We start from the raw sequence: 57,671 nt of genomic DNA, 5'->3' as shown, positions 1-57,671 counted from the left end.
CCGCCGCGTCGGGCGGCGGTGCGGCCCCGGACCAGGGGGCCGACCGCAGCGAGGAGATCAAGAGCATGGACATCGACGACCTGGTGCGCGCCGCGCTTGCGTCCGCCGAACCGAACCAGACCGAGGACTGAGGTCATCGTGGAAGCATCAGTCGAACAACTCGTCGCCGCGCTGCGGCAGTCGATGCTGGACAACGAGAAGCTGCGCCGGCAGAACGGCGAACTCGCCGAGCAGGCCGCCAAGGTGAGCGAGCCGGTCGCGGTGGTCGGCATGGCCTGCCGCTACCCCGGCGGGGTCGACTCCCCGGAGGGCCTGTGGGAGTTGCTGGCCGAGGGCCGCGACGGGGTCTCCCAGTTCCCGACCGACCGCGGCTGGGCCACGGAGGAGATGTACGACCCGGAGCCGGGCAAGCTCAACCGTACGATCACCACCGAGGGCGGGTTCCTCTACGACGCCGGTGACTTCGACGCCACGCTGTTCGGCATCTCGCCGCGCGAGGCGCTCGGTCTGGATCCGCAGCAGCGTCTGCTCCTGGAGACCGCGCACGAGGCGATCGAACGGGCGGGCATCGCCCCGCACACCCTGCGCAAGAGCAAGACGGGTGTGTTCGGCGGCGTGATGTACCACGACTACGGTCCCGGCACGAGCGACGGCAGCCTGGTCACCGGCCGGGTCGCGTTCAGCCTGGGCCTGGAGGGCCCGGCACTCACCATCGACACCGCCTGCTCCTCCTCCCTGGTCGCCATCCACCTCGCCGCCCAGTCCCTGCGCTCGGGCGAGTCCACGCTCGCCCTGGCGGGTGGCGTCACGGTGATGACCGAGCCCGACATGTTCCTGTACTTCAGTCACCAGCGGGGCATGGCGTCGGACGGCCGCTGCAAGTCCTTCGCGGCGTCGGCCGACGGCACCGGCTGCTCGGAGGGCGTCGGGGTCATCGTCCTGGAGCGGCTGTCGGACGCCCGCCGCAACGGCCACCCGGTACTGGCGGTGATCCGGGGTTCCGCCGTCAACCAGGACGGCGCCTCCAGCAGCATGACCGCCCCCAACGGCCCTTCCCAGCAGCGCGTGATCCGTGCCGCGCTGGACAACGCCGGCCTGACCATCGCCGACGTCGACGCCGTCGAGGCCCACGGCACCGGCACCAAACTCGGCGACCCGATCGAAGCCCAGGCCGTCCTGGCGACGTACGGCCGCCGGGACACCGACTCGAAGCCCCTGTACCTGGGTTCGCTGAAGTCGAACCTGGCCCACACCCAGGCCGCGGCGGGCGTCGGCGGGGTCATCAAGATGATCCTCGCCCTGCACCACGAAGTCCTGCCCCAGACCCTCCACCTCGACGAGCCCACCCCGCACGTCGACTGGGAAGCCGGACACGTACAGCTGCTCACCGAAGCCGTGTCCTGGCCGGCCGGGGACCGCCCCCGCCGCGCCGGCGTCTCCTCCTTCGGCCTCAGCGGCACCAACGCCCACATCATCGTCGAGGAAGCACCCGCCGAGGACGCCACGGAGGCCCCCGAGCACCGGGAGCTGCCCGCGGTGCCGGTGGTGGTCACGGCCCGCAGCACCAAGGCCCTCACCGAGCAGGCCGCCCGGCTGCACGCCCGCGTGGCCGCTCAGCAGGACCTCTCCCTGACCGACCTCGCCCACGCGACCGCGACGACCCGCACCCCGCACGAACACCGGGCCGTGGTCGTCGCCGAGTCCCGCGAGGAACTTCTCAGCGGGCTCTCCGCCCTGGCCGAGGGCGACCCCGCGAGCGGCCCCGGGGTGATCCAGGGGCTTACGCGGGAGGGCAGGACGGCGTTCCTGTTCACCGGTCAGGGCGCGCAGCGACTGGGGATGGGGCGTGAACTGCACGCCGCGTTCCCGGTGTTCGCGTCCGCGCTGGACGAGGTGGCGGCGGCCGTGGACGCCCACTTGGACCGGCCGTTGTACGAGGTGATCTGGGGTGAGGACGAGGAGCTGCTGAACAGCACCGCGTACACCCAGCCGGCGCTGTTCGCGGTGGAGACGGCGCTGTACCGGCTGGTGGAGTCGTGGGGGATCCGGCCGGACTACCTGGCCGGGCACTCCATCGGTGAGATCACCGCGGCCCATGTGTCGGGTGCGATCTCGCTGGAGGACGCGGCCCGGCTCGTGACCGCACGCGGACGTCTGATGCAGGCGCTCCCGGCGGGCGGCGCGATGGCCGCCATCCAGGCGACCGAGGAGGAGATCCTCCCGGTCCTGTCCGCCACGGTCGGCATCGCCGCGATCAACAGCCCCACCTCCGTGGTCGTTTCAGGCGTCGAGGCCGACGTGGATGCAATCGTCGCCGACTTCGCGTCACGCGGCCGCAAGACCACCCGCCTCCGCGTCTCCCACGCCTTCCACTCCCCCCTGATGGACCCGGCCCTCGCCGAGTTCCGCCAGGTCGCCGAGACCGTCACCGTGAGCGCACCGCGCATCCCGGTCGTCGCGGGCGTCCACGGCGAGGTGAGCGAGGACTGGGGCACCCCGGAGTACTGGACCCGCCACCTGCGCGAGGCCGTCCGCTTCGCCGACACCGTCACCTTCCTGCACGGCAAGGGCATCGCCCGCTTCCTGGAGCTGGGCCCGGACGCGATCCTGTCCGCGCTCGCCCAGGCCACCCTCGATGCCGAGGACACGGTCGTCATCGCCCCGGCCCTGCGCCGGAACCGGCCCGAGAGCGCGACGCTCCTGACCGGGCTGGCCCGCCTGTTCGCGGTGGGTGCCCGGGTGGACTGGGCGGCGTTCTACGAGGGCACGGGTGCCCGGCGCGTCGACCTGCCGACGTACCCCTTCCAGCACGAGCGGTTCTGGATCATCGAGAACCAGGGCGGCGGGGATCCGGCCTCCCTCGGTCTCGCCGCCGCCGGTCATCCGCTGCTCGGGGCGGTGGTCTCCGCCCCGGACGACGACGGCGTGACGTTCACCGGCCGCCTCGCGCTCGACACCCACCCCTGGCTGGCCGACCACGACGTCCTCGGCACCGTGCTGCTGCCCGGCACCGGCTTCGTCGAACTCGCCCTGCACGCGGGCGAACAGACCGGCAACCCCACCCTGGAGGAACTGATTCTCCAGGCCCCGCTCATCCTGCCCGAGCAGGGCGGGGTGGCGATCCGGGTCACCGTCGGCGCCGAGGAGGCGGGCGAGCGTACGATCCGTATCCACTCGCGGCACGAGCAGGCCGTCCCGGACGCGCCGTGGCTGCTGCACGCCGAGGGCGTCCTCGGCGCCGGTACTACCGCGCCCGCCTTCGACCTCACGGCCTGGCCCCCGGCCGGTGCCACCGAGGTGAGGGTGGACAACGCCTACGAGCTGCTCTTCCAGCAGGGTTACGACTACGGTCCCGTCTTCCAAGGGGTCAAGGCCGTCTGGCGGGACGGCGACACGGTCTTCGCCGAGGTCGCCCTGCCCGAGGAGACCCACGAGGAGGCCGCCGGGTTCGGCGTGCACCCCGCCCTGCTCGACGCGACCATGCACGCCCTCGGCGTCGGCGAGCACATCACCGGCGAGGAGCCCACGGAACTCCCCTTCTCCTGGTCCGGTGTCACCCTGCACGCGGTCGGCGCCGCCGCCGTGCGCGTCCGTATCACCAAGGACGAGGTCGGCAACCTGTCCCTGGCCCTCGCCGACCGGGACGGCAGCCCGGTCGCCTCGGTCGGTTCGCTGGCGTTCCGGCCGGTGTCGCAGGAGCAACTGGCGGGCGGGCGGCAGGAGTCGCTGTACGAGATCGGCTGGCGTCCGGTGCCGGCCGCCTCCGGCGGTGAGGGCGCGCACCGGTTGTGGGAGGACGTGTCCGGTGCCGACGAGCCGGTCTCGGGCGCGATCGTGTACGTGGTCCCGCAGGCCGAGGGACCGGTCCCCGAGGCCGTACGCACCGCCACCGGCCGGACCCTGGCCGCCGTTCAGCAGTGGCTGTCCGACAGCCGCTTCACCGACTCCACCCTCGTCGTGGTCACCCGTGGCGCCGTGGCCGTGGCCGACGAGGAGACCGTGGACCTCGGCCAGGCGCCCGTCTGGGGCCTGATCCGCGCCGCCCAGGCCGAGAACCCCGGCCGCATCCAGCTCACGGACATCCCCGAGGGCCTCGACGGCATCGCCGCGGTCATCGCCTCCGGCGAGCCGGAGAGCGCCGTGCGCGCGGGCGAGGTGTGGGTACCCCGGTTGACCCCGGTCACCACGGTCACCGGTGACAGGCCGGCGCTCGACCCCGAGGGCACCGTCCTGATCACCGGCGGCACGGGCGGCATCGGCGCCCACCTGGCCCGTCACCTGGTCACCGAGTACGGGGCGCGACACCTGCTGCTGACCAGCCGCCGCGGCCCCGCGGCCGAGGGAGCCACCGAACTCGCCGCGGAGCTGCGCGAGTCGGGTGCCGAGGTGACCGTCGCGGCGTGTGACGTCTCCGACCGCGACGCCCTCGCCGAGCTCCTGTCGGGCGTCCGCCTGACCGGCGTGGTCCACGCGGCGGGCACGGGCGACAACGGCCTGATCCCCACCATGACCCCCGACCGCCTGGACGCCGTCCTCGCCCCCAAGGCGGACGCGGCCTGGCACCTGCACGAACTCACCGCCGACCAGCCGCTGACCCTGTTCACCCTCATCTCCTCCGCCGGCGGCCTCACCCTCGCCGCCGGACAGGCCAACTACGCCGCCGCCAACACCTTCCTCGACGCCCTCGCCACCCACCGGCACACCGAGGGGAAGGCCGCCAACGCCCTCGCCTTCGGCCTGTGGAACGCGCGGACCGGCCTGATGGAGGCCGTGGAGGAGGACGTACGGCTGATGGCGGCCCGGGGTCTGCCCGCGCTGGAGGTCGCCGAGGCACTCACGCTGTTCGACGCGGCGCACGCCTCGGGGCGGGCCGCCACCGTGCCCTTGCGGGTCGACACCGGCACCCTGCGGTCACGTTCGGACGAACTGCCCGCGCTGCTCAAGGGGTTGCTGCCGCAGGCCGCACGTTCCCAGGAGCGGGCCGGCGGACGCGGTTCCGACCCGGCGGCACTGGTCGCACGGCTGTCGGAACTCTCCCCGAAGGAGCGCGAGCAGGAACTGCTGGACCTGGTCCGCGCCCAGGCGGCGGCCGTGCTCGGCCACGCCGGGCAGGACGCGGTCCGGCCGGACCGCGGCTTCCTCGACCTCGGCTTCGACTCGCTGACCGCGCTGGAACTGCGCAACCGGCTGGGCGGGCTCACCGGCTGCCGGCTGACGCCGACACTGATCTTCGACTACCCGTCACCGGACAAGCTCGCCGCGCACCTGCGTGAGCAGCTGTTCGGCCCGGACGACTCGGCCGACGACCTGAGCGGGGCCAGCGCCGAGGAACTCTTCGGCATCCTGGACGGGGAGGGCCTGCTGAACTGACGGCTGAACCGACGGCTGAGCCGACGTCGAGACGCCGAGGAGAAGCCGCCCGGGGAGTGCTCCCGGGCGGCTTTCCCGTTCATTGACGGCTGGTTGGGCGGAGCGAAGAATCCCCGTGCGCGCCGGTTTCCGGCCAGGCCGCGCCGAGGGGTGGAGGTAGGAGCGTGGGCAGACGCGAGTCGCCGGTCCCGGAGGGTCCCCTGCACGACTTCGCCCAAGGGTTGCGCGATCTGCGGGCGGCGGCCGGGTCGCCGCCGTACCGGGAGCTGGCGCGGCGTGCCCGGTACTCACCGTCGGCGCTGTCGGACGCGGCAGCGGGGCGCAGACTGCCGACGCTCGAGGTGACGCTGGCCATGGTGGCCGCCTGCGGCGGAGACGCGGACGTCTGGCGTGCGCGCTGGGAGGAGCTCGACGCGCGATTACGGGCCACCCACCCGGAGCTGCTCGCGGCCCCGGGGCAGTCCGCCCGGCAGACCGCGGACACGGACTCTCCGCCGGAGACGGACCTTCCCTCGGGCACGGCCCCCCTCTCGGGCACGGCCCCCTCCGCCGTCGAGCCGCTGCGGAAGGAGGATCCGAAGCGGGTCGGGGGGTTCCGGCTGCTGGGGCGGGTGGGGGCGGGCGCGATGGGGCAGGTCTTTCTCGGGGTGTCGGCGAGCGGGCGGCCGGCGGCGGTGAAGGTGATCCGGGCGGAGTTCGCCGAGGACGTGACCTTCCGGCGCAGGTTCGCCGCCGAGATCGCCACGGCACGCCGGGTGCAGGGCCCGTACTCCCCGGCCGTGGTCGACGCAGACGCGGACGCCGGACGGCCGTGGCTGGCCACGACCTACATCCCCGGTCCGTCCCTCGCCGAGGCCGTCCGGACGGCCGGGCCGCTGCCGCCGTCGGTCGTACGGGCACTCGCCGCCGGGATCGCGGAGGCGCTGGTCGCCATCCACGACGCGGGCGTCCTGCACCGCGACCTCAAGCCGTCGAACGTCTTGCTCGACCACGACGGCCCCAAGGTCATCGACTTCGGTGTCGCCCGCGCCGCCGACCACACCCGGCTGACCGGCACGGGCGTCTGGCTGGGCACGGTCCCCTACATGTCGCCCGAGCAGATCGAGGGCCGCCCGCTCGGGCCGCCGTGCGACGTGTTCTCCCTGGGCTGCCTGCTGGCGTACGCGGCCACGGGGCTCACCCCGTTCGGCGAGGGCAGCGCCGGAGAGGTGGCCGCCCGGATCACCCATGAGCCGCCCGACCCCGCCGCGTCGGCCGTCGAGGACGACCGGCTGCGCGAACTGATCACGCGCTGCCTCGACAAGGACCCCGAACAGCGGCCGACCCCGCGGCAGATCATCGCCGCCTGCGCGGACGGAGAGCAGCACCCCGCCGGGCTCCCGGCCGGCCTCGCCGCCCGCATGGCGCGCCGCGAGGCCGGCCTGAGCGACGTGCTGGCGCGGGCCGCACGCCGACGCACCGTCGTCCGGCTCAAGGTCGGCACCGCCCCGCTGATCATCGCCCTGGCCCTGGCGGTCGTCCTCGCCCTCACCACCCACCGCGGCCACTCCACGCTCGACACGACGCCGGCCCCGAGCACGACGGCGTCCCCGTACACGCTGGAGTTCCGGAACAGGCCGGTGACGACGGAGGACTACCACTCCTCGATCGATCTCACGACCGGGAAAGCGGCCACCCAGGGCAACTGGCTGCTGTCCACGGACGCCGGAGGCAACCGCAAGGGCGCGTTCGAGCTCCAGGACGCGAGTGAGGCCGCGCTGTCCGCCGAGCCGTCGCCCACGCCCGAGCGGTGCAAAGCCCTGATCGCCGGCAAGCCGCTGCCGAAGGTGCCCTTCGACGACGCGCCGGCCGGGAGCTGGTTCTGCCTGCACTGGGACCTGGGGGACGACTTCGCGGTCGTCCACGTCCTCGACCTGGACCGCGGCAACTGGGGAGTACGGGTCACTGTCGACTACTACCGCTCCCGCGACGGCAGCCCGACGCCCCCCTCTGCCACCGGCTCCACCCCCGGCTACATCGCCGTCTACCGCGAACGACGGGCCGAACTGCGCGACTACCACGACGACATCGACCTCACAACCGGAAAGCGCACCCGGAGCGAGGACACCTGGTACCTAAGCAGCAACGCGGGCGGCGACAGCCACGGCGCCTTCGAACTCGCCCCCGGCACCGACGCCTACGTCGCCGGTACCTCCGCCCCCACCCCGCGGACGTGCGCCGAGCGGATCACACGCCACCACCCGGTCAAGGCACCGGAGGCGGTGCACTTTCCGCAGGTGCCGGCCGGGCACTGGTTCTGTCTGCGCTCGCGCGACACCGGGGACATCGCCGTCGTCCACGTGATCTCGACCGACACCGACGAATGGGGTGCGGTCGTGGTCATCGACCGCTACCACCCCAAAGCCTGACCCGAGTCAATCGGTCATCAATCAGCTCTGGCAGGTCAAAAACCCATGCCCTGCACTGGGTTCACCGCCCCATCCTGCCAACACCAGGGAGTTCTCATGCCCACCACACGCACCCTCCGCCGTCCGTCCCGGTGTACCGGCGCCGCTCTGCTCACCGCCGCCGCCATCGTCGGCACCGGCGTCGCCCTGACTGCGTCCGGCACCCTCAACCCCACCGCCGCACACCGGTCCCCCCGTACGGACAGGGTCCAGGTGGCCGCCGCCGAGACCGCCGCGAAGGCCACCGTCCCCGCCGGCACGCGGTACTACGCGACCGCCGACATGTCCGGCGAGTCCGGCACCGTCACGGACGGCACCTCGTACACCCTCACCTGCCGCACCGACACCGGCGTCGCCAAGCCGGTGGTGGGGATCGTCATCCCGGGCATCGGCGAGGTCTACGTCCCGGGGAGTTCCGCCCCCACCCCCAGCGGCGGCATCGGCCTGCGCCCCTGCCCCACCGACACCTCCTCCGACCCCGCCCCCGCCCCCGGCAAGTACGCGGCCGAGGACTGCGCGAAGTGGGTGAGCACGCAGAAGCTGATGGAGGACTTCGTCAAGGAGTGGATCAGCAACAACGCGGAGACCTGGGCCGAGAAGCTCACCGCCAAGGGCGACCCCGCCACCCCGGCGCCGGCTGGCTCACCGATGGTCACCGATGCCCTCAGCAACGCGTCCGACGCCTTCTATGACAAGGCCGACGCCTTCCTGAGCGCCTTCCGGGACGCGCTCAAGGACTACCCCGAGACGTACGAGGACTGCCAGAAGCAGGCCGAGGGCGCGGACGAGCCGGAGTGGGAGGACGACGGCCTCGCGCACATGGAGGAGGAGGGCCTCTCCGACGAACTGCGCGAGTGGCTGGAGACGGCCGTCGACGAGACCGCGAACCTCGTCGCCGACGCCGCCAAGAACGGCGTCGGCTCCGACGACTGCGCACACTCCGGCACCTCCTCCCAGTGCTGAGCGCCCCGTCGGCAAGCCCGACGAGATGAACACCGCCCGGCCCCGCGCCCTCCCGGCACGGGGCCGCCCGGTCCCTCCTTCGGGCGATGGCAGAGCGATGAGTTTCGAAGTAATTTCAAAGTCATGGCACCCGAGAACGCGGCCGTGAACTTCTCCGAGCTGATCAACAAGAACAAGCAGACGCTCGCCCGGCTCAAGGAGTCGCCGCGACTGCTGCTGCACCGTAGAGATGGGGAGGACCTGGTCCTCACCACAGCAGCACGGGCCGAGCAGGACCGGACAGTGGTAGCGGCCGCCACCCGTCTGCTGTCGGCGATGTCACGCCGGGAGCCCGGCAGCATGGAGCTGCTCCTGGACATACTGCCGGACGCCTTCCCCTGGGTCCGCTTCCTGCCCGAGGCCGATGTCCACGCCTTCGCCGTCGACCTGGTCGACACCATGCGGGCCGCCGACTCGATCGGCAACAGTTCGTCCGTGGCCCAGATGCTCATCGCCTGGCAGCACACCGCTGAGGTCCACGCCGACCCCGAGCTGCTGGCCGCCCTGACCCGGGACCACGGCGAGGACTACGGCCCGGTGCCGGACCCACAGGACGTCGAGTGAGCGCCGGTCGCGGCGACCGCGCCGCGCCTCGATGAATTGGGCTGTCTTGCTCGGGTATGGGCGACGGGGGCCCCGTCAGGAGAGCGGTCTCAGCCGACCGTCGGGGCGTCGGCCAGGCCGCGCTTCACCTGCCGGGTGGTGTCGTCGGCGAGGATCTCGGGCAGACCGGCCGCGATGCCGTCCAGCGCCTGGGTCGCGACCCCGGCGGGGTCGGCCTTGTCCTCGGAAGGCACGTTCGCCGTCATGTCGGTGTCCATGTAGGCGACATGCAGCGCGGAGACGGCGACACCGCGCGGCGCCAGTTCTTCGCGGACGGCGCCACTCATCGCCCAGGCGGCCGCCTTGGACGCCGCGTAGGAGCCGGCCTGGGCCGGGTGCCACCAGGAGATCACGGAGAGGATGTTCAGGACAGCGCCGCCGCCGTTCTTCTCGATGACCGGGGCGAAGGCGCGCGTGGCGGCGAGAGGGCCGAAGAAGTTGGTGTTCATCTCGGCGTGCACCGAGTCCATGTCGCCGGCGATCAGGGGGTTGTAGAGCGCGATCCCGGCGTTGTTGATCAGCAGTGTCGCGTCGGAGGCGATGCGGGCAGCCTCCCGGATCGACGCCTCGTCCGTCACGTCGAGGCGGAGCGGCGTGACGCCTTCCAGGTCCACGGTCTCCGGCCGGCGTGCCGCCGCGTACACCTTCGCCCCGCGCTGGATCAGCTGCTCGGCGAGGTGGCGCCCCAGCCCGCGGTTGGCGCCGGTCACCACGGCGGTCGCACCCTTGAGTTCCATGATCGTTCCCTTTCGTCGCAGCGGGTCGGCCGACCCTCACCGCAATTAGATTACGTATGCAATCTATACGGCCGGGTACTATAGATGTCAACTGACATCTAAACGGGAGGTGGGTCATGGGCCGCGTGTCGCAGGCTCAGGCGCGGGAAAACCGGCAGCGCGTGGTGGAGACCGCGGCGCGACTCTTCCGGGAGCAGGGCGCCCAGGTCAGCGTCGCCGAGCTGATGAAGGCGGCCGGACTCACGCACGGCGCGTTCTACAAGCAGTTCGCCTCCAAGGAGGCGCTCTTCGACGAGGCCACCGCCCAGGCATTCGAAGCGGTCGTGCACGGCGCGGACCGGCACCGTGTAGCGCCGGACGCGGCGTCCCCCAAGGAACAGATCGACGCCTACCTGTCCGCCGAGCACCGCGATGACTCCGCAGAGGGCTGTCCGGTCGCCGCGCTCGCCGTCGATGTCGCGCGGGGGCAGGGCGGCCCCGCTGCCAGGGACAGGTTCAGCGAGGGTGTGGCCGAGTTCGCCCGGCGCGTCGCCACCGACGAGGACGACGGTCTCAGCCGGCTGAGCACGATGGTCGGGGCGTTGATCCTGTCGAGGGCCACCCAGGGCACCCCCATCTCGGAGGAGATCCTCTCCGCCGCCCGCGCGACGCTGACCGCGGTCGACTGACCTGCCGGGCTCGGGCATGAGCAGTCGAGGCGCACGAAGTACCGCTGAGGCTGATCTTGCTGGAGTCGGTGGACGGCGCCCGCGCAGTTCACGGGCCGCTCGGGCCGCCGTACGACCCCGCCGAGGACTGACTGCGATGCACAGAACCGTGCTGGAACCCCAGCCCGCGAAAGTCAGCCACGACGAAGCCGTACGACGAACGGGCTGGCGCGCGTGTGCCACAGCAAGTCCCACCGGACATCAGCCACGCCTCCTTATTGCCCTGCGATCACCCCGGACGGCCGTTGGCCAGGGAACATCACTGACGAGGTGTCAGTGGACCCGAAGCGCTTGCGCGAGGACCCCAAGAGCCACGCACGTCGAGGCAGTTGGCCGGAGTTTTTGTCGCTTCTAGAGGGCGCAGCCCCTACGCGTCACTGACCTGCAAAAACGCCCGAAGGATCGGCATCCTGCGATGCCTATATCGGCATCCTAGGATGCCGATACCTGATGCTGTAGGTCATGACGCCTGAGGTCATCGAAGGAACTTGGCGGTTCCCTGTTGCCGGCGACGATGAGGACGGTCACGGTGCAGGGCGGCTCAGCCGCCAGAGCACCTCGGTTCCGCTGCCGGAGGGAGCCGCCGGCGGCGTCGCGCGCTCCCGCCGGACTTCGGTGAAGCCCAGCCGGCGGGGGATGGCGCCGCTGGGCACGTTGGCCAGGTCGTGCGAGATCTCCAGGTACTCCACATCCGGCCGGGCGAACATCTCGGTGGCCATGGCCGCTGTCGCTCGCGTGGCGATGCCGCGGCCGGTGGCAGCCGGATGCAGCCAGTACCCGAGCCTCCAGCCCTCAGGTTCGGTCCCGCGGTAGGTCTGGCACATGCCAATGAGCGTGCCGTCTTCGACGATGGCGTAGTTGTACGCCTCACCGCTCGCCCACTTCGCGTCGGACCTCTCGAGGAACTCCCGCGTGTACTCCTCGCCGTGCCGCTCGACCCAGGGCATCCACGGGCGCAGGTGCTCCACGGACTCCTCGATCAACGTGACCACCGGGGCGAGGTCGCTCTGGCCTCGCCAGCGTCGCAGGGTGAAGTCTCCGCACTCGACGATCTCACTCGGCCGCTCCATGACGGTCATGGTTCCACGACGCATCCGCGACGAGTGCCCAGCAGGCGCACCTGAGGGACCGAAGCCGGAGAATGGAGCGCATGAGCAGGGTCGTTGCACTCTCGTACTACCCCATCAAGGGATGCGCCGGCGTCGCGGTGGACGATGCGATGCTGACCTTCGCAGGCCTTACGCACGACCGGAGTTTCATGGTCGTCGGTGAAGGAGGGGTGTTTCGCAGCCAGCGACGTTCTCCGCGGCTGGCGCTGATCCGCCCCGGGATCAGCGCGGAAGGCAGGCGCCTCACCTTGCGAGGGCCCGACCTGGAACCATTGGCCATCGACGTGGACACGTCCGGCGCGCGCCGGGACATCGAGCTGTTCGGGGCCCCGTTCAAGGGAATCGACCAAGGCGATGGGGCCGCTGAGTGGCTGTCGGAATTCCTCGGTGACCCAAGCCGACTGGTGCGCGTGCCGCCGGAGCACAACCGGGTGACCGACGGCCGGACGCCCGGCACCTCCGGTTACGCCGACAGCTGTGCCGTACACATCCTCTCCCTGGCCAGTTGGGACTTGCTCAACGAACGCATGGCGGCACGAGGAGGCGCACCGCTGCCGATGGACCGTTTCCGCCCGAACATCGTCGTCGACGGCTGGGACGAGCCCCATACCGAGGACCTGGCACGTCGGATCGCGATCGGTGACGCGGAGCTGCGCTACGCCAAACTCGCGATCCGCTGCGTCGTCACTATGGTCGACCAGGCAACCGGCGCCAAGGCCGGCCCTGAACCGCTCCGCACTCTCGCCGGCTACCGGCGTGCGGCCGAGGGAGGCGTCGCCTTCGGCTCGAAGTTCGCGGTTCACCGACCCGGCAAGCTGTCCGTGGGCGACGAGGTGATCGTCGGGGCGTGGGGCGAGTCGGAGCTGTAGCCGGGCCTCCCGGAGGAGGATGAAGTCGGCGTCAGGCATGGGGTCGTACGCCTCGGGCTGGAAGCGATCCGACGGCGCACGGGCCGACGCGGCGTAGGAAGCCGACTTCCGAGACCGCGCAGGCGACTCGAGCAGCCGTACTCCCCGTCAAAACACTGGCTGCGTTCCACGGAACCACGCTGGAACCTCAGCCCACGAAAGTCAGCCACGACGAAGCAGTGCGACGAACGGGCTGGCGCGCGTGTGCCACAGCACGTCCCACCGGGCATCAGCCACGCCTCCTCAATGCCCTGCAATCACCCCGGACAGCCGGTGGCCAGGGAACATGGCAGTGCCGCAGGCTTCGTGACCGTATAAGAGGCCGCCGAGCATGAATCGCTTTGACCTGCGAAAACGCTTGGATTCTGCCGATCTCTGCATCGGGTAACCCGACCCTGGCCTCGGTTTACCCGATGCAGAGATCGCCTCCACCCGACTTCCCGATCTACTCGGCCCGACCCCCAGAACGGTTCCACCCGATCCTCAGATCGCTCCACATGAACGGAAAGTACATGTTGATGGGGACACGAGCTGCCGGTGCTGCGGGTGCTGGAGTCCTGCGTCGATACGACACGACCGAGAGGGCGGAATGCATTGACCAAACGAGCATGTACGTTAGGTTCATCTCAACCGACCTCTCGGTCGGCTCACATGGCCAGATCAGCAATGCCCTGGTTCGGAGGAACGTTGGCAGCAGCACGGCCGGTGCGACGCGTGGTGGACGAGTTCGGCAATGAGATCCCCACCGCGCCGTATGCCTACAGCGGCTGGCATGCCACCGTGGACAAGGACAGAGTGCGCGCCATCACGCGCAAGTCGTCCGGGTTCACGCCGGCCGAGAAGTTCATGGTCCTGTGGTTCATCGGTGCCTCACCTCCCGGCATGGATCCCGTTCACCGCACGGGCAAGGACATCGCCGACGAGGTCGGGATGACGCCGGATGCACTCGGACGGATCATCAAGAAACTGGCCAGGCACCGGTTGATCATCGAGACTGGGAAGCTGGGCCGCATCAAGCTGTACAGGATCAGTCCGTACATCGCCTTCCACGGATCTGGTCTTGAACAGAGGGAAGCGGTGAAGGACTGGAACCCGCCGGACATCCCAGGATGGACCGCGCCGGGTCCGCGTGGTTGGGAGGGTCAGTGAAGGCTACCGACGGCGAGTACTACCGGGCAGTGCTGCGGCGTACCGCGGGCCTGTCGCCGAGCCAGCGTCTGATCGTCCTGCTGTACGCCATGATGCCGACGGACCGGGCCGGCGCTGTCCGTATGACCGGCCAGGAACTCGCGGCCGAGGTCGACATGACCCCTACCGTCTTCTCCCGGATGCGGCGGCAGCTCGTTGAGGCCGGCTGGCTGGAGCAGTCCGACCGCTTCTCCAACATCGTGTACTTCCGCCTCACCGCCCGGGCCACGGGCGAAGAGAACATCGTCCCCTTGAGCCGCGTCATGTGAGCTTGGGTGGCTGAAGGCACCCAAGCTCAGCATGTACCTATCGTTCATGTGGAACGACTTCTCGAACGGTATCCCTGAACACATGGCAGGGCAGATGATCCTCGGCACCATGGCCGACCTGACGGCCGACATCACCCCCGACGAGCGTGAACGCATTGACGCCATCAAGGCGGAGATGGCCGACGCCGAGCGAGGACATGAACTGGCTGCTCTTCGCAAGGCACGAAGCCGGCTCTCGCTGTAAGCGAAGGCCGAACCGGCCCGTCCGGCTCCCGCAAGCCCAAGGCCGTCCTCAGGCCGCCGGTTCCCTCCGGCGCTGGGCGAGGAGTTCGTCGGCGCGGCCGGTCAGGGCCTTGCGGTCGACCTTGCGGTTGGAGTTCAGGGGGAACTCGGTGAGGTGTTCGAAGCGGCGGGGGAGCATTCCCTTGGGGAGGAGTTCGCGCAGGGCGCGGGAGAGGCGGGCGGCGGGGCGGGGTTCGCCGGTGTAGTAGACGACGAGTTCGGTGCCCGCGGGGGTCGTCGCGCCGACGGCGACGGCGTCCTCGACACCGTCGCAGGAGCGCAGTACGTGCTCCACCTCGGCGAGTTCGACGCGCCAGCCCTGGACCTGCACCTGGGAGTCGAGGCGGCCCAGGTAGACCAGTTCGCCGTCGGGCAGGCGGCGCACCCGGTCGCCGGTGCGGTACCAGCGGCGTCCGTCCCGCTCGACGAAGCGGCCCGCGTCGTCGCCGGGATCGAGGTAGCCGACGGACATCTGCGGGCCGGTGATGAGGAGTTCGCCCTCGATGGCGGTCTCCCGGTCGTCCTCGTCGACCAGGACGTGGTCGTGGCCCTCGTGCACGCGGCCGATCGGGACCAGGCCGTTGACGCAGAGGTCCGGCGAGGCCGCCGGGTCCCAGCGGTGACCGGTGATGGTGACGGTCAGCTCGGTCGGCCCGTAGATGTTCTCCAGGGTGGAGGCGGGCGCGGCGGCCTGCCAGTCGGCGGCGTCGTGCGCGCGCAGGGCCTCACCGGCGAAGAAGCTCCAGCGCAGGCCGGGCAGCGCGCCGGGGGCGAGGGCGCCCATGCGGCGGGCCAGCGAGATGGCGCTGGGCGTGGCGAACCACACGGTGACGCCGTGCTCGGCGAGGTAGGACGGCAGGTCGAGGTAGGCGGTCTGCGCGGTGACGTCGACGGTGGCTCCGGAGCCCCAGGCGCAGAACAGGTCGAACATCGCGCAGTCGAAGTTCAGGTCGAAGGTCTGGGAGAAGACGTCTTCGGAGCTGAAGTCGTAGCGCGCGTCGAGGAGTTGGAAGTAGTGGTGGGTGCTGCCGTGGCTGATCGGTACGCCCTTGGGGCGGCCGGTGGAGCCGGAGGTGAACAGCATGTAGGCGGCGTCGGACGCGCTGACGGGGCGCGGCGCGGCCGGCGCGCGGGCCGGGTCGGGCTCGATGATGTCGAGGGCGGCGGCGTCGTCGCCCAGGCCGGCCAGGACGGCGCGTCCCTGCTCGTCGGCGATGACGGCGGTGGCACCGGACAGTTCGAGCATGTGCCGGGTGCGGTGGGCCGGGAAGCCGGGGTGCAGGGGGACGACGGTGGCGCCCGCGTAGAGGGCGCCGAGGATACCGGCGTACGCCGTCACCGTCTTGCCGGCCAGGACACCGACGGCCTTGGCGCCGTCCAGGGCGCCCGCCCAGGCGAGGGCCTGGCGGTGCAGGTCCCGGTAGCTGACGGTCTCGGCCCCGATGCGCAGGGCCGTACGGTCCGCGGACCGGTCGAGGCCGCGCAGGAAACGCTCGTACAGGGCACCGGACTCGTGCTGGGTCATGGTTCCTCCGGAGGTCGTGCCCCGGTCAGGCGGCCGCCGGGCGGCGGCGGGGGCGCAGGGCGAGACGCGGGTTGGCGGGGACGACCTTGAAGTTCTTCGCGGCGACGGCGACCCGGCCGAACAGCGCGTCCTGGCCGGCGACGAGGAGGGTGCCGACGCCCTTGCCGCGCAGGGAGTCCAGGGCGGTGGGCCATTCGACCGCGCGGACGCAGCAGTCGAGCAGCAGGTCGCGTACCTCGTCGCCGGCGGTCAGCACGGACCCGTCCTGGTCCGAGACGACGGGCAGCACCGGGTCGCGGAACTCCAGCCCGGCCATGACCTCGACGGCGGCCCGCTCCCGCAGCCCGGCGAAGCGGGCCGAGTGCATGGGCGGCCGCATGACGTACAGGGGCATCCCGCCGGCGGCGCGCAGCCGCTCCTGGAGCCACTCGATACGGGAGGCCCGCAGGGTGAGCATGCGGAAGTCGTCGTCGACGGTGCAGGTGATGTCGTACCACTCGCCGTCGGCGTCCAGCTCGGCGAGGATCTCGTCGAGCCGGCCCCGCGGGGTGCGCGCGAAGGACTGGGTGGCGACCTCCTCGGGGTACTCCTCGGCGAAGAACGCGTCGAGGCAGTGCGCGAACCGCTCGGTCAGCCGCACCCCGTCGGCGAACGACAGGGCACCGGAGCGCACGGCGGTCGCCTTGCCGCCGAAGCTGGGGCCGATGACATAGGCGGGGTCGAGGCCGAATTCCGCCTCCGCCCACTGTGCGAGGGCCAGGCAGTTCACGAAGAAGGCGACCTGCGCGGGCACGGAGTAGTCGCCCTCCGCTTCCCGGAACCCACGGAAGAGCGAATACCCGAGGGCGTCATCGGCTTCCGCGACGAGTTTCCGCGCGAAGGGGTTGACAAGCATGAACTTGCCGACCTCGGCGAACGGGGCAGGCCCCATTCCCGGGAATACCAGGGCGGTTTTCGTCCGGTGCTCGGTCTCCATGCGCCCAAGTCTGGTGTTGCGGCCACCGGGCCAATAACCCCTAACCGGCCCTTGTCCTCGGCACCCGGCCACCGCCCGCCCGCTCGTGGTTCAGGGGGTTTTCAGGGGTCCCGTACGGTGGATGAGCCGGCCGGTGCGCCGCTTGAATGACGAGAATGGGACATCGTGAGGCTCTGCTCGAAGGTGCGAAGCAGTGCCTGATCGAAAAGGGATACGCGCGCACCACGGCCCGCGACATCGTCGCCGCGTCGGGCGCCAACCTCGCTTCCATCGGCTACCACTACGGTTCGAAGGAGGCCCTGCTCAACGCGGCGCTGTTCGAGGCCAACGCCGCCTGGGCGGAGGCGCTGGACAAGGCGCTGGCGCAGGCCCCGGAGGGTCCGGCGGCGCCGCACGAGCGGTTCGAGTCCTTCTGGACCGCGGTGATCGGCCTGTTCGCCGAGCACCGGCGGCTGTGGGCGGTGAACATCGAGGCGGTCACCCGGATGGAGAACTCCCCGGAAATCCGCCAGGCACTCGCCGAAGGCCTCGCGGAAGCGCGGTCCGGTCTGGGGGAAACCCTGTTCGCGCCCTCGGAAGCCCGCACCGATGTGCGTGACGCCCACGCCGTGGGCAATCTCTGCCACGCGCTGCTCATCGGCGTCATGACGCAATGGCTGATCGATCCGGAAAGCGCCCCGAGCGGGCCCGAGCTTTCCCGTGCGCTGCGGGTACTGGCAGCCGCGGCCCTCCCCGTTCCCGTCGTTCCGGTCGTTCCAGCGGTACTCGAGAAGGACGCGAGGAATACCCGTAACCGGTGGGGTAACCACCCGGCGAATCCGGCCGGATAGGGGGAGTTAGGGGTTTGACCGCCGCAGCACCCCCCATACCGTGGCCAACGAGGTTCACGACTCCCCAGCGCATTTCGGCGAACCGAAGCCACAACTCAAAGGCGGGGTGCGACGTTGGTCAGCCACTCGTATTCGACACTGGAAGACTCCGAACTGTCCGAACTGGACGACCCGGAAACGCTTTCCGGGCCGGCCGCCCGGAGCGAACTCGTCCACGGCCTCCTCGACGAAGCCGTCGCCGAGGCTCCGGACGCCCCCGCGGTACGGGACTTCGCCGGAATCTGGACGTACCGGGAACTGGACGACCACAGCCGGGCGTTCGCGGCCTGGCTGCGTGAGAAGGGCGTGCGGCGCGGCGACCGCGTACTGCTCCAGCTGCCCACCACCCGCGAACTCGCCGCGATGTTCTACGGCGCGGCGCGGGCCGGCGCTGTCTTCGTGCCGCTCAACCCGGCGATGAAGACGTACCACCTGCGCCAGGTGATCGACAACGCCGGGCCCACGCTGGTCATCGGCGACGCGGCGAGCGGGGACCGGCTCGCGGAGACCGGCAGCCCGGTGCACCTGCTCGCGGACGTGTGGCCGGAGGTGGAGGAACTCCTCGGCGGCGACGTGGAGCAGTCCGGTGACGAGGTGCGCCCCGACGACGTGGCCACCCTGATCTACACCTCCGGCTCCACGGCCGCCCCCAAGGCGGTCGTCTGCCCGCACGCCCAGGTGGCGTTCGCCTCCCGGGCGCTGGTGCAGGTCCTCGGCTACCGCCCCGACGACGTGGTGTTCTGCCGGTTCCCGATGTCCTGGGACTACGGCCTGTACAAGGTCCTGATGACCTGCATCGCGCGCTGCGAGATCGTCCTCGCCGACCGCGACTCCGACCTGGTGATCCTGCGCCGGATGCGGGAGACGGGCGCGACCGTCGTCCCGCTGGTCCCCTCGCTGGCGACGATGATCGTCACCCTGGCCGGGCGGGACGACCTGCCCCAGGCGCCGGTCAGGCTGTTCACCAACACCGGGGCCGCGCTGCCGCAGACCACCATCGACGCGCTGCGGGAGCACTTCCCCGGGGTGCGCGTGGTGCGCCAGTACGGGCAGACCGAGGCCAAGCGGATCACCGTGATGCCGCCGGAGGAGGACGCCGAGCGGCCCGGCGCCGTCGGACTGCCGCTGCCCGGCACCGAGGTGCTGATCCTCGACCCGGAGGGGCGGCCGGTGCCCACCGGGGAGGTCGGCGAGATCGTCGCCGTCGGCCCGCATGTGATGCCCGGCTACTGGAAGAGCCCCGAGCTGACGGCGAAGGCGTTCCGGCCGGACCCCGGCACCGGACGGCCGCGGCTGCACACCGGTGACTACGGCAGCCTCGACGCGGACGGCTACCTGTACTTCGAGGGCCGCCGCGACGACATGTTCAAGCGCAAGGGCTTCCGGATGAGCACCCTGGAGATCGAGGGCGCCGCCATGGACATCCCCGGTGTGCGGGCGGCCGCCGCGCTGCCGCCGAGCGACCGTCACGACCTGGCGCTGTTCGTGGAGAGCGATCTGTCGCCGCGTGACGTCCTGAAGGAACTGACCCGGCGGCTGGAGCCCGCGAAGGTGCCGGCGATCTGCCGGGTGCTCAGCGACTTCCCGCTCACCCAGCACGGCAAGAACGCCCGCAAGGAGCTGGCCGCGATGCTCGACGGGAGCGGACGATGACCACGCCGAACACCCCGACCCCGACCGAGCTGGCGAGCCGGTTCGGCACTCCCCTGTACGTCTACGACCTGGACCGGGTCCGGGCGGCGCGCGCCGACCTGTTCCGGTGGCTGCCGGAGGGCTTCGAGGTCTTCTACGCCTTCAAGGCCAACCCGCACGTGGACCTGGTACGCGCCCTGCGCACCGGCGACGGCCCCGCCTGCAAGGCCGAGATCAGCTCCACCGGTGAGCTGGCGGCGGCCCTGGAAGCCGGGTACGCCGGCACCGACATCCTGTACACCGGGCCGGGCAAGACCCCCGGCGAACTGGACGAGGCCGTCGGTCTGGGGGTGCGCACCTTCTCCGCCGAGTCGCTGAGCGACGTCACGCACATCGGGGAGGCCGCCCTCGCGCACGGTACGGTCGCCGACTGCCTGCTGCGCATCAACAGCGCCACGGCCAGCGCCACCACCAGCATCCGGATGACCGGCGCGCCCACCCAGTTCGGCATCGACAGCGAGACCGTCGCCGAACTCGCCTCCGAGCTGCGCTCGGTACCGGGCACCCGGGTGGCCGGGCTGCACCTGTTCTCGCAGAGCAACGCCAAGGACGAGGCGGCCCTGATCGGCGAGCTCACCCACACGGTGGGGGTGGCCGCCGCCATCCAGGAGGACCTGGGGGTGGAGCTGGAGCTGCTGGACATCGGCGGCGGCTTCTCGGTGCCGTACGCCCAGGAGGGCGGCCGGGCCGTCTACCCGAAGCTGCGCGGCGAGCTGGCGGCCGTGCTCGACGTGCACTTCCCGCGGTGGCGGGAGGGCACCCCGCGGCTCGCGGTCGAGTCCGGCCGCTACCTCGCCGGGGACAGCGGCACGCTGGTCACCCGGGTCAGCAACGTCAAGGTCAGCCGCGGCAAGAAGTTCGTGATCGCCGACGCGGGCATCAACACCTTCGGCGGGATGTCCGGGCTGGGCCGGCTGATGCCGGTCACCGTGCACGTCCCGACGGACGCGGACACGGAGAAGGCGAGCCTGGTCGGCCCGCTGTGCACGCCGGGCGACGTCCTGGGCCGGCAGATCGAGCTGCCCGCCGGGCTGAATGCCGGCGATCTGGTCGCCATCCCCAACACCGGTGCGTACGGCCCGACTTCGAGCCTGCTGATGTTCCTGGGCCGGCCGGCGCCCGCCGAGGTCGTCATCAGCGGCGGCGAGGTGGTCTCCGCCACCCGTATCGAGCACGTACGCACCCCGCTCGGGGAACTCGGGGAAGGAGACCGCCGGTGAGCGCCTCCCAGCCACCCGCGCCGGCCCCGGGCGCGGACGCCGAGCCGTCGAAGGGCACGGTGATCGTCACCTCGCTGGCCTCCGACTCGCACACCTGGAACCTGGTGTTCCTGCAACTGCTGATCGAGGAGTGCGGCTACAGCGTGGTCAACCTCGGCCCGTGCGTCCCCGACGACCTGCTGGTCGCCGAATGCGACGCGCTGGAGCCGGACATGGTCGTCGTCAGCAGTGTCAACGGGCACGGCTACCAGGACGGCATGCGGGTCATCGACCAGCTCCGGGCACTCGCCCCGCTGGCCGCCACCCCCATCGTGATCGGCGGCAAGCTCGGCACCGACGACGCCGAGGGGGCGAACCGGGCGGCGGAGCTGTCCGCCGCCGGGTTCGACGCCGTCTTCGAGGACGGCCAGGACCCGGTGACCGCCTTCCGCGGCTTCCTCGACACGATGCGGCACTCCGGCCGCATGCTGGACGCCGCCCGCGACGGAGCGGCCCTGTGAGCAGGCTTCCGCTGCTCAGGAACCGGCGCGGCCGGCCGGTGGACTTCGGCGCGTTCGTCCGCCGGGAGAACTCCCGGGGACGGCTGGTCGTGCAGCCCCGTATGGGCTTCGGCGACCCGGCGCAGATGCGGGAGGGGCTGATCGCCACCAAGGCCGCCGACGCCACCACGGTGGGCACCCTCACCCTGGACAGCTACACCCGGGTCGGTGAGCTGCACGCCGTGGAGGAGGCCCTGCGCGAGGGCATCAGCCTGAACGGCTACCCGGTCGTCAGCCATCCGCCGGGCGTCACGGAGGCGGTGCTCTCCGAGGTGCGCGACGCCCGTTTCCCGGTGCAGGTGCGGCACGGCTCCGCGACGCCCATCGACATCTTCTGGTCGCTGCTGCGGCTCGGGCTCAACGCCACCGAGGGCGGCCCCGTCTCCTACTGCCTGCCCTACGGCCGTACGCCCCTCGCCGACGGCATCCGCAACTGGGAGGCCTGCTGCGACCTGTACACCAGGCTGCGGGACGAGGGCATCGAACCGCATCTGGAGACCTTCGGCGGCTGCATGATGGGCCAGCTGTGCCCGCCGAGCCAGCTGGTGGCCATCAGCTTCCTGGAGGCGCTGTTCTTCGCCCAGCACGGCATCCGCTCGCTGTCCCTCAGCTACGCCCAGCAGACCGACATGGGGCAGGACCGGGAGGCCGTCGGCGCGCTGCGCAGGCTCTGCGCCGAGCTGCTGCCCACCGACAACTGGCACATCGTGATCTACGCCTACATGGGCGTGTACCCGGAGACGTACCGCGGGGCGCACCATCTGCTCGGCCGGGCCGCGGAGCTCGCCGTGTCCACCGGCGCCCACCGGCTGATCGTGAAGACGGTCGCCGAGTCGCGCCGCATCCCGACGGTGGCGGAGAACGTCCTCGCGCTGGAGTACGCCGACACGATCGCCCGGCGCACCGCCGCCGGGCAGCCGGACACCTCCGAGGTGCTCGGCGACTCACCGACGTACGCCGAGGCGCGCGCCCTGGTCGACGCGGTGCTCGAACTCGACGACGATATCGGCCGCGCGCTGCTCGCCGCCTTCCGCCGGGGGTACCTCGACGTGCCGTACTGCGTCCACCCCGACAACGCGGGCCGCGCCCGCAGTTACATCGGCCCCGACGGCCGGCTGCGGTGGGCGGACATCGGCCGGCTGCCGCTGCGCGGCATCGCCGAGCAGCGGACCACCAAGCGGATCGGCTCCGCCGACCTGCTGAAGGACCTGTTCTATGTGCGGGGGCTGTACGACGAGGAGGCTCTGCGGATCCGGCCCGGTGCCGGACAGGAGCTGACGCGCGGTGAGCCGGTCCGGCCCACATGACCCCTTCGAAAGGCCCGGCCCGCGGTTCCCGGACCGCCCGCGGGCGCACCATGCCGACGAGGAGTATCAGGTGACCACGCAGACGAACGTCGAGACCGGCGCATGGATACGGCGCTTCAACCCCGCTCCCGACGCCGCGCACCGGCTGGTGTGCTTCCCGCACGCGGGCGGTTCGGCGTCGTTCTACTTCCCCGTCTCACGGGCGCTGTCCCCGGCCGTGGACGTGCTGGCGATCCAGTACCCCGGGCGCCAGGACCGGCGTCACGAGCCGTGCGTCGACAGCATCCACGGGCTGGCGGACGCGCTGGCCGAGGAGCTCGACGGCTGGTTCGACCGGCCGGTGACGTTCTTCGGGCACAGCATGGGCGCCTCCCTGGCCTACGAGGTGGCGCGGCGTTTCGAGGAGCGCGGGACCGTGCTGCACGGGCTGTTCGCCTCGGGCCGGCGCGCCCCGTCGACGGTGCGTGAGGAGCGGGTGCACCTGCTGGACGACGACGGGCTGATCGAGGACATCTCGCGGCTGAGCGGCACCGACACCCAGGTGCTGGGCGACCCGGAGATCCTGCGGATGATCCTGCCGTCGATCCGCGCCGACTACCGGGCCGCGGAGACCTACCGCTACACGCCGGGCCCGCTGCTGACCTGCCCGCTGACCGCGCTCACCGGCGACGACGACCCGCAGGTCACCCTGGACGAGGCGGGTGCCTGGGCGGAACACACCTCGGGCCCCTTCGACCTGAAGGTGTACCCGGGCGGCCACTTCTACCTCAACTCCCAGGCCCCGGCGGTGCTGTCGGCCCTCAAGTCCCACCTGCGCTGACCGCCCCGCACAGCCCCCGAACCGCGGAACCCGGGTCACGACCGCATCCCCCCGCGCCCGTGATCCGGGTTCCGCATGTTCCGGTGCCGGCGGCCCGCCGGGGCCGTCGGCGGTGTCGGGCCGTCAGCGGCGCCGGGCCCGCAGGGGTTCGCCGACGCTCCTGAGGTGGCGCAGGGCCTCGCGGTGGGAGGCGAGCAGGCTCGTCTGGTGGTAGGGGATGCCCAGTTCGGCGCAGTACCGCTCGGTGATGCGCTGGGCGCGCCGCAGGGCGGGGGTGGGCATGCTGGGGAACAGGTGGTGCTCTATCTGGTAGTTGAGGCCGCCCATGAAGGCGTCGACGAGGAGGCCGCCGCGCACGTTGCGCGAGGTGAGCACCTGGCGGCGCAGGAAGTCCAGCTCCTGGCCCTCGGTGACCATCAGCATGCCCTTGTGGTTGGGGGCGAACACCGAGCCGAGGTAGATGCCGAACAGGCCCATGTGGACGGCGACGAAGGCGCACGCCTTGCCGGGCGACAGGGCGGTGAAGACCGCGCCGAAGTAGACGACGAAGTGGGCGACAAGCAGGGTGCCCTCCAGGACGGGCCGTTTCACCGCCGGGGTGGACAGGGCCCGGAAGCTGCCGACGCTGAGGTTGAAGCCCTCGAGCGTGAGCATCGGGAAGAAGAGGGCGGCCTGGTGGCGGCCGACGAACGCGGGCAGTCCCCGGGCGACGCGCGCCTGCCGGCGCGACCACACCAGGAGGTGGGGCGCGACGTCGGGGTCCTTCTCCTCGTGGTTGGGGTTGGCGTGGTGCCGGGTGTGCTTGTTCATCCACCAGCCGTAGCTCATGCCGAGCAGCGTGTTCGCGGCTATGAGCCCGCCGATCTCGGTGGGGCGGCGGCGGGTGAACACCTGGCGGTGGGCCAGGTCGTGGGCCGCGAGCCCGAGTTGCCCGAAGACCGCGGCCAGTCCGACGGCGACGAGCAGTTGCAGCCAGCTGTCGCCGAGGACGGCGAACGCCGTGCAGCACACGACGAACGCGAGGGCCACCGCCGTGAACCGCAGGGTGTAGTAGAGGGGGCGCCGGGCCATGAGCCCCGCGTCGGCCATTCTGCGCGCCAGGCGGGAGAAGTCACTCCCGGATTCCCGAAGGGACGGCGGTGACTGCTCCGTGAGCACTGGGGGGTTCGCCATGCGACCCAGTATGTGGGCCGGAAATTACCCACCATAATGCCACCCGACCCCTGTTGACGGACCTCCGAACCCCAGCGTGGACGGGGGCAAACCTGCGGAAATCCCCTGACTTTCGCAGGTTCCACCGACCCCCCGGCGCCGCTCCGCGACGGCTGTGGCCGTTCACGCCGGGGGCTCGAGCCGGCTGGTGTGCACGGGCGCGTTCGGCACCAGTGCCAGGTGCCGCCCGGCCGACCGCCGACGCGGCCCCGGGATGCGCGTCACCGGGACACCCGGGGCCGGCAGGACGCGCGCGCCCACGGGGACCGGGCGGTGCCGCCGCAGGTCCAGTACCTCCCGCAGCGCCTCGCCGAACCGCGCGATGTCCTGGGGCGAGTTGTCGTGGTGGACGGAGGCCCGCACGGCGGTGGTGACGCCGCGCCCCGGGAGGTACAGCGGGGTCTCCTGCGCGACCGTCTTCCACACGACCACGCCCCGGGCGGCGAGTTGCCGGCGCACCAGGGCGGCGGTCAGTTCCTCGTGCCGGAAGGTGAGGATGCCGGACTGGATCCGCCCGGGGGTGATCAGTTCGGTGCCGGGCGCGTCCTCGACGGCGGCGCGCAGGCCGGGGAAGAGGTCCTCGTACCCGGCGGTCGCGGCGTGCTCGCCCAGGGCGGCGTTCAGCGCGGCGACCGCCGCGCCGTGCGGCGGCACGCGCGGTTCGACGCCGTACGGCGCCAGGGACTGCCGCAGCTTCGGTGCCGCGTAGGCGAAGCCGACGGACTGCGGTCCGCGCAGGAACCGCCAGCCGTCCCCGGTGAGCAGATGGCAGCCGATCCGGGCGACGTCCACGGGCAGCTGGCCGACGGCGTACGAGGCGTCGACGGCGTACAGGCAGCGGTACGGGGCGAGGACGCGCCCGATGTCCTCGACCGGGTTGACGATGCCGCAGCCGGCCGGGACGTACGCCACCGAGACCAGGGCCACGTCGTCGTCGATGTGCCTGGCCATCCACTCCAGGTCCAGGTCGCCGTCGGGGCGCAGCGGTACGACGTCGAGCCCGCAGCGGGTGCGGTCGCGCAGGGCGAAGAGGGTGGTGAGGTTGGCGGCGCTCTCGTAGGGGGTCGTCCAGATGCGGTCCCGCGGGCCGAGCGGCAGGCGCGGCACGAGGGTGGCGAACGCGTCGGCGGCCCCGGTGAACAGGGCGGTGGCGCCGGCCGGCGCGCCCAGCAGGGCGGCGAGACGTTCGTGGATCTCCCGGTGGACGACGTCGTCGAGGTGCTCCTCCAGTTCGTGGGGTCCGTACCGGTCCTCGTGGCGCGTCCATTCGGTGAGGACCGCACGTACGGCGGCGGGCATGCGGCCCAGTCCGGCAGGGTTCAGGTGAATCATCCGGGGCCTCCCCCGTGCGGTTCGGGCAATGAATTGCCGACTTCTTGGCAAGAGATTGCCTGGCATCAGGGGGAGTTGGCAATGTGCGCTCCAGCAGCGCTCGAGCGGGCGGGCCGCGAGCCGTCTTGGCGGAGGCCGGCCGGTGTCCACCTCCGCCCCCGCTCCACCCCTCTTAGAGGTGGTGCTTCGATCCTGGCCCCGACCAGCGCGGCTGCGGCGAAGGGCGGACCCATGACGGAGGCGGACAGAGCATCGGTTTCCGGTGCTCTGGAGACGGTCCTCGCCACGTGTGCGGTGGGCCGCTCCCGGGTGGTACTGATCGAGGGCGCCGCCGGCTGCGGCAAGAGCCACCTCCTGGACGCCGTGGCCGAACGGTCCGCCGCCGCCGGGGCACTCGTCCTCACCGCGGTCGCCACCGCGGCCGAACGCCGGGTGCCGCTCGGTGTGCTGCGCCAACTGGTCGGCAGCGCACCGGTGTTCGCGCTGCCCCGGACGGACGGCGAGGCCGCCGAGGTCCCGCCCGAGGAGGCGATGCGGGCGTTCTGCGCGGAGCTGTGCGACCTCGCGCTCGACGGGCCGGTGGTGCTCTGCCTGGACGACGTGCAGCACGCGGACACGCAGTCCCTGCACCACCTCCGCCATCTGGTACGGCACGCGCGCCCCGCTCCCGTACTGCTGGTCGCGACCATCTCCTCGTACGCCGAATCCCAACAGGACCTGTTCGCACCGGAGTTGACGCGTCAGCCGCACTTCCGCCGTATCCGGCTCGGCCTGCTCTCCCCGGACGAGACGACCCGGACGGCGGCGACCCGGACGCCGGCGACCCGGACGGCGGCGGCCCGGACGGCGGCGGAGCTGCACCGCGTCACCGGCGGCAACCCGCTCCTGCTGCGTGCCCTGCTGGAGGAGGACGGCGCCGCCGCGTCACCGCCGCCGGCGCCCGCCCCGGACGGCCCGTTCGCCGAAGCCGCCACCGCCTGTCTGCACCGCAGCGGTCCGGCCGCCGCGGTCACCGCCCGCGCGGTGGCGATCCTGGCGGAGGAGGCGGCCGAGCCGCTTCTCGCCCGCATGCTGCACCCCGGGACCGCCGCCCCCGGCCTGGCCGCCCTGCGCGCCTGCGGCCTCCTCGACGGCCTCCTCTTCCGGCACCCCGCCGTCCCCGCCGCCGTCCTCGCGGACGCCTCCCCCCGGATCCGCGCGGACCTGCACCGGCGGGCCGCCCGCGTGCTGCGCGAGGCGGGCGCCCCCGCCGCCGTGGTGGCCGACCACCTGCTCGCCCCGCTGGCGGACGGTGTACGCGCACCGGCCCGTCCCGGGGACTTCGCGCTGCTCGCGGACACCGCGGAGCACCTTCTGACGGACCATCGCGGCAGCCGGCGCGCCGACCAGGCCGAGCGCCTCCTCGAACTCGCCCACGGCATCTGCCCCGAGGAGGCTGCGCGCTCCGCCCTGACCCTGCGGCTCGCGCAGCTCGCCACCCGCCGCGACCCGGACGCCGCCGAGCACCGGCTGACCGCACTGGTGACGGGGCACCGCACGCCCCGGCCCGGCACCTCACTCGTCCGGGAGCTGTCCGGGATGCTGCTGGCGCAGGGCCGGGTGCCGGACTCGGCCGCGCTGGCGCGCGGGACCGGCGCCGACCCGGCCTCCTGGGACGCGGTGCTCGACACCCGGCCCGCGGCCGTCGAGACGCTGGTGCGGTCGACGCCGCTGACGGACGCCACCCTCGCCCCGCTCGTCCTGGCGGTGCGCACGCTGCTGCACTGCGAGCGTCCCGAACGCGCCGTGCCCGCGAGCCGCCGGCTGCTGGAGGAGGCGGAGGCGAGCCGGGCGCCCGGCCGGCGGGCGGTCTTCGGGACGCTGCACGCCGAGGCGCTGCTCGGGGTGGGAGACGTACGCGGCGCACGCGAGCACGCCCTCGCCGCGCTGGAGGCGCTGCCCGCGGGCGGTGACGGAACGTTCCGCTACGCCCCTGCGGCGGTGCTCGTCCAGGCGTACGGCGCCCTGGGCCGGTACGACGAGGCCGCCCGCCACGTCCAGTACCCGGTCACCCGGCGGGTGCTGACGAGCCTGCACGGCCTGCGGTACCTGCGCGCCCGGGGGCTGCACCACCTGGCCCTCGGCCAGCCGCACACCGCGCTCGCCGACTTCCGCCGGATCGGCCGCCTGCTCCAGCTGTGGCGGGCGGACCGGCCGGCCTGCCTGCCCTGGCGCACCGACGCGGCCCAGGCCCTGCTGCGGCTGGACAAGGTCCGGCAGGCCCGCGCCCTGGCCGAGGAGCAGCTCGCCCTGCCCGACGCGCGACGCCCCTGGGTACGCGGCCAGACCCTGCGCACGCTGGCCGCGACCGGCGACCCCGGCGAGCGCACCGCGCTGCTCCGGCAGGCCGTCGAACAGCTGCGCCGCAGCGGAGCCCGGCTGGAGACCGCCCGGGCCCTGGCCGACCTCGGCCACGCCCTCCACGCCGACGGCTGCACCTCCCAGGCCACCGCCACCCTGCGGGCAGCCTGGAACCTGGCCCAGCAGATGGGCGCGACGGCCCTGCGCGACGACCTGCTCCCCGCCTCCGACCCCGACCCCCTGCCCCTGAGCCCCTCCGAACGCCGCGTCGCCGCACTCGCCGCCCAGGGCCTGACCAACCGCCACATCGCCGCCCGCCTCCACCTCACGGTGAGCACGGTCGAACAACACCTGACCCGCGCCTACCGAAAACTGGGCGTCCCGGGCCGCACGGGCCTGCCGGCGGGCCTGGCGGACATCCCCGGCACCCTCGTCTGAGGGATCACGCCGTGTGCCAGCACCGGATTCGTTCCGCGATGCCGTACGAGTCCAGGTGCAGGGCACTGATGTCGTGGATCAGGTCGCGCCACAGCTCGAACTTCGTGCTCACGCGCTGCCCCGACGCCTCGAGGTAGCCGAAGAGCTCGGGCGTCGGGGCGGTGCCGCTGGGCCATGCCCACGAGCACCGAGAAGTCGTTGACGGTCCGCCGCCGAACTCGGCGTCGAAGGCCTCCATGACGCCGGGCTCCTCAATCATGCGCCGGAAGGCGGCGGTCGCCGTCAGCAGCGCTGGCAACTCCACTCCCTCCATTTGGCACAAACCCACCCTCTCCCACCAGCGACTCCACCATGACTCGACCGCTCCAAGACAGAGCCTCAGGACACAGTTGCCAAGCTCTAGGCAAGGTTTTGCCAAGCCGGAAGGCTGTCGTAAGGAGCGAGTGCTGATGTCCATCTCCGGCCTCATCGAGCAGCAAGTCCACGCACGGCCCGACGCGACCGCGGTCGTCTACCCCGACTACGCCGGACACCCCGGACACGCCGACGACGACATGTCCCTCACCTACCGGGAGCTGAGCCGCGCCGCGAACCGTCTCGCCGGCCATCTGCGGGCCCACGGCGTGGGGCGCGGCGACCGGGTGGTGACCTCGCTCAGGCCGGGCCCGGACATGGTGACCGCCCTCCTCGGGATCGTGCGGGCCGGCGCGGCCTACGTCCCGGTGGACCCGGCCGACCCGGCCGAGCGCCGCCGGCTGATCGTGCGCGACAGCGCCGCCCGCGCCGTACTGACCGAGGGCGCCGACGCGGCGGAGTACACGGGGCTGGGCGCGACCGTGGTCGCCGTCGACACCGAGGCCGCCGGGATCGCCGCCCGCTCCGACGCGCTGCCCGAGGAGACGACCGGCCCGGACGACGCCTTCTACGTCTGCTACACCTCCGGGACCACCGGCACGCCCAAGGGCGTCGTCGTACCCCACCGGGCCGTGCTGGACTTCGTACAGTCCCACGACTACCTGCGGCTGGACCCCGACGACGTGGTCGCCCAGGCCGCCGGCCCCGCCTTCGACGCCGTCACCTTCGAGGTGTGGACGACGCTCACCGCCGGCGCCCGCCTGGTCGGCCTGGCCAAGGACACCGTCGTCGACCCGGGCCGCTTCGAGAAGGCGGTCCGCGAGCACGACATCTCGGTGATCTTCCTGACGACCGCGCTGTTCAACCTGATCGCCCGCGAGCGGCCGGCCGCCTTCGCCCCGCTGCGGACCGTGCTGTTCGGCGGCGAGGCCTGCGATCCGCGCCGGGTGCGCGAGGTGTTCGCGGCCGGGGCGCCCGAACGGCTGCTGCACGTGTACGGGCCGACGGAGGCGACCACGTTCGCCACCTGGCACGAGGTCGCCGAGCCCGCCGAGGGCGACCGTACGATCCCCATCGGCCGTCCGATCGGCGCCACCACCGCCGTCGTCGCCGGCCCGGACGGCACCCCCGTCGCCCCCGGCGGCACCGGCGAACTGCTGCTCGGCGGACCCGGACTCGCCACCGGCTACCTGCACCGGCCCGAGCTGACCGCGCGGCGCTTCGTCGAGGACCGGTTCACCGGCGGCGACGGCCCGCTCCACCGCACCGGCGACCTGGTGCTGCTGCGCCCGGACGGCGCGCTGGAGTTCGCGGGCCGGGTCGACGACCAGGTCAAACTGCGCGGCCACCGCATCGAGCTGGGCGAGATCGAGTCGGTGCTCACCGCCCACCCGGGCGTGTCCGCCGCCGCGGTGTCCCTGCACGAGACCGAGGACGGCGACAAACGGCTCGTGGCCCATGTGGTGCCCGCCGCTCCCGCCACCCGCGCCGCCGACACCGCCGACACCGCCGACCAGGACGCGCGGCTCACCGAGTGGCAGGAGATCTACGAGGCGCTCTACGACCGCGCCGCCGACACCGCCGATCCGGCCGACCTGGGCACCGACTTCGCCGGATGGAACAGCAGTTACGACGCCCTGCCGATCCCCCACGAGCACATGCGGGAGTGGCAGGAGGCCACCCTGGAGCGGATCCGCGAGCTGCCGAGGCGCCGCGTCCTGGAGATCGGCGTGGGCACCGGCCTGCTGATGGGCCACCTGGCCCGCGAGGAGGAGGTCGAGGAGTACTGGGCGACCGACTTCTCCCCCGCCGTCGTCGCCGCGCTCTCCGCCCGGACCGGGGCCGACTCCGTCCTGCGCGACAAGGTCCGCCTCGGCTGCCAGGGCGCCGACGACACCACCGGGCTGCCCGCGGGCCACTTCGACGCGATCGTCGTCAACTCGGTGGTCCAGTACTTCCCGGGCCTCGCCTACCTGCGCACCGTGATCGAACGGGCCCTGCCGCTGCTCGCCCCGGGCGGCTCACTGCTCCTGGGCGACCTGCGCAACCTCGACCTGGCCCGCTGCTTCCAGACCGGCATCGAACTGGCCCAGCCGGGCGCTGCGGACAAGAGCCGCGACGCGCTGCGCCGCTCCATCGACCAGCGCGTGGCCACGGAGACCGAACTCCTGCTCTCCCCCGCCCTGTTCGCCGCCCTCGCCCGCGAACTGCCCGCGGTGCGCGCGGTGGACGTACGCGCCAAACGGGGCGCCCACCACAACGAGCTGACCCGCTACCGCTACGAGGCCGTCCTGTCCACCGGCGCACCGGTCGCCGACCTGACCGGCGCGCCCGCCGCCCGCTGGGGCCACGACATCTCCTCCGTCGCCGAGACCGAGGACCACCTACACGCCCACCACCCCGCCGTGCTGCGCCTGACCGGCGTGCCCAACCGCCGCGTGCACGACGAGCACACCGCCACGCAGTCCCTGGACAACCCGCTGGAGAGCATCGACCTGGCCGCCCAGGACATCGCCGCCCCCGACGCGGAGACCCTGTGCGCGGCCGGTGAGCGCCTCGGCTACCGGGCCCTGCCGACCTGGTCGGGCGAGGGCGCCGAACTCCTCGACATCGTCTTCATCGACCCGGACCTGGTCTCCGCGGGCCCGCTGACCGGCGTGTACGCGGCACCGGCCGCCCCCGTCGAGGCCTGCGCCAACACGCCGACCACCTTCGACCGCACCGTCGGCCTGGAGGTCGTCCTGCGCGGCCACCTCCAGGAGCGGCTGCCCGACCACATGATCCCCTCGGCGCTGCTGACCCTGGACGCGCTGCCGCTGAACGCCAACGGAAAGGTCGACCGCAAGGCGCTGCCCGCCCCCGCCCGCACCGCCGACCTGCCCGGCGCCGAGCCGGGCACACCCCTCCAGGAGATCGTCCGCGACCTGTTCGCCGAGGTGCTGGGCCTGCCCCGGCGCGCGGTGCGCGCCGACTCCGACTTCTTCCGCATCGGCGGGCACTCGCTGGCCGCGGCCCGGCTGCTGTCCCGGGCCCGCGAGACACTGGGCGCCGACCCGGGCAGCCGCGCACTGTACGAGGCACCGACCCCGGCCGGGTTCGCCGCCCTGGTCGGCGACGCCCCCGTCGCCGCCACCGGGCCCGGCGAGGCGGGCGGGGACAGCGCGGTGCTGCCGCTGAGGCTGCGCGGCGCACTGGACCAGCGTGCCCTGGAGCTGGCCCTGGAGGACCTCGGCCGGCGCCACGAGGCGCTGCGCAACTCCCGGCTGGGCTCGGCCGGCACCCGGCTGCGCACCCTGGCCGCCGACGACCACCTGCTCGACCTCGCGCTGCCCGCCACCTCCGTCGACCTGTGGTCGCACCTGCCGCTGGCCGCCGAACTCGCCCGGGCCTACGGGGCCCGGACCACCGGCGACACCCCGCGCCGCGCCCCGGCCGGGCTGGACGCGGCACCCCGCGCGATCTTCGGCGACCTGCCGCCCACCCAGCTGCCAGGCAGCGCCCCGCGGACCGGCGACGCCTGCTACGGCACCCTGGAAGTGGAGCTCGGCGACGAACTGCACGAGCGCCTCACCCGGTTCGCGGCCGGGTACGGCAGCACCCTGTTCATGGTGGTGCACACCGCGCTGGCGGCCCTGCTGGCCCGCCTCGGCGCGAGCGGCGAGGTCACGGTGGCCGCCCCGGTCCCGGCCCGGGACAGCGCCGGGCTGCGCGGCGCGGTCGGCCCCTTCGCCCGGGTGCTGGCCCTGTCGGTGGACACCTCCGGCGACCCGGCGTTCGGCGAGCTGCTCGCCCGGGTCCGGGAGGCGGACCTCGCCGCCTACCGGGACGGCGAGGCCGCCCTGGCGCTGCCGGGCGGCGGGGTCGCGCTGACCGTGCTCCAGGAGGCCGCCGGACGGTTCGAGGCGGCCGGGCTCACCGTCGAGCCGGAGCAGCCCGAACTCCCGCTGCCCGCCGCCGACCTGGGCCTGACCCTGACCGAGCGGCAGACCACGACGGGCGCGCCCGCGGGCATCACCCTCATGACCGCCTACCGGCACGAGACGGTCGGCGAGGCGGCCGCCGCTTCCCTCACCGGCCAGCTCACCGCCGTACTGGAGGCCGCCCTGGACGACCCGGCGACCGAGCTGAGCCGGCTGCGGCTGCTGCCCGGCCCGGCCGCCGCCGAGAGCGGCGTGTGGGCGGGCGCCGACCTCCCGCTGCCCGCGCGGGACGTGGCCGCGCTGTTCGCCGCCCAGGTGGCCCGCACCCCCGAGGCGCCCGCGCTGGCCGGTCTCGACTACGCCCAGCTCGACGCCCGCTCCGACCTGCTGGCGCACGCCCTCCTCGAGCACAAGGCGGGTCCGGGCACCTCGGTGCTCACCGCGCTGTCCTCGCCCACCGGGTTCGCGGTGGCCGCGCTGGCCGTCGCCAAGACCGGCGCCGGGCTGCTGCCGGTCGATCCGTCGCTGGACCTGGCGGAGTCGCTGCGGCCGGTGGTGCTGCTGCTCGACGAGACGGCCGACCTGCTGCTGCCGGCCGTGCCGGGCGCGGCCCGGCTGGTCCGCGACCAGAGCGCCGACCTGCTGCCGTCGGCCGGGCACTGGCCGGTGACCGACGCCGACCGGACCCGGCCGGCCGAGGCGGACGACCCGGTGCTGCTGGTGCCCGGCGAGGACGGCATCGTGCTGATCGGCGCCGAGGCGGTCGCCGCGGCGACCCTGGCCGAACCCGCGGACGCCGCCTGGCTGGTGCACGGCTACCCGGACGGGGACGCCGCGCTCGGTCTGCTCGGCGCACTGGTCTGCGGAGCCCGGGTGCACGTGCCGGACGGCTCCCTCGCCCAGGCGGTGCCGCACGAGGTGCTGCGCTGGCTGCGGCAGGAGGACGCCCGGGTGGTGCTGGGCGGCGCCGACGACGAGCTGTCCGCGCTGGTGGCGCTGGCCCGCTCCGAGGGCGCCGAGCTGACCGTGAGCGGCGGCTGGGCCGAGGGCCGGCTCGTCGTCGAGCAGGTGCCGGGCGGCCCCGCCCGGCCGGCCCCCGGCTACCGCGCCTACGTCCTCGACGCCCGGCTGCGGCCCGTCGCCCCCGGTGAGACCGGCTCCCTCTACATCGCGGGCGCGGGCGTGGCCCAGGGCTACGCCGCGTCGCCCGGGGCGACCGGCGAGCGCTTCCTGCCGGACCCGTTCGGCGGGCCCGACGGCACCACCGCCCGCATGTGGCGCACCGGCCGCGCCGCCCGCCTGGACGCCGACGGCGGCCTGCGGGTGCTGGACCGCCCGGCGGACGACGACCCCTTCGCCGACGAGTTCGCCACCTTCGTGGTCCTCGCCGACGCCACCGACCACCACGCCCTGTGGCCCGCCACGGCCCCCACCCCGGAGGGCTGGTACGAGGCCCACCCCGAGGACCTGTACGAACTCTGCCTGGACCACATCAACGACCAGCTGAGCGACCCGCTCTGACAACCGCCCGCCCCCGTCCCCGCCCCCCACCCCCGGCCCTGACAGGAGTACGACCATGAGCGCCGTCCCCACCCCGCCCGTCCGCCCCGCCCTCCTGCTCGTCGAGGGCCGCCGGGCCACCTTCACCGACCACGTCCTGGCCCGCGACGACGTCGACGTCGTACTCCTGCGCTTCGACTCCGTACCGCTGAGCGAGGAGTACGTAGCCCGCACCGCGCACGTGCCGACGTTCACCCTGGACACCTCGGCGCCCCTCCAGGACGAGGCCGCCCGCTATCTGCGCTGGATGAACGGGACCGAGGGCCTGCCCCGGCCGGCGTACTTCTGCGACCCCGACGAGTCGCTCCAGGCCGCCGCCCAGCGCTTCGCCGCCCTGGTGGGCCTGCCGCACCTGAGCGAGGAGCAGGTCGGCTGGGTCCGCGACAAGAAGGCGATGAAGGACCGGTACGCCGCACTCGCCATCCCGCACGCCGCGTACCGGCCGGTGAGCACGCTGTCGGACGTGACCGGCTTCGGCGAGGAGCACGGCTGGCCGGTGGTCCTCAAGCCGGTCGCCTCCGACTCCTGCACCGGCACCTACCGCATCGACTCCCCGGACGGCCTGGCGGACGTTCCGCCGCTCGACCCCGGTCTGGAGTGGATGGTCGAGGAGTACGTCAGGGGACGGGAGTTCCAGCTGTGCGCGGTCGTCTCCCGCGGCGTGGTCCTGGACGCGTACCTGTCGAAGAACCCGGTGCCGGTCCTGGAGGCCCTGGACGGAAAGATCAACGCCAACATCGGCTACGCGCCCAGCGAGGAGATCCCCGTCGACGCCCGCGAGCTGGCGCAGGGCCTCACCGACGGACTGGGCATCCCCCACGGCTATCTGCACGGCGAGTTCTTCCTCACCGACGACGGCAAGTTCGTGATGGGCGAGGTCGCGACCGGGTTCGGCGGCTGCGAGGTGCCGATGAACCACGGCCTCGCCTTCGGGTTCGACTTCCTGCGCGTCATCCTCGACACCTACCTCGACCGGGTGCCGCTGCCCGAGTACACCCGTGACCGCGCCGTCGGCGACCTGCTGCTGCCGACCGCGCCCGGCCGTGTCGTCCACATCAGCTCCGAGGAGGAGCTGATGCGGCTGCCCGGCGTGATCGGCGCCCGGCTGACCGCGGCACCCGGTGACGTGCTCGACCCGCCGCGCGCCTCCCACGCCGCCAGCGGCCACGTCCGTGTCGAGGGCGCCACCGCCGACGAGGTCGAGCAGCGGATGCACACCGTGCTGCGGCACTTCGAGCTCAAGATGGATGAGGAGACCGCGTCATGAGCGCCCCCGCCGGCCCCCTGTTCGCCCCGTACACCGACCTCGACGACTACACCCGGGCGGTGGCGGACGCCGAGGCCGGATACGGCCCGCTGCCGGTGTGGACCGGTGACCGCGGCGACCTCCTGGACGGCATCGCCCTCGCCGAACAGGTCTACGGCGGCCACCGCACCCCCGACCCGGCCGACACCGGTGTCCTGTTCGGCCACGACCGGCTGCCCGAGGCGCTGCGCGCCCTCGTCGGCCCGCTGGCCCGCCGCTGGGTGACCGACCCGGCGCGGCTGCCCGAGGACGGCTCCGTCCTGCTCGTGGGCACCTACGCACGGCTGCGCGGCGACGAGGTGCGGCAGGCCGTCGAGGACGCGTACGCCGCCGAACGGCCGCTGTCCCTGCTGACCGGCCCGGACGTGCACAGCCTGAGCTGGCTGGTGGCCCAGCAGTACGCCCGGGTGGTGCCGGGCGCCGCGGCGGGTGTCGTCTGCGAACCGGACGCGGCCGAACCCGTGCCGGAAGCGGTCCGGGTGGCCCGGTAACCCGCGTGCGCCGCACGCCGCACCCGGCCGATACTGCGGGGATCACGCAGGACACGGGAGCAGGGGAGCGTACGGGGGCATGACCGACTCAGGGGCGGGGCACGGCGGGCAGGGCGGGACGGAGGGCTCCGGGGGAGGTTCCTGGGCACCGCTGCGGCACCGGTCCTTCCGGCTGCTGGCGGGCGGGCGGATGCTGGTGTACTTCGCCAACTCGATGGCACCGGTCGCCCTGGCCTTCGCGGTGCTGGACGCCACCGGGTCCACCACGGACCTGGGTCTGGTGGTCGGCGCGCGCTCGCTGGCCAACGTGGCCCTGCTGCTGGTCGGCGGGGTGGTCGCCGACCGGGTGCGGCGCACGCTGGTGCTCCAGGGCTCGGCGCTGGCGGCGGCCGCGGTGCAGGCCGCCATCGCCGCGAGCGTGCTCCTGGACGTGGCTTCGGTCCCGCTGCTGGTACTGCTCAGCGCCCTCAACGGCGCGCTCTCCGCGCTGTCCCTGCCGGCCTCCGCGGCGCTCACCCCGCAGACGGTGCCGGCCGGCCTGATCCGCCCCGCCAACGCGGTGCTGCGGATGGGCATCAACCTCGGCGCCATCGCGGGCTCCGCACTGGCCGGCGTGGTCTCGGCCGTGTTCGGCCCCGGGTGGGGGCTGGCCGGCAACGCGGTGGCGTTCTGCGGCGCGGCCCTGTGCTTCTTCGGCGTGACGACGGCCCCGGCGAACGGCGGGAAGCCCGCCGAACGGGCCCGGCCCTTGCACGAACTGCGGGAAGGCTGGCGGGAGTTCACCTCCCGCGGCTGGGTGTGGATCGTCGTCCTTCAGTTCATGGTGGTCAACGCGGTGATCGCGGGCGGTGTGCAGGTGCTCGGCCCGGTCGTCGCCGACGACACCTTCGGCCGGGGCCTGTGGGGCGCGGTGCTGGCCGCCGAGATGGCGGGCGCGGTGGCCGGCGGAGTCGTCGCCGCCCGCTCCCGCGTCCGGCACGCGCTCCTGCTCGGCGTGGCGCTGGTGCTGCTGGAGTCCGTACCCCTGGTGGTGCTCGCCGGGGCCCCGGACGCCCTGCTCCTGGGCGTCGCCATGTTCGTCAGCGGCGCCGCGCTGGAACAGTTCGGCGTGGCCTGGGACGTCTCCCTCCAGGAGAACATCCCCGAGGACCGCCTGGCCCGCGTCTACGCCTACGACGCGCTGGGCTCGTTCGTCGCCCTCCCCCTGGGCGAAATGGCCGCGGGCCCCGTCGCCGCCCGTCTCGGCGTCCACACCACCCTGCTGGCCGGCGCGGCCCTGGTCCTGGCGGCGACAGCGGCGGCCCTGTGCAGCCGCCAGATCCGCGACCTGACCACAGGACACCCGTCCCCCGCCCCCGGTCCTTCCGTGACGGAGCCGGTACCGCAGTGAACGGCCCTGGTCCGGCCGAGCCCCCGGCGGGTCACACGCTGTGTGCGAACCGGGCGTCGGTCTCGGCCGGGGTGGCCGGTTCGTCGTCCGTGTGGTGACGGGTGGAGACGGCGGGGCAGCGGCGGCAGGCGTCCGCGCCCGCCTGGGCCCACCACTTGCAGTCGGCGCGCAGGTGGCACTGCGGGACGGGGCCGGGACCTCCCGCCGGGTCGGCGGCCACGAGCCGTTCGACGAGGGTGCAGTCGTCGCCGCGGCGGTTGACGCATTCGGCGACGCAGTACGAGGCGAACCGCAGCATCCGCCGCGGCTCGATGTCGGCCGGGATCTGGTCGAGCACCTCGGCGGCCGGCACCGGATCGGCCAGGTAGGTCACCCGGCCGTCGACCCCGGCCCGTACGCCCAGCACCACGGACTCGGGCGCGTGCGCGGCACCGCTCGGGCACCACGCGGCCGGTACGGTGCCGTCCTCCGGTACGACACCGCCGGTCACGGTCGCCGCCCCCGTCAGCACGGAAGGGTGCTGTCGCCGGTCGCGCTCGGCACGCTGCGGCCCACCGTCCCCAGCGACAGCCCGCCGCTGTACGGGAGTGCTCATCCGATCTCCTTCGAGGAAACCCTGCCCTTCAGGACGGGGAGGAATCGAAACCCTGCGAAGTAGGGCAGGGAAAGCCGGTTCGCCGCCAGGGGGGGCCGGCGCCCCCCCAACTGCCGACAGTCGATCACAAACTGATTGGTCAGTATGTGAGGCGTGGAAGTCACCCACGTGAAGCGGGCGTTCAAGTACCGCTTCCATCCGACTGATGCGCAGGCAGCGGAACTGTCGCGCACGTTCGGGTGCGTGCGGAAGGTCTACAACCTTGCGCTCACGGCACGCACCGAGGCGTGGACGCTGCGGCAGGAGCGCGTGAACTACAACGCGACGTCGGCGATGCTGACGGCGTGGAAGAGGACCGAGGAACTCGCCTACCTGGGCGATGTCTCCTCCGTGCCACTCCAGCAGGCCCTGCGGCACCTTCAGACGGCGTTCACGCACTTCTTCGCCAAGCGGGCGAAGTATCCGCGGTTCAAGTCGCGGAAGAAGTCTCGCAAGTCCGCGGAGTACACCACCAGCGCGTTCCGTTTCCGTGACGGGAAGCTGACGCTGGCGAAGATGGCGGAGCCGCTCGACATCGTGTGCTCCCGTCCCCTGCCCCGGGGCGCGCAGCCTTCCACGGTGACCGTGTCCCAAGATGCGGCCGGACGCTGGTACGTGTCCCTGCTGTGCGAGGACCCCGGCATCAAGCCCCTCCCGGACAACGGGAAGGCGGTCGGTGTAGACGCCGGACTCGAGCACCTGCTGACCCTGTCCACCGGGGAGAAGATCAGCAACCCCCGGCACGAGCGGCGCGACCGCGCCCGCATCGCCGACCGGCGACGCGACCACCTGCACAAGCTCACCACTCGGCTCGTTCGTGAAAACCAAACGATCGTGATCGAGGACCTCACCGTTCGCAACCTGCTGAAAAACGGTCATCTCGCCCGCGCCATCAGCGACGCGGCGTGGAGCGAGTTCCGCAGCATGCTGGAGTACAAGGCAGCCTGGTACGGCCGTGAAGTGATCGCGGTCGACCGCTGGTTCCCCTCCTCCAAGCTGTGCTCGAACTGCGGCCGCGTGCAGGGCAAAATGCCGCTGCACGTCCGAACCTGGACGTGCGACTGCGGCGTCACCCACGACCGCGACGTGAACGCGGCGCGGAACACCTTGGCCGCCGGGCTGGCGGTGTCGGCCTGTGGAGCCGGTGTAAGACCTCAACGGAGCACTCCGGGCGGGCAGCCGGCGACGAAGCAGGAACCCCTGCGGCGCGAGCCGTAGGAATCCCCCTCCTTAAAGAAGGGGAGGAAGTCAAACCCGTCCCTCCGTCTGCACCGGTGCCGGGCCCCCGAGCGTGGACCCGGACGCTTCAGCCGGGGTTGAGGTTCGCTGGAGCTGGGACTGGGCCAGCGCCTCGGCGAGGATCCGCCAGACCTCCGCCGCGAGGTCGATGTTGGCGTCCGCCTGCGCCTCTTCCGCGAGGGCGCGCAGCCCCTGGACGCCGCCCTCGTCGCCGGACAGGATGCGCAGCTGGTGGCGCAGGATGTCCAGCCTGACCCGGTCGCGGTAGGTCATCCGCGGTTCCTCCCGGGCGAGTTCGCCGAGCAGGACCCGGGCGTCGTCGTACCGTGCGGTGAGGAAGGCGAGGTCGGCCTTGAGCGCGGTCAGTTCCTGCCGCAGACCGGGTGTGCTGACGAAGGCGAGGGCCGGCTCGGCGGCCGTGACGTACCGTTCGGCGGCCTCGGGGTCGGGCGGGAACTTCTGGAGGTGCAGCCGTCCGGCCGCGAGCCGGAGCCGCAGCCACAGCACCAGGTCCTCGTTGCTGCTGAACTTCTCCAGTGCCTCCTCGAGGCAGGCCTGCGCGGCCGCGTTGTCGCCCTGCCGCAGCAGCACCGCGGCCGCGGTCCACATCGCCTCCGCCCACAGCGTGTCCGACCGCCCCTTGACCAGCACGGTCAGCTCGTCGGCGTGCGCCCGCGCGTCCGGCATCCGGCCGGCCTCGGCCTCCACCGACACCAGCGCGAGCAGCACGGCCGCGCGGTCCTCCACGCCGAGCGCGGAGTCCCGGGCGAGGTGGTGGGCGGTGATGGCGGCGTCGAGGGCCGCGGGGATCTCACCCAGTGACCGCAGACAGCGGGCGAGCCGGGTCAGCCCGCGCACCCTCAGCTCGGTCAGCCCGACCTCGTCGCCGAGCCGGACCAGTTCCTCCAGGTACTCCCGCTCACCGATGTGGTCGCCCTGTACGCGCCGCTGCCGGGCCAGCTGCCACAGCGCCTGCCAGCGCAGCACGGGCGCCTCGTGCGCCTCGGCCGCCAGCGCCTCGCGCAGCGTCTCCAGGGCGTCGTCGGATCCGGTGGAGGCGACCAGCGACAGCGCGTGGGCGAGTGAACCGCCCGCGGGCTCCTCGAAGTCGGCCGGTTCCAGGCCGAGCCGCTCGGCGAGGTGGGCGACGGCGCGCTCGGTGGGCTGGCGGGCCCCGGACTCCAGACGGGAGAGGTATCCGGTGGACATGCCGTCACCGGCCAGTGCGGACTGGGACAGCCCCTTGGCCTGGCGCAGTTTCCTCAGTCGGCGGCCGAACGCGGGCTGTTGCAGCATGTGACCATTCCCCTGGGACGCGCGGACGGATGGGCCGCGGGGCAGGTCGGGCGGGCCTCCGTCAGCCGCGACAACCGTAGGGCGGTGGGCAACACCCGGGCAATGTTTTGCCAGGCGCCGTGCCTTGAGTCTCGTGCGGATCTCACGAGATCTTCATGCGTTCCTCAAGCGAGTCTCGAACGGATCCGGGCAGCATCTCAAGCGCCAAGTCGGCGGCGCCCGGCGCTGTCCCGTCGCGTTCGCGGGAGCTGTCTCCGTCAATTTCACGGGAGTCGTTCATGAAGCACTCGCTTCCTGCACGCCGCGCAGCCCGCGAGGGTCGCTCCGGCCGTCCGGGAACGAGGCGGCGGGCACCGTCCGACGACGACATCGGCTGGCCCAAGAGGCGATCATGACACATACCCCGAACACGTCCCCCGTCACCGACCCCCTCGCCGGGGCGGAGGCCCGCCTGCTGGCCGGCCTCGCCTCGGCGACCTCCCTGGCGGGTGTCGCGGCCGCCGCCTGGACCGCGGTACGGGCCTTCACCCGTCACAACCAGGACCGCGCGGCGGACACACCGGCCACGAAGGCCGGTTGACCCGCCGGTTCGGCTTCAGGCGCACGCCGCGCGCAGCGCGTGGGCCAGGTGCCGGGCGCCGTCCGGGTCGTCCGGGCCGCCGCCGATCACGACGAGCGGTGGGGGTACGTCCTGCGCGGCGACCCGGCGGGCCAGCTCGCAGGCGAGGGCCCCGGCACCGGAGTAGCCGCCGAGGACGAGCCGGGTGCCGGAGCGGGCCAGGGCACCGAGGGCCGCGGCGGCCCGCGGACCGCCCTCGGCGGCGGTGAGCCGCAGCGCGGTCAGCGCCTCGGGCCCGAGGTAGTGCCGTACCAGTTCCCAGTGCCCGGTGCGGGGTGCCCCGGGTACGTCGACCAGGCACACGGTGGCCGCCGAGTCCACCGCCGCCGGGCGCAGCGGCACCAGCGGCGGCGCCGGGCGGCCCGCGCCGGAACCGGCGCCTTCGGGCACCCGGGGCACGACGGCGCCGGACAGCCACTGGAGCGCGTCCCCGACCGTGGTCGCCGCGCCCGCCCGGCGCGGCAGCAGGCGCAGCAGCCGCGCGGTCTGCGCCAGCAGCACGCGGGCGGCGCCGCCGTCGACGACGTCCCGGTCGTACGCGCAGGTCAGGGCCAGCCCGCGGCGGGCGTCGTGACCGGCGCGGACCCCGACGGCGTACCCGGTCAGCGCCCCGGCGACCTCCTGCTCCTCGACCCGGAGGCCCTGCGCGGCGAGCGCGTCGCCGAACGCGTCCTGCGGGCGCGGACCGCAGTCGAAGGCGAGCAGGCCTCCGGCCCGGGACGCGGGTGCGCCGCCCCCGCCGGAGTCCGCGCCCGCGACCCACTCGTACGCGGCCATGTCCACGGCCCGGTCGCGCAGTTCGCGCAGCAGCCCCGGCACGGTGAGCGCCGGGTCGAGGACGACGGACATCGGCAGCGCGTTCTCGAACGGCCCCGGCGTGCCCTCGATGCCTTCCAGGAGCAGCCCCCGGCCCGGGAAGCCCAGCCCGAAGCCGACGGCGGCGGCGCCGGGTGCCGCACCGCAGGACCGGTAGAGCAGCATCGCCCACGCCGCCTGGAGCACGCTGCTCTCGGCGACGCCCCAGTAGGCCGCCCAGCGGGCCAGCAGCGCGGTCTCGGCCGGGGACAGCGCGGTGCGGTACAGACCGGTGCCGCCGCTGCCCAGCGGGGCGGGCGGCCCGGCACCGGGCGCCGGCCGGGCGCCCCGCCCCCAGAAGTCGCGGGCCGGCCCGAGATCGCGTCCCGCCAGCCACCGCGCGCAGTCCCCGAGGTCGGGCCGGCGCTCACCGCCGGGCAGCATCCCGCCCGCGAGATAGGCGCGGCAGCACTCCCGCATCAGCAGCCGGACGCTCCAACTGTCCAGCAGCGCACGGTGGTAGGTGATCAGTACGTCGGTGCAGGCCCCCGTGTCACCACCCGGCCCCGCGCCGCCGCCCTGCCCCGCGTCGGCCTTCCCGTCTCCCTCGCGCCACCCGTCCGCCGACCGCTCGAACCACCCGCCCGCCGGCCCCGGCCCCGCTGTCCGCCCCTCGCCGGCCCACTCGGCCGGCCCGTCGACCACGCCCGCCGTGCCGCCGCCCGCATCGCCCCGCCCCCGTACCTGCCCGTCCAGCAGAGCCACCCGCAGCAGTCCGGGGCGGCGCAGGTCGAAGGGGCGGGCGCGTTCGCGGGCGCGCAGGGCGGCCCGGCGGGCGGTGCTCGGGCAGTCGTGGCGGGTCACGTCCGGGAGTCCGTGGTCGAAGACGACGGCACGCGGGCGCGGGTCCCAGACGAACGCGGTGCGCAGCACGCTCTCGCGGTCGGTGACGGCCTGCCAGGCAGCCGTGAAGCGGGCGGTGTCCAACGGCCCGTACCAGCGCCAGACGAGTTGCTCGACGTGGTGGTCCGGGCGGGCCAGGGCGTCGGCGAGCCGTGCCTGCTGCAAGGGGGTGACCGGCTGGGTGCGCGGCAGCGTCCCGCAGGGCCGCGCTCCCGCGCCGCCGGCGGGTCCGGGCCCGGGGCGGCCGTCCGTCACCGGGTCCGGCCGGGCGGTGAGCAGGTCGGTGAGCAGGCCGACCGGGTACGGCGCCGATCCGGCCTCGTCGGCGGGGAGTTCGACGGTGTGCCGGCCCGGACCGTGCCGCAGCAGCCGGGGCGGGGCGAGGCGCCGGCCGGGGTGGCTCTCGGCGATACGGTGCAGGGCGCGGTGGAACACGGCGACGTCCAGCGGGCCGTGCAGCTCCAGGGCGTACCGTTCGCCCCGCTCCGGATCGAGCACCGCGCACACTCCGGTGAACCGGTCGCCGCTCATCCCCTCCCCCTCCCCCTCGCGGACCGCACCGCCGCCGCCGCACCGCCGCCGTTCAGCGGGGCGGCCGCCGTACGCCGGTCTCGAAGGCATAGATGGCCGCGTGCACACGACTGGGCAGGCACAGCTTGTGCAGCATGTTCTGCACATGCGTCTTGACGGTGTGCGGGGAGAGGGTGAGCGACTCGGCGATCTCCCCGTTGGACAGGCCGCGGGCCAGCAGCTCCAGCACCTCGCGTTCGCGGTCGGTCAGTTCGTCGGGGCCGACGCCGGAGACGCGGGGCGCGGGCCGGGTCCGCTCGGCCGTCGCGGGGGCGAAGGCGTACCCGGCCGCCGCGAGGACGACGGCGGAGGCGAGCTGCCCCGCGGTCGCCGTGCCGGGCAACTGGCCGTGGACACCCGCGGGGGCGTCGGCCGGCTCCGCCCCGCCGAGCACGATCACCTTCACCTCGTCGGCCGCCCGCTCGGCCCAGAACACCCGCTGTTCACCGGTCAGCGGCCCGTGGACGACGAGGACGTGCGGGGCCTGCGCGCGCACGGCGGCGGCGACGAGCGGGCCGGGCGCGCTCTCGCCGGTGACCCGGATGCCGGGCCGGCCGGTCAGCAGCGTCCTGATGCCGACGCGGGCCAGCGGGTCGGCGCCGACCACATGGACACGTACCTGACGCCCCCGGTCGGCGGCCCGCCAGGGCTCGCTCTCCTGCTCCCGCGAACCGGCCACCGGCGGCAGTACGTGCAGGGTGGCATGCCGTTCCTCCATGGCGGCCTCCTCACACTCGCCTCCGCCACCGTAGTGCGGCCACGCCGGCCCCCACCGCTTTCTCCAGCGGACCCCGAACCGTCCCCGACCTGCGCTCGTCCGGCCGGGGCGGGCCGGTGCTCACCCGCCGAGGACCATCTCGTCCCGGAAGCGCCGCAGTTGGTCCCAGTCGAGGGGTTCGCCGCTGAGCTGGAGGCCGGAGAGGGCGGCGAGGAGCGCGGGGACGTGGCCCACGGTCGCGGTGTCCTCGGGACGCGGCCCGCAGAGCAGGACCCGGTGGAACCCGGCGGCGTGCAGGGCCGGTTCGGCGTGGACCCCGGCGTTCTCGCGCGGCCGGCGGTCCGCCACGACCCGCCGTACGGCCTCGTCGAGGCCGACCGTTCCCGCGACGTACGCCGCGGTGACGGCGCCGGTGCCGTCACCGGCGACCGCGCCGACCCGCACGCCCCAGTCCCGCCACAGCCGGTACAGCGCCACCTGGTAGGCGAACAGCGCGGCCCCGCCGAACCCGGCCCGGCGCAGCAGCCGGGCGTCGACCCCGCCCTCCGGGGCGAACACGACGGCGGCCAGCGGCAGCGGCAGCCGTCCGTCGGCCACCCGGCACACCGCGTCGAACTCCCCGCGGAACACGGGGAACGTGCCGTACAGGGCCCGCGCCATGGCCGGGCACACCCCTCGTCCCGCCGCGAACAGCACGCCCGTGTCACCGCCGCCGTCGACCACAACGGGCGTACCGGGGACGGCGGATCGCCCCGCCGGCCTATTACGGCGTAATAGGCCAGCCCCATTACGGCGTAATAGCCCCGTCCGCCCGACGGCCACCGGCAGGGTGGTGCGGGCCATCCGGATCCGTCTGGACACTGTCGTCATGGGACGCCCTCCTCCCGTACGGCGGCCGGGCCACGACCGTGTCGCGCGGCACCGGAGATCCGCAAGAGGCAGGCTCGAGAACCGGTGCGGCGGGGCCGGAGCGCGCCGCCTCAGCGTACGGCCGCCCGGGACACCAGCACGTCGTGGAAGTCCGCGACCCGGCCCGCCGTGTCGAAGCGCAGCTCCGCGAGGAGCGCCCAGGCGGCACGTCCGGCCCGCGCGGTCAGGCGCAGCGCGACACCGTCGCCGTCGGCGAGGACGCTCTCGCAGGTCAGCCGGAGCCCGTCGGGCAGCGACCGCTCCCCCGGGCCGGCGGTGCCCGCCCAGTGGCGGGTGAGCCGGTTCACCTCGCCCTGGTTGCCCGCCGCGACCAGCGCGAGGGCGAGTTCCTTGTTGCGCTCCTGGAGGCAGCGGGCGCTCAGCAGTTCGTGCAGTGCCCCGCTGAGGGGCTCGGTCAGCGTCGGCACCATGACGGACGTCCTTCCGGGTGGCTCGTCGTCCCGTGCATCTGTTCCGGAGAGGATGCTCGCGCCGAGTGGAGAAGCGTTGGAGAACGGGTGAAACTCGGCAGCCTCCGGGCGAATTCCCACCCGGCCTTCCAATGCCACCGCGAACACCCTTCCGACGGAATTCGGCCAATTCCCCCCGCATTTCGGGAAATGCATTCGGCCGGAACCGTTCGCCCACCCCCGGCGCTCGGGGGCGCAGTGGTGAAACGCGCAGCACACCCCTACGTCGCGGCCGCTCGCGCACCACCCTGTAGGGGGTCCTGAACAGTTGCCACCGGTGACCGCAAGCACCACGATGGATTCGGTGCTCTCGCCGCCCAAGGCGCCCCGGGCGACATTTGTTTTCCGGTGTACGCCGCCGCGTACGAAACCGTCGACCGTGAGAGCCGTGGGCCGCCGGCGGGATGGAGGTGCGTGTGCGTGTGCGACCGGTCCCCGGGCTGAGTGTCAGCGTCGACGTGCACGGGCACCTGGACGTGGTGCCGGAGCCGGCGGCCCCGGCCCGCCAGGTGCGGTGCGGTCCCGTGGGCACGGCGATGTGGCTGGCGCTGCGCCAGCACGACGGTGACGTGGGCGCCGCCGCCCGCATGCTGGCGTCGCTGTGGGACACGGAACCCGCCAACGCCCGTGCCGACCTGGACATCTGGGTCGACGAACTGCGCGACGCCGGTCTGCTGCGCACCGAGCCCTGACCCGGCCCGGCCGCGATTCCGCCACGACTCGACCACCCCTATAGGGGGTCTGCCCAGGCTGGTCCAGGTTAGGGGTGGACCAACCGAGACGGGGCGACTATGACGTTGGTCGGCAGGACTGCGGCGATAAGGACGTTGACCGAATCCCTCGCGGACTGCACCGCGGGTCACTCCCGCACCCTGCTGGTGGAGGGACCCACGGGGTGCGGCAAGAGCGCGCTCGTCCATGTGCTGGTGGAGCGGGCGGCGGCCGGCGGTGCCGTGGTGCTGTGCGCGACGGGGTTCCCGGCCGAGCGCCGGGAGCCGTACGGGGTGCTGCGCCAGCTGGTGGGCAGTCACCGTGCGCTGACACTGCCGGACGGGACGGCGGACAGCGCGCCGCGCATCGAGGACATGCAGGCCTTCTGCACCGAGCTGCGCGAGGTCAGCGAGGGCAGCCCGGTGGTGCTGTGCGTCGACGACGTGCACTACGCCGACGACGAGTCCCTGGCCTTCCTCCAGTACCTCGCGCGCTACGCCCGGCCGGCCCGCATCCTCCTGATCGTCGCCGGCACGGTGCACCACGAGGCGGCCCACCCGGCCTTCGCGACCGAGCTGATGCGCCAGCCGACGTTCCGCCGCGTCCGCCTCGAACGGCTCACCCCGGCCGAGGTGGCCGCACTGGCCGGGACCCTGGACTGCCACGGCCACGCGCCCGCGCTCTACGAGTCCACCGGGGGCAACCCCCTCCTGCTCCGCGCGCTCCTGGAGGAGCACACCGCGACCGCGCACACCGAGACCGCGCACGACGTGACCGCGCACACCGAGACCGGGCTCGCCGTGTGCGGCCCGTGGGCGCCGGGCAGGGGCCGCGCCACCGCGTACGCCTCGCCGGCCACGGACGACCACCGCTCCCCGCGGGACACGTCCCCGGCTTCCGGCGACCATCCCGCCCTCCAGGACACCCCGGCTACCGGCGATCCCGGCACGGCCCTGGTCGCCCCCGAGCCCGGCGGCCCCTTCGTCCAGGCCGTGTGCGCCTGTCTGCACCGGGCCGGTCCGACCGCCGTGCTGGTCGCACAGGCCGCCGCGCTGCTGGACGAGGCCGCCGCACCGGAGCGGATCGCGGAGCTGACCGGCGTGGCACCGGCCACCGTGCGGCAGGGCCTCGCGGGACTGGAGGCGGCGGGACTGATGGCCGGCACCCGCTTCCCGCACCCCGCGGTCCGCGACGCGGTCCTGAGCGGGCTCTCCCCCTCCGCCCTGACCGCCCTGCACCGCGACGCCGCCCTGCTGCTGCACCGGCACCGCCGCCCGGCGACCGAGGCGGCCGGCCATCTGCTGTCCGCCGCGGCCTGCTCCGGCGCCGCCTGGTCCGCCTCGGGCACGGAGACGGAGCTGCTGTGCGAGGCCGCCGAGAGCCGGCTCGCCGCCGACGACGGACGCCAGGCACGGCGCCTTCTCGAACTGGCCCACCGGGTGTGCGCGGACGACCGGCAGCGGGACGCCGTGGCGATCCGGCTCGCCCGGGTCACCTGGCGCTTCGACCCGTCCGCCGCCGAGCGGCTGATCACCGGCCCGCTGGCCGCCCTGCACGAGGGCCGCCTCGACGGCGAACCGGTCCAGCCGCTCGCCCAGTTGCTCCTGCTCCAGGGCCGGATCACGGACGCGGCGGACCTGCTGCGCGACGGCGACACGGAGGGCGAGGAGTCCGGCGCCTCCCCCCTGGACGTGGTGATCGACGCCGGTTCCGTGGCCGCCGAGCGCCTGCTGCGCTCCGCCACCCCGACCGAGGCGACGATGACGCCCGTCGTACAGGCGCTGCGCTCGCTGGTGCTGTCCGACCATCCGGAGCGGGCGGTGCCCTGGAGCCGGGCCCTGCTGGAGGACGCGGAACGGCGTGACGCGCCGGGCTGGGCCGCGGCGTTCGCCACGCTGCATGCCCAGGCGCTGCTGCGCATCGGCGACCTGGCCGAGGCCTGCGCCTACGCGAGCAGAGCCCTTGAGGCACTCCCGGAGCGGGGCAGCGGGGCGTTCCCGTACGCGGCGACCGCCGTACTGATCCGCGCCCACAGCGCGATGGGCCACTACACGGAGGCCTCCCGGCTGTGCGACCGGCCGCTGCACCACGGCCTGCTGGACAGCCTGCACGGCCTGGCCTTCCTGCACGCGCGGGGCCTGCACCACCTGACGGGCAACCAGCCGCAGGCCGCGCTGACCGACTTCCTGACGATCGGCCGGATCATGCAGGCGCAGGGCCTCGACCGGCCCGCCTGCCTGCCGTGGCGCAGCGACGCCGCCCAGGCCCTGCTGCGGCTGGGCAAGCCCCAGCAGGCGGAGCGTCTGGTGCTCCAGCAGCTGGCGCTGCCCGACGCCCGCCGCCCGTGGGTGCGGGGCGTCTCGCTGCACCAGCGGGCGCTGACCGCCGGCTCCGCCCGGCAGCGGGTCTCGCTGCTGGAGCAGGCGGTCGACGAGCTGCACCGGTCGGGCGACCGGCTGGCCACCGCCCGCGCCATGGCGGATCTCGGCCGGACCCGGCAGTCGGAGGCGGGCGCCCCGATGAAGGGGACGGCGACGATCCGGGCGGCGTGGAACCTGGCCAAGGAGTGCGGGGCCACGGCGCTGTGCAAGGAGATCCTGCCCGACGCCCCGCTCAGCGACGAGGCACCGGACCGCGCGGACCGGCCGGGCGCGGAGCGGCCGGAGTGCCGGCTGAGCAGCTCGGAGCAGCGGGTGGCGACGCTCGCCGCGCAGGGCCTGACCAACCGTGAGATCTCCGCGAAGCTCTACCTCACGGTCAGCACGGTCGAGCAGCACCTGACGAAGGTGTACCGCAAGTTGCAGATCAACGGCCGCGGGGACCTCCCGGTCGACCTGGCCCTGGGCGGCGGCGCGCACCAGCCGGCCGAACGCCGGGCCCTGACCGGCCCTGGTGATTAGGGGTGGAGAACGGGTTCCCCTGCCCGCGGGGCCGGTATTGGCTCGATTGCAAAACGACCGACACGAACCGACACAGCAAGGGTGGGGTCACCAATGGCGTGGGACGAGAAGTTCGAGGAACTGCTGCGCGACTACCTGCCGTTCCTCGACGCGGAGGAGCCGCTCGAGGCCGACACGGATCTGCGCGACTCGGGTCTGGACTCCCTGGGCGCGGTCGAGCTGCTGGGCTCGCTGGAGAGCACCTACGACGTCCGTTTCGTGGACGAGGCGCTGTCCCTGGACACCTTCGCCACTCCGGCGGTGCTGTGGGAGACGGTCACCCGGCTTCAGACGGCGGGCTGACGCGGGGCACGACACGCCAAGGCCGCCGTCCCAGGACGGCGGCAACGGCGGCGACTTACCGGATGCCGCGGGCGGACCCGCGGCCCTTTCTCATGCCGCGAACAGGTCGAACGTCGAGCTGCGGCGCGGCCCCGCCAGCACGTCCAGCTGCGGGTCGACCGCCAGCATGGCCTGGTGCATGCGCTGGAGCTGCGGCGAGGGCTCCACGCCGAGTTCGTCGATGAGCCGCATGCGCAGTCTGCGGTAGACCTCCAGCGCGGTGGCCTGCCGGCCCGACCGGTACATCGCCACCATGACCTGTGAGTGCAGCCCCTCGTGATGCGGATGACGGGCCGTCAGTTCGGTCAGTTCGGCGATCAGTTCGGAGTGCCGGCCCAGGCGCAGATCGGCGTCGATGCGCCGTTCCACGGTGACCAGCCGGCTCTCCTGGAGCCGCATCACCTCGATCTCGAGTACGGGCCCGACCTTCACGTCGACCAGCGGTGCGCCGGTCCACAGGTCGAGCGCCGCGCGGAAACGGGCGGCGGACACCGCGTTGTCCCCCGCCTCGAACGCGGACTGTCCCTCCCGCGCCAACTTCTCATAAAGGTGTACGTCTACACAGCCCTCTTCGATCTGCAACAGGTACCCGCCGTGCCGGGTGGCCAGCACGTCCTTCGCCCCCGCCGGGGAGCCGGGTCCCATCGCCGTTCCCAGCCGCCTGCGCAGCTGGAGTATGTATGTCTGCAAGGTCGTGAGCGCGCTCGGCGGAGGTTCTGTGCCCCAGAGCTCCTCCATGAGCGTGGGGACGGGCATGACCCGTCCCGGATAGAGCGCCAGCAGCGACAGAATCTGCCGCGGCTTGCCGGCCGTCGGAACGATTGATCCCCCGTTGACCTCGGCACTCAACGGACCCAGAACCTGAATCTTCATGGTGGCCTCCGCACCTCGTCGAGTTCCTTGTCCAGTTCCTTTCGGTGGCCAGAATTCTCCGCCGCCACGCACGCTAGCCGGGTCCGTGCCCCTCAAGCGATTTCCTGTAGTAGTCCTCTAGCGGCATTCCAAGTTCGGTGTTGCGCAAGCTGTTTGATTCACTCAAGAACACTTGTACTGGCACTGGAAGTGAACTCCGGGTTCCGGTCCGAATACTTGATCGACGGATAATCTTGCGATGCGCACGCTCTTTCCCGGCATGCCGATGCGAACGGAGACCCGATGGCAGCGCCCGGTTCTGCACGACACGGCGACGACCGGCCCGCGGCCGCCACCGGTGTGCGCCTGTACGTGTTCCCGCACGCGGGCGGCTCGGGGCTGATGTACCAGGATTGGCCTGCCAGGTTCCCGCCCGACTGGCGGGTGACCGCCCAGGACGCGCCCGGCCACGGCACGCGGATGGGCGAGCCGCCCCTCAGCGACGGCGACGCCCTGGTGAACCACTACCTCGACCGGCTCGGACCCGAACTGGACGGCTCCGAGGCCCCGTTCGCGTTCTTCGGGCACAGCATGGGCGCCATGGTCGCGTACGAACTCACCCGCCGCCTGGTGGCCGGCGACCACCGGACGCCGGTGTGGCTGGGCCTGTCGGCGTGCGGTGCGCCCCGGCCCGACGAGCCGCCGGCCCGGCTGCCGGCGCGCGAGCTGTCCGACGAGGAACTGCGGCGGCAGGTGGCCCGGCTGGGCGGTACACCCCCCAAGGTGCTGGACCACCCCGGTCTGTGGCGGCACTTCGCGCCGGTCATCCGCGCCGACCTGCGGCTGGTGTCGTCCTGGCGGCCGGCCCCCGCCGACACGCCCCTGCCGGTGCCGGTGTCCCTGTTCGGCGGCGCGCGGGACACGGCCGTGGGCCTGGACGCCCTGCAACGGTGGGCGGAGCGCTGCGAGCGGCTGCTGGCGGTGCACGTCTTTCCCGGCGGCCACTTCTACTTCCACGACGATCCGGACGCCGTCGCCGACGCGGTGGTCCTCGGAGTCGCCACGGCCCTCAGGATGCCGTCCGCCCCGCTGGCCGGCCGCTGACTCCGGGCACCCCCGGGAAATATCGCGGCCGGCTCAGAAATTCCCTGCGAATAAACGGGAAACAACCCCTGACCAATAGCTCCTTGCACCCCTACCGATAATCCCTATTCCCGCGCCCCGCCCACCGGTTCGGGCAGGGGGATGGTGTGCGAGGCGGCCCGCCCCCAGGGAAATCCGTGGTGGAGTTGCAGTACGGGCGAGAGCTGCTCGTCCGCCGGTACGGCGACGGCGGCCAGCACGCCGGGCACCGGCTCCAGCTCCAGGAACCGCCACCGCCCGGCCAGGTCGTCGGCGGGCGGCTGGAAGGCGAGCACCCCGCGGTCGTCGGCCAGGGTGAAGGAGAACTCGTCGAAGGGCAGGCCGAGACCCAGGCCCCGGGCCTTGGAGTACGCCTCCTTCAGCGTCCACAGCCGCAGCACCCGCCGGTCCCGGCCCCGGCCCGGTGCCGCGCAAGACGCCCACCGCTGCTCCTCGGGGGCGAAGGTCCGCACGATGGTGTCGATGGCCTGCGCGTCCCGGTCCAGGGCCTCGACGTCCACGCCGATGCGGTGCCTGCGGACGATGCCGAGCAGGTTGTAGCCGGCGGAGTGGGAGAGGTTGAAGTCCAGGTGCGAGCCGCCGCGCGGCAGACCGCCCGGCAGCGGCTGGAGGAACGGACGGCCGCGTGAGGACCGCCAGATGACCAGCTCGGCCTCGGCGAGACCGGCCTCCAGCGCGAGGGCCCGGCGGACCAGGGTATGGGCGACGAGGTACTGCCGGCGGTCGCGTTCGAAGATGAACCGCGCGGCCGTCTCCCGTTCCCGGTCGTCGAGCCAGTGCGCGGCCAGGACACCGGCGAGGGCCGGTGCGAGGTCTTCGTTGGGGCAGATCCACAGCTTGACCGGCGCGACCGTCTCCTCCAGCGGTGCGGGCGCGGCGGTGCGGGTGTCGGTCGCGGTGCCGTGGGTCTCGGGCGCGGTGATCGTCATGGTGTCGGCTCGTCCGTGGTCGGGCCGCCGATCCACAGCGGCCGGCGCAGCATCGCGGTCGGGGGCAGCGGCACCACCGGGGCGGGCTCCGGCGCGCCGCCGGCCGTCGCACCGCCCGCGGTCACGTCGACGCCGGCCAGCCACAGCCGTGCCAGCGCCGCCGCCCGGCGCCCCCGCCACAGGGCCGCCAGATACTCCCCGGTCTCGGGCAACTCCTCGACGAGCGGCCCCTGTCCCGGCCGCCCCCGCAGATCGACGGCCCGCACCCGGCCGGCGGCGCGCCCTTCGGTGCCGCCCGCCTCCGGTGCGAACGCGGGACCCGGATCCGCCGCGAACCCGGCGAGCGCGGTGGCCAGTTCGGCGGTCGTCCGGGCGGACGTGGCGAGCCGGCAGGGCAGCGCGGCGCGGCCCAGCCGCAGTTCGCGGGCGACCGCGGTCAGCTCGGGCGCCTGGCCCGGGGAGCCGTCCGGCGGGTCCAGCCGGGCGGCCAGGCGTCCGGCGGTGCGGGCCAGGTGCTCCGGGGTGGGCGCCGACAGCAGGACCAGTTCCTCGCCCTGTGCCGCGGCGTACGGCCGGGAACCGGCTCCGGTGCGCGGATGCTCCTCCAGGACCGCCCCGGCCACGGTGCCGCTCGCGCCGCGCACGGTGACCGAGGCCCGGCGCGGCAGTCCGCGGCCCGCGTCGTCGTACCGGGGCGGCCATTCGCCGGCGTCCCGGCCGGGCGCCGGCAGCAGGGTGGCGTGCCGCAGTTGCAGCACCGCGCGGACCAGCGCGACGAGTCCGGTGGCCGCGCCCGCGTCGCCGACGGCGGCCGTCGCCGTGGCCCCGGTCTCCCGGAGGGCGACGCTCGATGCGTCGACGCCCGCCGCGGCGAGCGCCCGCCGGGCCACCCGCTCGACGACCCGGGCCGTACCCCGTCCGGCGTGCCCGACGGCGCTGCCGCGGACGACGGCGTGCACGGTGTCCCCGGCGGTCCGGGCGGCCGCCAGCGGCCTGAGCAGCAGGGCGCCCACGCCCTCGGCGCGGTCGGCGCCGTGCCGGGAGGGGTGCAGCCGCAGGTCGGCCGTACCGACCAGGGCCGCCGCGCACTCCCCGGCCCGCAGCGCGCCGAGCGCCAGGTGCAGGGCGGTGAGGAAGGAGGCCTCACCGGTGTCCACGGCCTGGCTGGGCCCGCGCAGGTCGAGCAGCGCGGACAGCCGCCCGGCCGGATCCCCGGACCCGGCCGCGCAACGGGACCGCGTACGTGCCTCCGTGTGTCCCTCCGTGCGCCCGTGCGCGAGCTGTTCGGCCGCCAGCAGCGCGTAGTCCGCCGGGCCGGTCGCGACGTACACCCCGAGGCTGCGTGGCTCGCCGTCGGCCGAGGTGAGCGCGTCGAGCCGGGCGCCGGCGTATCCGGCGGTCTCCAGTGTGTGCCAGACGGTCTCCAGCAGCAGCCGCTCCTGGGGGTCCATCAGGGCGGCCTCCCGCGGGCCCAGTCCGAAGAACTCCGCGTCGAACTCGTCGAAGCCGTCGAGGAACCGGCCGGTCCGCCCGGCCCGTACGCCCTGACCGGACGGCTGCTCCGGGGGCCCGTCGCGCCCGTCGGTCTGCGCGCGCCAGAAGGCCTCCAGGCCGCCGGCGTGCGGGAAACGGGCGTGCAGGGCCGTGACCGCGTACCGGTCGGCGGCCGGGCTCTCGCCGTGCCCGCCGCCCGCCGGCACGGTCGTCAGGGCACGTGCCGGCGGGGGCTCGGACGCGACCGGCGGTCCGGCGGCGGCCGCCGGGACGAGAAGCGCTCCGGTGAGCAGGGCCACGGCCTGTTCCCGGGGCAGCGTTCCGCTCTTGAAGCGGGTGAGGATCTCCCTGTTGTCCATGGGTGCTGTCCGGTTCAGGCGGCCCGGCCCGCCAGCAGGGCGGCCGCCTCGTCGACGCTGAGCCGGTCGTCGCGCACCGCGTCGAGCAGCGCGTCCAGCTCGTCGGGGGTCAGCGGCGGCCGGGAGGCGCCCCGGCCCGCGGCCGCGGTCGTGGCCCGCGTGTCCGTCGCGGGGAGCACGGGCGTTCCGGTCAGCGGGCCCGTGGAGCGGTTGGCGACGAAGGACGCCATGGCGGCGAGGCTGGGGTGGTCGTAGACGGTGACGGGCCGCTCGGTGAGGCCGTAGGCGCGGTTGATGCCGGCCACGAACTCCGCGGCGAGGATGGAGTCGATGCCGAGCTCGGCGAAGCCCGCGCCCGGGTCGATCTCCCAGGGAGCGCAGTGCAGGATCCGCGCCAGTTGTTCGCGCAGCACCTGGAGCACGGCTCCGGCGGCGCCGGGATCCGGGGCGGGGGGCCGGGGCCCGGTCTGCGAGCGTACGTCCGTGACATGGCGGGCGAGCGCGGCCGGGGTCGGGTGGTCGTAGAGCACCGCGGCGGCGATCCGGATGCCGAAGCGGGCGCCCAGGGCCGTCACGAACTCGATGGTGAGCATGGAGTCGAGGCCGAGCGCCTGGAAGGGCTGCTCCGGGTCGATCCGGTCGGGTTCGACGTGCAGGAGGTCGGCCAGCACGGCCGTGAGCTCCGCGAGGACGTCGCCCGGGGCACCGGTGGGCGCCGTCGGCTCACTGGTCATGGTGGAGGCCTCCAAGGTTCGGAAGTGATCAGCGGGTCGGCGTCAGCCGACCGCCCTGCGCGACCGGCGGCACCTGCGGCGCGGGCGCCACGGGGCCCGGCGCCGTCGGGCCGAGCGCGGTCTCCGGCGCGGCCATCAGGATCGAGTGCTGGAGCCGGCGCAGCCGGGGCGACGGCTCCAGCCCCAGGTCCCGCCCGAGGGTGGTGCGCAGCTGCTGGTAGACGGCAAGGGCCTCCCCGCGCCGGCCGGAGCGGTGCAGCGCGAGCATGAACTGGGCGTGCAGGGTCTCGTGGGTGCGGTAACGGCTGGTCAGCACGGTCAGTTCCGCGAGTACTTCGCGGTGCCGCCCGAGCCGCAGATCGGCCTCGATGCGCTGGTCCAGCGCGCACAGCCGGCTCTCGTCGAGCCGCTTGGCCTCCATGGCGAGCTGCGGGCCGGTCTGCACGTCGGCGAAGGCGGACCCGGACCACAGGTCCAGGGCGGAGCGCAGTGTGCGGGAGGCTCCCGCGAAGTCGCCCGCGTCCATGGCCCGGTAGCCCGTGCCGGCCAGCCGCTCGAACTCCCGTACGTCGCTGGACCCGCCGCCGGAGGAGAGCAGGTACCCGCCGGGCAGGGTCAGCAGCACGTCCTTCGCGGTACGGCTCTCGGGCGCGGCGCCGGGTTCCCGCCCGGCGTCGTGCGCGAGCGCCGCGGCGATGAGTTCGCGCAGTTGCAGCACATAGGTCTGGAGGGTGGTGCGGGCGCTGCGCGGCGGCCTGCCCGACCACAGTTCCTCGATGAGTGAGGCGACCGGCACGACCCGGTCGGCGTGCAGGGCCAGCAGCGCCAGGACCTGCCGCGGCTTCGGCGCCGTCGGGGCGATGGAGACCCCGTTCTCCCTCACGTCCAGTGCGCCCAGTACGTCGATGTCCACGCCGTCTCCCTCGTCCACGTGCGCTGCTGGCACTCCACGATTTAAAAACAGCACGAACGGTATGTCAATACCAAACCGTCTGTTCCGTTTTTAACAAGTTGCTAGCAATCATGGAGCGGACCTCGACACCCCACCTGACCTGCCAAAAGCCCTGCCGGGCAGGCGAGCTGACACTCAGTCACCCACCCGTCAGGGCCTATGCACCATTTCGTCCCCGCCCGCAGCTCCCCGACAGCCCACGCAGGAACGGACGCGGATGAAGGGTCGGTGCAGAATAAACAGACTCTACGGTCTTCTATGTCCGGGGTTACTGCGGGGGGTTGCCATGCTTCCTGGAGGGCAGCTCCGCGTGCTTCAGGTGCAGCATCGCCAGGGACCTGATCAGCACCTGGCGCGTCTCGGCGGGGTCGATGACGTCGTCGACGAGGCCGCGCTCGGCCGCGTAGTAGGGGTGCATCAGCTCGGACTTGTACTCCTGGACCATCTTCTGCCGCATGGCCTCGGGGTCCTCGGCATCGGCGATCTGGCGGCGGAAGATGACGTTGGCCGCGCCCTCCGCGCCCATCACGGCGATCTCGTTGGTCGGCCAGGCGTAGGTGAGGTCGGCGCCGATGGACTGGCTGTCCATGACGATGTACGCACCGCCGTAGGCCTTGCGCAGGATCAGCGAGATGCGCGGTACGGTCGCGTTGCAGTAGGCGTACAGCAGCTTCGCGCCGTGCCGGATGATCCCGCCGTGCTCCTGGTCCACACCGGGCAGGAAGCCGGGCACGTCCAACAGCGTCACGATCGGAATGTTGAAGGCGTCGCACATCTGCACGAAGCGCGCGGCCTTCTCGGAGGCCTCGATGTCGAGCACACCGGCAAGACTCTGCGGCTGGTTGGCGACGATGCCGACCACGTGTCCGTCGAGCCGGCCCAGGGCGCAGATGATGTTGCGCGCCCAGCGCTCGTGGACCTCGAGGTACTCGCCGTCGTCGACGATCTCCTCGATGACCCGCGTCATGTCGTAGGGCCGGTTGCCGTCGAGCGGCACCAGGTCCAGCAGCGCCTCACCGCGCCGGTCGGCGGGGTCGGCGGTCGCCACGTGCGGGGGGTTCTCGCGGTTGTTCTGCGGGAGCAGCGAGAGGAGGTAGCGCACCTCGGCGATGCAGGTCTCCTCGTCGTCGTACGCGAAGTGGCAGACGCC

At 73.2% G+C, this 57,671-nt stretch carries 47 protein-coding genes and 1 pseudogene (1 of these 48 running past the window's edge); 28 read left to right on the top strand and 20 right to left on the bottom strand.

What is annotated here, in order from left to right; genetic code table 11:
• The 5 genes from ABZ915_RS41395 to ABZ915_RS41375 all read left to right on the top strand — a co-directional run.
• A protein-coding gene (locus ABZ915_RS41395; protein WP_361814222.1) for a type I polyketide synthase crosses the window boundary here: on the top strand, positions 1-131 show its 3' end. The gene continues 16,123 nt to the left of window position 1, outside the view; 131 of the gene's 16,254 nt are visible here — the last part of the coding sequence; its start codon lies beyond the left edge, outside the window; the stop codon is at positions 129-131.
• A gap of 7 nt (positions 132-138) precedes the next feature.
• Complete coding sequence (locus ABZ915_RS41390) at positions 139-5,370, top strand: type I polyketide synthase (RefSeq protein ID WP_361814220.1); 5,232 nt, start codon at positions 139-141, stop codon at positions 5,368-5,370.
• A gap of 164 nt (positions 5,371-5,534) precedes the next feature.
• A complete protein-coding gene (locus ABZ915_RS41385) occupies positions 5,535-7,778 on the top strand; it encodes a protein kinase (RefSeq protein WP_361814218.1) in 2,244 nt (747 codons plus the stop codon).
• Between the two features lie 96 nt (positions 7,779-7,874).
• Positions 7,875-8,780, top strand: a complete 906-nt coding sequence (locus ABZ915_RS41380) for a hypothetical protein (RefSeq protein ID WP_361814216.1) — start codon at positions 7,875-7,877, stop codon at positions 8,778-8,780.
• 123 nt (positions 8,781-8,903) lie between these two features.
• Positions 8,904-9,383, top strand: coding sequence for a hypothetical protein (locus tag ABZ915_RS41375; protein WP_361814214.1), 480 nt, complete (start codon positions 8,904-8,906; stop codon positions 9,381-9,383).
• A gap of 89 nt (positions 9,384-9,472) precedes the next feature.
• On the opposite strand, the gene ABZ915_RS41370 is transcribed toward ABZ915_RS41375, so the two are convergent.
• Complete coding sequence (locus ABZ915_RS41370; RefSeq protein ID WP_361814212.1) at positions 9,473-10,159, bottom strand: SDR family oxidoreductase; 687 nt, start codon at positions 10,157-10,159, stop codon at positions 9,473-9,475.
• Positions 10,160-10,275: 116 nt separating this feature from the next.
• Between ABZ915_RS41370 and ABZ915_RS41365 the strand changes: the two genes are divergently transcribed.
• Positions 10,276-10,827, top strand: coding sequence for a TetR family transcriptional regulator (locus ABZ915_RS41365; RefSeq protein WP_361814210.1), 552 nt, complete (start codon positions 10,276-10,278; stop codon positions 10,825-10,827).
• A gap of 563 nt (positions 10,828-11,390) precedes the next feature.
• Here the strand turns inward: ABZ915_RS41365 and ABZ915_RS41360 are convergent.
• Positions 11,391-11,936: a GNAT family N-acetyltransferase gene (locus ABZ915_RS41360; protein WP_361814208.1), complete on the bottom strand. Its 546-nt coding sequence runs from the start codon at positions 11,934-11,936 to the stop codon at positions 11,391-11,393.
• An 80-nt stretch (positions 11,937-12,016) separates the two neighbouring features.
• On the opposite strand from ABZ915_RS41360, the gene ABZ915_RS41355 reads away from it, so the two are divergent.
• From ABZ915_RS41355 to ABZ915_RS41340, 4 genes are all read left to right on the top strand, one after another.
• Entirely contained in the window at positions 12,017-12,844 is an 828-nt protein-coding gene (locus ABZ915_RS41355) for an MOSC N-terminal beta barrel domain-containing protein (RefSeq protein WP_361814206.1), read from the top strand.
• Between the two features lie 753 nt (positions 12,845-13,597).
• Positions 13,598-14,032: a helix-turn-helix domain-containing protein gene (locus ABZ915_RS41350; RefSeq protein ID WP_361814204.1), complete on the top strand. Its 435-nt coding sequence runs from the start codon at positions 13,598-13,600 to the stop codon at positions 14,030-14,032.
• The gene (locus ABZ915_RS41345) at positions 14,029-14,340 is read left to right on the top strand and encodes a helix-turn-helix domain-containing protein (RefSeq protein WP_361814202.1); all 312 of its coding nucleotides are present in this window, start codon (positions 14,029-14,031) and stop codon (positions 14,338-14,340) included. The genes ABZ915_RS41350 and ABZ915_RS41345 overlap by 4 nt, the downstream gene beginning before the upstream one ends.
• Before the next feature lie 46 nt (positions 14,341-14,386).
• A complete protein-coding gene (locus ABZ915_RS41340; protein WP_361814200.1) occupies positions 14,387-14,584 on the top strand; it encodes a hypothetical protein in 198 nt (65 codons plus the stop codon).
• Between the two features lie 48 nt (positions 14,585-14,632).
• On the opposite strand, the gene ABZ915_RS41335 is transcribed toward ABZ915_RS41340, so the two are convergent.
• Together ABZ915_RS41335 and ABZ915_RS41330 are read right to left on the bottom strand one after the other, a co-directional pair.
• Positions 14,633-16,147, bottom strand: coding sequence for an AMP-binding protein (locus ABZ915_RS41335; protein ID WP_361814198.1), 1,515 nt, complete (start codon positions 16,145-16,147; stop codon positions 14,633-14,635).
• 25 nt (positions 16,148-16,172) lie between these two features.
• Complete coding sequence (locus ABZ915_RS41330; protein ID WP_361814196.1) at positions 16,173-17,123, bottom strand: ACP S-malonyltransferase; 951 nt, start codon at positions 17,121-17,123, stop codon at positions 16,173-16,175.
• A 155-nt stretch (positions 17,124-17,278) separates the two neighbouring features.
• Here ABZ915_RS41330 and ABZ915_RS41325 point away from each other — a divergent pair, with 155 nt between their 5' ends.
• From ABZ915_RS41325 to ABZ915_RS41300, 6 genes are all read left to right on the top strand, one after another.
• Entirely contained in the window at positions 17,279-17,953 is a 675-nt protein-coding gene (locus tag ABZ915_RS41325) for a TetR/AcrR family transcriptional regulator (protein WP_361814194.1), read from the top strand.
• Between the two features lie 162 nt (positions 17,954-18,115).
• Positions 18,116-19,645 (top strand): AMP-binding protein, encoded by a 1,530-nt coding sequence (locus ABZ915_RS41320; protein ID WP_361814248.1) that lies wholly within the window; start codon positions 18,116-18,118, stop codon positions 19,643-19,645.
• On the top strand, positions 19,642-20,904 hold the full coding sequence (locus ABZ915_RS41315; protein ID WP_361814192.1) for a type III PLP-dependent enzyme: 1,263 nt from the start codon (positions 19,642-19,644) through the stop codon (positions 20,902-20,904). Before ABZ915_RS41320 ends, ABZ915_RS41315 begins: the two co-directional genes overlap by 4 nt.
• Complete coding sequence (locus tag ABZ915_RS41310) at positions 20,901-21,404, top strand: cobalamin-dependent protein (protein ID WP_361814190.1); 504 nt, start codon at positions 20,901-20,903, stop codon at positions 21,402-21,404. The genes ABZ915_RS41315 and ABZ915_RS41310 overlap by 4 nt, the downstream gene beginning before the upstream one ends.
• Positions 21,401-22,750 (top strand): methylaspartate mutase, encoded by a 1,350-nt coding sequence (locus ABZ915_RS41305; protein WP_361814188.1) that lies wholly within the window; start codon positions 21,401-21,403, stop codon positions 22,748-22,750. The genes ABZ915_RS41310 and ABZ915_RS41305 overlap by 4 nt, the downstream gene beginning before the upstream one ends.
• 70 nt (positions 22,751-22,820) lie before the next feature.
• Positions 22,821-23,570, top strand: coding sequence for an alpha/beta fold hydrolase (locus tag ABZ915_RS41300; protein WP_361814186.1), 750 nt, complete (start codon positions 22,821-22,823; stop codon positions 23,568-23,570).
• A gap of 123 nt (positions 23,571-23,693) precedes the next feature.
• Here the strand turns inward: ABZ915_RS41300 and ABZ915_RS41295 are convergent, their stop codons facing one another.
• A complete protein-coding gene (locus ABZ915_RS41295) occupies positions 23,694-24,743 on the bottom strand; it encodes an acyl-CoA desaturase (RefSeq protein ID WP_361814184.1) in 1,050 nt (349 codons plus the stop codon).
• Positions 24,744-24,905: 162 nt separating this feature from the next.
• Positions 24,906-26,114: an aminotransferase class V-fold PLP-dependent enzyme gene (locus tag ABZ915_RS41290; RefSeq protein ID WP_361814182.1), complete on the bottom strand. Its 1,209-nt coding sequence runs from the start codon at positions 26,112-26,114 to the stop codon at positions 24,906-24,908.
• A 231-nt stretch (positions 26,115-26,345) separates the two neighbouring features.
• On the opposite strand from ABZ915_RS41290, the gene ABZ915_RS41285 reads away from it, so the two are divergent.
• Positions 26,346-28,892, top strand: a complete 2,547-nt coding sequence (locus ABZ915_RS41285) for an AAA family ATPase (RefSeq protein WP_361814180.1) — start codon at positions 26,346-26,348, stop codon at positions 28,890-28,892.
• Between the two features lie 4 nt (positions 28,893-28,896).
• Here ABZ915_RS41285 and ABZ915_RS41280 read toward each other — a convergent pair whose 3' ends face one another.
• Positions 28,897-29,190: a hypothetical protein gene (locus tag ABZ915_RS41280; protein ID WP_361814178.1), complete on the bottom strand. Its 294-nt coding sequence runs from the start codon at positions 29,188-29,190 to the stop codon at positions 28,897-28,899.
• Between the two features lie 151 nt (positions 29,191-29,341).
• Here ABZ915_RS41280 and ABZ915_RS41275 point away from each other — a divergent pair, with 151 nt between their 5' ends.
• From ABZ915_RS41275 to ABZ915_RS41260, 4 genes are all read left to right on the top strand, one after another.
• The gene (locus ABZ915_RS41275) at positions 29,342-34,687 is read left to right on the top strand and encodes an amino acid adenylation domain-containing protein (protein ID WP_361814176.1); all 5,346 of its coding nucleotides are present in this window, start codon (positions 29,342-29,344) and stop codon (positions 34,685-34,687) included.
• Positions 34,688-34,742: 55 nt separating this feature from the next.
• Entirely contained in the window at positions 34,743-35,993 is a 1,251-nt protein-coding gene (locus tag ABZ915_RS41270) for an ATP-dependent carboxylate-amine ligase (protein WP_361814174.1), read from the top strand.
• Positions 35,990-36,523, top strand: coding sequence for a hypothetical protein (locus ABZ915_RS41265; protein WP_361814172.1), 534 nt, complete (start codon positions 35,990-35,992; stop codon positions 36,521-36,523). The genes ABZ915_RS41270 and ABZ915_RS41265 overlap by 4 nt, the downstream gene beginning before the upstream one ends.
• Positions 36,524-36,602: 79 nt before the next feature.
• On the top strand, positions 36,603-37,913 hold the full coding sequence (locus ABZ915_RS41260) for an MFS transporter (RefSeq protein ID WP_361814170.1): 1,311 nt from the start codon (positions 36,603-36,605) through the stop codon (positions 37,911-37,913).
• Between the two features lie 31 nt (positions 37,914-37,944).
• Here the strand turns inward: ABZ915_RS41260 and ABZ915_RS41255 are convergent, their stop codons facing one another.
• Complete coding sequence (locus ABZ915_RS41255; RefSeq protein WP_361814168.1) at positions 37,945-38,508, bottom strand: hypothetical protein; 564 nt, start codon at positions 38,506-38,508, stop codon at positions 37,945-37,947.
• A 153-nt stretch (positions 38,509-38,661) separates the two neighbouring features.
• Between ABZ915_RS41255 and ABZ915_RS41250 the strand changes: the two genes are divergently transcribed.
• Complete coding sequence (locus ABZ915_RS41250; protein WP_361814166.1) at positions 38,662-39,765, top strand: RNA-guided endonuclease TnpB family protein; 1,104 nt, start codon at positions 38,662-38,664, stop codon at positions 39,763-39,765.
• A 30-nt stretch (positions 39,766-39,795) separates the two neighbouring features.
• Here the strand turns inward: ABZ915_RS41250 and ABZ915_RS41245 are convergent, their stop codons facing one another.
• Positions 39,796-41,082, bottom strand: a complete 1,287-nt coding sequence (locus ABZ915_RS41245) for a helix-turn-helix transcriptional regulator (protein ID WP_361814164.1) — start codon at positions 41,080-41,082, stop codon at positions 39,796-39,798.
• A 142-nt stretch (positions 41,083-41,224) separates the two neighbouring features.
• The gene (locus ABZ915_RS41240) at positions 41,225-41,362 is read right to left on the bottom strand and encodes a hypothetical protein (protein WP_361814162.1); all 138 of its coding nucleotides are present in this window, start codon (positions 41,360-41,362) and stop codon (positions 41,225-41,227) included.
• Positions 41,363-41,473: 111 nt separating this feature from the next.
• Between ABZ915_RS41240 and ABZ915_RS41235 the strand changes: the two genes are divergently transcribed.
• Positions 41,474-41,662 carry a hypothetical protein gene (locus ABZ915_RS41235; protein ID WP_361814161.1) on the top strand — a complete coding sequence of 63 codons (189 nt, stop codon included), beginning with the start codon at positions 41,474-41,476 and terminating at the stop codon, positions 41,660-41,662.
• A gap of 15 nt (positions 41,663-41,677) precedes the next feature.
• On the opposite strand, the gene ABZ915_RS41230 is transcribed toward ABZ915_RS41235, so the two are convergent.
• The 4 genes from ABZ915_RS41230 to ABZ915_RS41215 all read right to left on the bottom strand — a co-directional run bounded on the left by ABZ915_RS41230 (position 41,678) and on the right by ABZ915_RS41215 (position 46,027).
• The gene (locus tag ABZ915_RS41230) at positions 41,678-43,930 is read right to left on the bottom strand and encodes a condensation domain-containing protein (protein ID WP_361814159.1); all 2,253 of its coding nucleotides are present in this window, start codon (positions 43,928-43,930) and stop codon (positions 41,678-41,680) included.
• A 52-nt stretch (positions 43,931-43,982) separates the two neighbouring features.
• Positions 43,983-44,687: a response regulator transcription factor gene (locus ABZ915_RS41225; RefSeq protein WP_361814157.1), complete on the bottom strand. Its 705-nt coding sequence runs from the start codon at positions 44,685-44,687 to the stop codon at positions 43,983-43,985.
• A gap of 120 nt (positions 44,688-44,807) precedes the next feature.
• Positions 44,808-45,347 (bottom strand): acyltransferase domain-containing protein, encoded by a 540-nt coding sequence (locus ABZ915_RS41220; protein ID WP_361814155.1) that lies wholly within the window; start codon positions 45,345-45,347, stop codon positions 44,808-44,810.
• 320 nt (positions 45,348-45,667) lie between these two features.
• On the bottom strand, positions 45,668-46,027 hold the full coding sequence (locus tag ABZ915_RS41215) for a hypothetical protein (RefSeq protein ID WP_361814153.1): 360 nt from the start codon (positions 46,025-46,027) through the stop codon (positions 45,668-45,670).
• Between the two features lie 455 nt (positions 46,028-46,482).
• On the opposite strand from ABZ915_RS41215, the gene ABZ915_RS41210 reads away from it, so the two are divergent.
• The 4 genes and pseudogenes from ABZ915_RS41210 to ABZ915_RS41195 all read left to right on the top strand — a co-directional run bounded on the left by ABZ915_RS41210 (position 46,483) and on the right by ABZ915_RS41195 (position 50,019).
• On the top strand, positions 46,483-46,758 hold the full coding sequence (locus ABZ915_RS41210; RefSeq protein ID WP_361814151.1) for a PqqD family protein: 276 nt from the start codon (positions 46,483-46,485) through the stop codon (positions 46,756-46,758).
• Positions 46,759-46,854: 96 nt separating this feature from the next.
• A pseudogene (locus ABZ915_RS41205) lies at positions 46,855-47,301 on the top strand (ATP-binding protein); the annotation flags it as partial.
• A 54-nt stretch (positions 47,302-47,355) separates the two neighbouring features.
• A complete protein-coding gene (locus tag ABZ915_RS41200; protein WP_361814246.1) occupies positions 47,356-49,677 on the top strand; it encodes a LuxR C-terminal-related transcriptional regulator in 2,322 nt (773 codons plus the stop codon).
• Between the two features lie 93 nt (positions 49,678-49,770).
• Positions 49,771-50,019, top strand: coding sequence for a phosphopantetheine-binding protein (locus ABZ915_RS41195; RefSeq protein ID WP_361814149.1), 249 nt, complete (start codon positions 49,771-49,773; stop codon positions 50,017-50,019).
• Between the two features lie 90 nt (positions 50,020-50,109).
• Here ABZ915_RS41195 and ABZ915_RS41190 read toward each other — a convergent pair whose 3' ends face one another.
• Complete coding sequence (locus ABZ915_RS41190; RefSeq protein WP_361814147.1) at positions 50,110-50,931, bottom strand: AfsR/SARP family transcriptional regulator; 822 nt, start codon at positions 50,929-50,931, stop codon at positions 50,110-50,112.
• Between the two features lie 282 nt (positions 50,932-51,213).
• On the opposite strand from ABZ915_RS41190, the gene ABZ915_RS41185 reads away from it, so the two are divergent.
• Positions 51,214-52,014, top strand: coding sequence for an alpha/beta fold hydrolase (locus ABZ915_RS41185; protein WP_361814145.1), 801 nt, complete (start codon positions 51,214-51,216; stop codon positions 52,012-52,014).
• 104 nt (positions 52,015-52,118) lie between these two features.
• On the opposite strand, the gene ABZ915_RS41180 is transcribed toward ABZ915_RS41185, so the two are convergent.
• The 5 genes from ABZ915_RS41180 to ABZ915_RS41160 form a co-directional block, all read right to left on the bottom strand.
• Positions 52,119-52,982 carry a 4'-phosphopantetheinyl transferase superfamily protein gene (locus ABZ915_RS41180; protein WP_361814143.1) on the bottom strand — a complete coding sequence of 288 codons (864 nt, stop codon included), beginning with the start codon at positions 52,980-52,982 and terminating at the stop codon, positions 52,119-52,121.
• Positions 52,979-54,835 (bottom strand): polyketide synthase, encoded by a 1,857-nt coding sequence (locus ABZ915_RS41175; protein ID WP_361814141.1) that lies wholly within the window; start codon positions 54,833-54,835, stop codon positions 52,979-52,981. Before ABZ915_RS41175 ends, ABZ915_RS41180 begins: the two co-directional genes overlap by 4 nt.
• 14 nt (positions 54,836-54,849) lie before the next feature.
• The gene (locus tag ABZ915_RS41170; RefSeq protein WP_361814139.1) at positions 54,850-55,569 is read right to left on the bottom strand and encodes an acyl carrier protein; all 720 of its coding nucleotides are present in this window, start codon (positions 55,567-55,569) and stop codon (positions 54,850-54,852) included.
• A gap of 28 nt (positions 55,570-55,597) precedes the next feature.
• Positions 55,598-56,482 carry an AfsR/SARP family transcriptional regulator gene (locus ABZ915_RS41165; RefSeq protein ID WP_361814244.1) on the bottom strand — a complete coding sequence of 295 codons (885 nt, stop codon included), beginning with the start codon at positions 56,480-56,482 and terminating at the stop codon, positions 55,598-55,600.
• A gap of 307 nt (positions 56,483-56,789) precedes the next feature.
• A partial coding sequence (locus ABZ915_RS41160; protein WP_361814138.1) for a carboxyl transferase domain-containing protein occupies positions 56,790-57,671 on the bottom strand: 882 nt, incomplete at its 5' end.

The sequence above is a fragment of the Streptomyces sp. NPDC046915 genome (genome assembly GCF_040644935.1).
Classification (GTDB): domain Bacteria; phylum Actinomycetota; class Actinomycetes; order Streptomycetales; family Streptomycetaceae; genus Streptomyces.
This window is presented reverse-complemented; position numbering and strand designations above follow the sequence as displayed.

Excerpts from the sequence above, each read along its gene's own strand:
- ABZ915_RS41380 (WP_361814216.1), top strand. The coding sequence starts at position 7,875 with ATGCCCACCACACGCACCCTCCGCCGTCCGTCCCGGTGTACCGGCGCC.
- ABZ915_RS41375 (WP_361814214.1), top strand. The coding sequence starts at position 8,904 with ATGGCACCCGAGAACGCGGCCGTGAACTTCTCCGAGCTGATCAACAAG.
- ABZ915_RS41370 (WP_361814212.1), bottom strand. The coding sequence starts at position 10,159 with ATGGAACTCAAGGGTGCGACCGCCGTGGTGACCGGCGCCAACCGCGGG.
- ABZ915_RS41365 (WP_361814210.1), top strand. The coding sequence starts at position 10,276 with ATGGGCCGCGTGTCGCAGGCTCAGGCGCGGGAAAACCGGCAGCGCGTG.
- ABZ915_RS41360 (WP_361814208.1), bottom strand. The coding sequence starts at position 11,936 with ATGGAGCGGCCGAGTGAGATCGTCGAGTGCGGAGACTTCACCCTGCGA.
- ABZ915_RS41355 (WP_361814206.1), top strand. The coding sequence starts at position 12,017 with ATGAGCAGGGTCGTTGCACTCTCGTACTACCCCATCAAGGGATGCGCC.
- ABZ915_RS41340 (WP_361814200.1), top strand. The coding sequence starts at position 14,387 with ATGTGGAACGACTTCTCGAACGGTATCCCTGAACACATGGCAGGGCAG.
- ABZ915_RS41335 (WP_361814198.1), bottom strand. The coding sequence starts at position 16,147 with ATGACCCAGCACGAGTCCGGTGCCCTGTACGAGCGTTTCCTGCGCGGC.
- ABZ915_RS41330 (WP_361814196.1), bottom strand. The coding sequence starts at position 17,123 with ATGGAGACCGAGCACCGGACGAAAACCGCCCTGGTATTCCCGGGAATG.
- ABZ915_RS41325 (WP_361814194.1), top strand. The coding sequence starts at position 17,279 with ATGGGACATCGTGAGGCTCTGCTCGAAGGTGCGAAGCAGTGCCTGATC.
- ABZ915_RS41315 (WP_361814192.1), top strand. The coding sequence starts at position 19,642 with ATGACCACGCCGAACACCCCGACCCCGACCGAGCTGGCGAGCCGGTTC.
- ABZ915_RS41295 (WP_361814184.1), bottom strand. The coding sequence starts at position 24,743 with ATGGCGAACCCCCCAGTGCTCACGGAGCAGTCACCGCCGTCCCTTCGG.
- ABZ915_RS41290 (WP_361814182.1), bottom strand. The coding sequence starts at position 26,114 with ATGATTCACCTGAACCCTGCCGGACTGGGCCGCATGCCCGCCGCCGTA.
- ABZ915_RS41285 (WP_361814180.1), top strand. The coding sequence starts at position 26,346 with ATGACGGAGGCGGACAGAGCATCGGTTTCCGGTGCTCTGGAGACGGTC.
- ABZ915_RS41275 (WP_361814176.1), top strand. The coding sequence starts at position 29,342 with ATGTCCATCTCCGGCCTCATCGAGCAGCAAGTCCACGCACGGCCCGAC.
- ABZ915_RS41270 (WP_361814174.1), top strand. The coding sequence starts at position 34,743 with ATGAGCGCCGTCCCCACCCCGCCCGTCCGCCCCGCCCTCCTGCTCGTC.
- ABZ915_RS41265 (WP_361814172.1), top strand. The coding sequence starts at position 35,990 with ATGAGCGCCCCCGCCGGCCCCCTGTTCGCCCCGTACACCGACCTCGAC.
- ABZ915_RS41260 (WP_361814170.1), top strand. The coding sequence starts at position 36,603 with ATGACCGACTCAGGGGCGGGGCACGGCGGGCAGGGCGGGACGGAGGGC.
- ABZ915_RS41255 (WP_361814168.1), bottom strand. The coding sequence starts at position 38,508 with ATGAGCACTCCCGTACAGCGGCGGGCTGTCGCTGGGGACGGTGGGCCG.
- ABZ915_RS41245 (WP_361814164.1), bottom strand. The coding sequence starts at position 41,082 with ATGCTGCAACAGCCCGCGTTCGGCCGCCGACTGAGGAAACTGCGCCAG.
- ABZ915_RS41240 (WP_361814162.1), bottom strand. The coding sequence starts at position 41,362 with ATGAACGACTCCCGTGAAATTGACGGAGACAGCTCCCGCGAACGCGAC.
- ABZ915_RS41235 (WP_361814161.1), top strand. The coding sequence starts at position 41,474 with ATGACACATACCCCGAACACGTCCCCCGTCACCGACCCCCTCGCCGGG.
- ABZ915_RS41230 (WP_361814159.1), bottom strand. The coding sequence starts at position 43,930 with ATGAGCGGCGACCGGTTCACCGGAGTGTGCGCGGTGCTCGATCCGGAG.
- ABZ915_RS41225 (WP_361814157.1), bottom strand. The coding sequence starts at position 44,687 with ATGGAGGAACGGCATGCCACCCTGCACGTACTGCCGCCGGTGGCCGGT.
- ABZ915_RS41220 (WP_361814155.1), bottom strand. The coding sequence starts at position 45,347 with ATGGCGCGGGCCCTGTACGGCACGTTCCCCGTGTTCCGCGGGGAGTTC.
- ABZ915_RS41215 (WP_361814153.1), bottom strand. The coding sequence starts at position 46,027 with ATGGTGCCGACGCTGACCGAGCCCCTCAGCGGGGCACTGCACGAACTG.
- ABZ915_RS41200 (WP_361814246.1), top strand. The coding sequence starts at position 47,356 with ATGCGCCAGCCGACGTTCCGCCGCGTCCGCCTCGAACGGCTCACCCCG.
- ABZ915_RS41195 (WP_361814149.1), top strand. The coding sequence starts at position 49,771 with ATGGCGTGGGACGAGAAGTTCGAGGAACTGCTGCGCGACTACCTGCCG.
- ABZ915_RS41190 (WP_361814147.1), bottom strand. The coding sequence starts at position 50,931 with ATGAAGATTCAGGTTCTGGGTCCGTTGAGTGCCGAGGTCAACGGGGGA.
- ABZ915_RS41185 (WP_361814145.1), top strand. The coding sequence starts at position 51,214 with ATGGCAGCGCCCGGTTCTGCACGACACGGCGACGACCGGCCCGCGGCC.
- ABZ915_RS41180 (WP_361814143.1), bottom strand. The coding sequence starts at position 52,982 with ATGACGATCACCGCGCCCGAGACCCACGGCACCGCGACCGACACCCGC.
- ABZ915_RS41175 (WP_361814141.1), bottom strand. The coding sequence starts at position 54,835 with ATGGACAACAGGGAGATCCTCACCCGCTTCAAGAGCGGAACGCTGCCC.
- ABZ915_RS41170 (WP_361814139.1), bottom strand. The coding sequence starts at position 55,569 with ATGACCAGTGAGCCGACGGCGCCCACCGGTGCCCCGGGCGACGTCCTC.